Origin of the sequence: Streptomyces sp. NPDC002619 (assembly GCF_042889305.1) — a bacterium.
Classification (GTDB): domain Bacteria; phylum Actinomycetota; class Actinomycetes; order Streptomycetales; family Streptomycetaceae; genus Streptomyces.
This window is the reverse complement of record NZ_JBIAQV010000002.1, coordinates 562,952-618,266: the sequence shown is the minus strand read 5'-3', so window position 1 is coordinate 618,266 and position 55,315 is coordinate 562,952. Positions and strand designations below refer to the sequence as shown.

At 70.3% G+C, this 55,315-nt stretch carries 58 protein-coding genes, 4 tRNA genes and 1 pseudogene (2 of these 63 cut by a window edge); 30 read left to right on the top strand and 33 right to left on the bottom strand.

The window, feature by feature from the left end:
* The 3 genes in view from repSA (ACFYXB_RS07100) to xerC are tightly spaced (each overlapping or abutting the next) and all read left to right on the top strand, a layout consistent with a single transcriptional unit that may run on beyond the window.
* Nucleotides 1-151, top strand: partial view of a replication initiator protein RepSA gene (gene repSA / locus ACFYXB_RS07100; protein WP_389578585.1) — the 3' end only. 1,232 nt of this gene lie to the left of the window's left edge; 151 of the gene's 1,383 nt are visible here — the last part of the coding sequence; its start codon lies off the left edge, out of view; the stop codon is at nucleotides 149-151.
* Nucleotides 148-357 carry a helix-turn-helix domain-containing protein gene (locus tag ACFYXB_RS07095; RefSeq protein WP_389578578.1) on the top strand — a complete coding sequence of 70 codons (210 nt, stop codon included), beginning with the start codon at nucleotides 148-150 and terminating at the stop codon, nucleotides 355-357. The genes repSA (ACFYXB_RS07100) and ACFYXB_RS07095 overlap by 4 nt, the downstream gene beginning before the upstream one ends.
* On the top strand, nucleotides 345-1,580 hold the full coding sequence (gene xerC / locus ACFYXB_RS07090) for a tyrosine recombinase XerC (protein ID WP_389578575.1): 1,236 nt from the start codon (nucleotides 345-347) through the stop codon (nucleotides 1,578-1,580). Before ACFYXB_RS07095 ends, xerC begins: the two co-directional genes overlap by 13 nt.
* Before the next feature lie 77 nt (nucleotides 1,581-1,657).
* Here xerC and ACFYXB_RS07085 read toward each other — a convergent pair.
* Together ACFYXB_RS07085 and ACFYXB_RS07080 are read right to left on the bottom strand one after the other, a co-directional pair.
* Nucleotides 1,658-1,730: transfer RNA gene (locus ACFYXB_RS07085), tRNA-Arg, on the bottom strand.
* 182 nt (nucleotides 1,731-1,912) lie between these two features.
* Nucleotides 1,913-2,003: transfer RNA gene (locus tag ACFYXB_RS07080), tRNA-Ser, on the bottom strand.
* 230 nt (nucleotides 2,004-2,233) lie between these two features.
* On the opposite strand from ACFYXB_RS07080, the pseudogene ACFYXB_RS07075 reads away from it, so the two are divergent.
* Nucleotides 2,234-2,635: pseudogene (locus ACFYXB_RS07075) on the top strand (SSI family serine proteinase inhibitor); the annotation flags it as partial.
* 325 nt (nucleotides 2,636-2,960) lie between these two features.
* On the top strand, nucleotides 2,961-7,229 hold the full coding sequence (locus ACFYXB_RS07070; RefSeq protein ID WP_389578572.1) for a PAS domain-containing protein: 4,269 nt from the start codon (nucleotides 2,961-2,963) through the stop codon (nucleotides 7,227-7,229).
* Nucleotides 7,230-7,286: 57 nt separating this feature from the next.
* Here ACFYXB_RS07070 and ACFYXB_RS07065 read toward each other — a convergent pair whose 3' ends face one another.
* The 6 genes from ACFYXB_RS07065 to ACFYXB_RS07040 form a co-directional block, all read right to left on the bottom strand.
* On the bottom strand, nucleotides 7,287-8,942 hold the full coding sequence (locus ACFYXB_RS07065) for a long-chain fatty acid--CoA ligase (RefSeq protein WP_389578569.1): 1,656 nt from the start codon (nucleotides 8,940-8,942) through the stop codon (nucleotides 7,287-7,289).
* A gap of 136 nt (nucleotides 8,943-9,078) precedes the next feature.
* Nucleotides 9,079-9,636 carry a SigE family RNA polymerase sigma factor gene (locus tag ACFYXB_RS07060; protein ID WP_389578567.1) on the bottom strand — a complete coding sequence of 186 codons (558 nt, stop codon included), beginning with the start codon at nucleotides 9,634-9,636 and terminating at the stop codon, nucleotides 9,079-9,081.
* Nucleotides 9,637-9,805: 169 nt separating this feature from the next.
* Nucleotides 9,806-10,972 (bottom strand): lipid-transfer protein, encoded by a 1,167-nt coding sequence (locus ACFYXB_RS07055; protein ID WP_389578565.1) that lies wholly within the window; start codon nucleotides 10,970-10,972, stop codon nucleotides 9,806-9,808.
* Entirely contained in the window at nucleotides 10,969-11,388 is a 420-nt protein-coding gene (locus ACFYXB_RS07050; protein WP_351358344.1) for a MaoC family dehydratase, read from the bottom strand. The genes ACFYXB_RS07055 and ACFYXB_RS07050 overlap by 4 nt, the downstream gene beginning before the upstream one ends.
* Nucleotide 11,389: 1 nt before the next feature.
* Complete coding sequence (locus tag ACFYXB_RS07045) at nucleotides 11,390-12,322, bottom strand: bifunctional MaoC family dehydratase N-terminal/OB-fold nucleic acid binding domain-containing protein (protein ID WP_389578563.1); 933 nt, start codon at nucleotides 12,320-12,322, stop codon at nucleotides 11,390-11,392.
* Between the two features lie 183 nt (nucleotides 12,323-12,505).
* Complete coding sequence (locus ACFYXB_RS07040) at nucleotides 12,506-12,817, bottom strand: hypothetical protein (protein WP_389578561.1); 312 nt, start codon at nucleotides 12,815-12,817, stop codon at nucleotides 12,506-12,508.
* 376 nt (nucleotides 12,818-13,193) lie between these two features.
* On the opposite strand from ACFYXB_RS07040, the gene ACFYXB_RS07035 reads away from it, so the two are divergent.
* A complete protein-coding gene (locus tag ACFYXB_RS07035; RefSeq protein WP_389578559.1) occupies nucleotides 13,194-14,063 on the top strand; it encodes a bifunctional DNA primase/polymerase in 870 nt (289 codons plus the stop codon).
* A 44-nt stretch (nucleotides 14,064-14,107) separates the two neighbouring features.
* On the top strand, nucleotides 14,108-14,539 hold the full coding sequence (locus ACFYXB_RS07030; protein WP_389578557.1) for a hypothetical protein: 432 nt from the start codon (nucleotides 14,108-14,110) through the stop codon (nucleotides 14,537-14,539).
* 72 nt (nucleotides 14,540-14,611) lie between these two features.
* Here ACFYXB_RS07030 and ACFYXB_RS07025 read toward each other — a convergent pair.
* The 16 genes from ACFYXB_RS07025 to ACFYXB_RS06950 all read right to left on the bottom strand — a co-directional run bounded on the left by ACFYXB_RS07025 (nucleotide 14,612) and on the right by ACFYXB_RS06950 (nucleotide 23,841).
* A tRNA-OTHER gene (locus tag ACFYXB_RS07025) sits at nucleotides 14,612-14,731 on the bottom strand.
* A gap of 120 nt (nucleotides 14,732-14,851) precedes the next feature.
* Nucleotides 14,852-15,166: a hypothetical protein gene (locus tag ACFYXB_RS07020; RefSeq protein ID WP_389578554.1), complete on the bottom strand. Its 315-nt coding sequence runs from the start codon at nucleotides 15,164-15,166 to the stop codon at nucleotides 14,852-14,854.
* A complete protein-coding gene (locus ACFYXB_RS07015; protein ID WP_351358327.1) occupies nucleotides 15,163-15,387 on the bottom strand; it encodes a hypothetical protein in 225 nt (74 codons plus the stop codon). The genes ACFYXB_RS07020 and ACFYXB_RS07015 overlap by 4 nt, the downstream gene beginning before the upstream one ends.
* A 162-nt stretch (nucleotides 15,388-15,549) precedes the next feature.
* Nucleotides 15,550-16,665: a PP2C family protein-serine/threonine phosphatase gene (locus ACFYXB_RS07010; protein WP_389578551.1), complete on the bottom strand. Its 1,116-nt coding sequence runs from the start codon at nucleotides 16,663-16,665 to the stop codon at nucleotides 15,550-15,552.
* Between the two features lie 603 nt (nucleotides 16,666-17,268).
* Nucleotides 17,269-18,447 (bottom strand): tyrosine-type recombinase/integrase, encoded by a 1,179-nt coding sequence (locus ACFYXB_RS07005; RefSeq protein ID WP_389578548.1) that lies wholly within the window; start codon nucleotides 18,445-18,447, stop codon nucleotides 17,269-17,271.
* The gene (locus ACFYXB_RS07000; RefSeq protein ID WP_389578546.1) at nucleotides 18,447-18,659 is read right to left on the bottom strand and encodes an excisionase family DNA-binding protein; all 213 of its coding nucleotides are present in this window, start codon (nucleotides 18,657-18,659) and stop codon (nucleotides 18,447-18,449) included. The genes ACFYXB_RS07005 and ACFYXB_RS07000 overlap by 1 nt, the downstream gene beginning before the upstream one ends.
* Entirely contained in the window at nucleotides 18,652-20,049 is a 1,398-nt protein-coding gene (gene repSA, locus ACFYXB_RS06995; RefSeq protein WP_389578543.1) for a replication initiator protein RepSA, read from the bottom strand. The genes ACFYXB_RS07000 and repSA (ACFYXB_RS06995) overlap by 8 nt, the downstream gene beginning before the upstream one ends.
* Nucleotides 20,046-20,282 (bottom strand): hypothetical protein, encoded by a 237-nt coding sequence (locus ACFYXB_RS06990; RefSeq protein WP_389578540.1) that lies wholly within the window; start codon nucleotides 20,280-20,282, stop codon nucleotides 20,046-20,048. Before ACFYXB_RS06990 ends, repSA (ACFYXB_RS06995) begins: the two co-directional genes overlap by 4 nt.
* Before the next feature lies 1 nt (nucleotide 20,283).
* A complete protein-coding gene (locus ACFYXB_RS06985; protein WP_389578538.1) occupies nucleotides 20,284-20,496 on the bottom strand; it encodes a hypothetical protein in 213 nt (70 codons plus the stop codon).
* A 5-nt stretch (nucleotides 20,497-20,501) separates the two neighbouring features.
* The gene (locus ACFYXB_RS06980) at nucleotides 20,502-20,687 is read right to left on the bottom strand and encodes a hypothetical protein (protein WP_389578671.1); all 186 of its coding nucleotides are present in this window, start codon (nucleotides 20,685-20,687) and stop codon (nucleotides 20,502-20,504) included.
* A 91-nt stretch (nucleotides 20,688-20,778) separates the two neighbouring features.
* Nucleotides 20,779-21,093 (bottom strand): SpdD protein, encoded by a 315-nt coding sequence (locus tag ACFYXB_RS06975; protein WP_389578536.1) that lies wholly within the window; start codon nucleotides 21,091-21,093, stop codon nucleotides 20,779-20,781.
* A gap of 17 nt (nucleotides 21,094-21,110) precedes the next feature.
* Nucleotides 21,111-21,296, bottom strand: a complete 186-nt coding sequence (locus ACFYXB_RS06970) for a mobile element transfer protein (protein ID WP_389578533.1) — start codon at nucleotides 21,294-21,296, stop codon at nucleotides 21,111-21,113.
* A gap of 21 nt (nucleotides 21,297-21,317) precedes the next feature.
* Nucleotides 21,318-21,965 (bottom strand): DUF2637 domain-containing protein, encoded by a 648-nt coding sequence (locus ACFYXB_RS06965; RefSeq protein WP_389578530.1) that lies wholly within the window; start codon nucleotides 21,963-21,965, stop codon nucleotides 21,318-21,320.
* A 6-nt stretch (nucleotides 21,966-21,971) separates the two neighbouring features.
* Complete coding sequence (locus ACFYXB_RS06960) at nucleotides 21,972-22,151, bottom strand: hypothetical protein (protein ID WP_389578528.1); 180 nt, start codon at nucleotides 22,149-22,151, stop codon at nucleotides 21,972-21,974.
* Between the two features lie 17 nt (nucleotides 22,152-22,168).
* Nucleotides 22,169-23,509 carry an FtsK/SpoIIIE domain-containing protein gene (locus ACFYXB_RS06955; RefSeq protein ID WP_389578526.1) on the bottom strand — a complete coding sequence of 447 codons (1,341 nt, stop codon included), beginning with the start codon at nucleotides 23,507-23,509 and terminating at the stop codon, nucleotides 22,169-22,171.
* A 2-nt stretch (nucleotides 23,510-23,511) separates the two neighbouring features.
* Nucleotides 23,512-23,841 (bottom strand): hypothetical protein, encoded by a 330-nt coding sequence (locus tag ACFYXB_RS06950; protein WP_389578523.1) that lies wholly within the window; start codon nucleotides 23,839-23,841, stop codon nucleotides 23,512-23,514.
* A gap of 158 nt (nucleotides 23,842-23,999) precedes the next feature.
* Between ACFYXB_RS06950 and ACFYXB_RS06945 the strand changes: the two genes are divergently transcribed.
* From ACFYXB_RS06945 to ACFYXB_RS06915, 7 genes are all read left to right on the top strand, one after another.
* A complete protein-coding gene (locus ACFYXB_RS06945; protein ID WP_389578520.1) occupies nucleotides 24,000-24,320 on the top strand; it encodes a putative quinol monooxygenase in 321 nt (106 codons plus the stop codon).
* Entirely contained in the window at nucleotides 24,317-25,552 is a 1,236-nt protein-coding gene (locus tag ACFYXB_RS06940) for a helix-turn-helix domain-containing protein (RefSeq protein ID WP_389578518.1), read from the top strand. Before ACFYXB_RS06945 ends, ACFYXB_RS06940 begins: the two co-directional genes overlap by 4 nt.
* A gap of 431 nt (nucleotides 25,553-25,983) precedes the next feature.
* Entirely contained in the window at nucleotides 25,984-26,742 is a 759-nt protein-coding gene (locus ACFYXB_RS06935) for a hypothetical protein (protein WP_389578517.1), read from the top strand.
* A 248-nt stretch (nucleotides 26,743-26,990) separates the two neighbouring features.
* A complete protein-coding gene (locus ACFYXB_RS06930) occupies nucleotides 26,991-27,482 on the top strand; it encodes a CPCC family cysteine-rich protein (RefSeq protein ID WP_389578514.1) in 492 nt (163 codons plus the stop codon).
* An 82-nt stretch (nucleotides 27,483-27,564) separates the two neighbouring features.
* Nucleotides 27,565-28,098: a PadR family transcriptional regulator gene (locus ACFYXB_RS06925; RefSeq protein WP_389578512.1), complete on the top strand. Its 534-nt coding sequence runs from the start codon at nucleotides 27,565-27,567 to the stop codon at nucleotides 28,096-28,098.
* Complete coding sequence (locus ACFYXB_RS06920; RefSeq protein ID WP_389578509.1) at nucleotides 28,095-28,796, top strand: ABC transporter ATP-binding protein; 702 nt, start codon at nucleotides 28,095-28,097, stop codon at nucleotides 28,794-28,796. The genes ACFYXB_RS06925 and ACFYXB_RS06920 overlap by 4 nt, the downstream gene beginning before the upstream one ends.
* Entirely contained in the window at nucleotides 28,793-30,124 is a 1,332-nt protein-coding gene (locus ACFYXB_RS06915) for an ABC transporter permease (protein ID WP_389578507.1), read from the top strand. The genes ACFYXB_RS06920 and ACFYXB_RS06915 overlap by 4 nt, the downstream gene beginning before the upstream one ends.
* 396 nt (nucleotides 30,125-30,520) lie before the next feature.
* Here the strand turns inward: ACFYXB_RS06915 and ACFYXB_RS06910 are convergent, their stop codons facing one another.
* Complete coding sequence (locus ACFYXB_RS06910) at nucleotides 30,521-30,799, bottom strand: hypothetical protein (protein ID WP_363290278.1); 279 nt, start codon at nucleotides 30,797-30,799, stop codon at nucleotides 30,521-30,523.
* Nucleotides 30,800-31,101: 302 nt separating this feature from the next.
* On the opposite strand from ACFYXB_RS06910, the gene ACFYXB_RS06905 reads away from it, so the two are divergent.
* Nucleotides 31,102-31,692: a hypothetical protein gene (locus ACFYXB_RS06905; RefSeq protein ID WP_389578504.1), complete on the top strand. Its 591-nt coding sequence runs from the start codon at nucleotides 31,102-31,104 to the stop codon at nucleotides 31,690-31,692.
* Nucleotides 31,693-31,957: 265 nt separating this feature from the next.
* Here the strand turns inward: ACFYXB_RS06905 and ACFYXB_RS06900 are convergent.
* A tRNA-Ser gene (locus tag ACFYXB_RS06900) sits at nucleotides 31,958-32,044 on the bottom strand.
* 60 nt (nucleotides 32,045-32,104) lie between these two features.
* Complete coding sequence (locus ACFYXB_RS06895; protein WP_389578502.1) at nucleotides 32,105-33,577, bottom strand: S1C family serine protease; 1,473 nt, start codon at nucleotides 33,575-33,577, stop codon at nucleotides 32,105-32,107.
* Between the two features lie 288 nt (nucleotides 33,578-33,865).
* Here ACFYXB_RS06895 and ACFYXB_RS06890 point away from each other — a divergent pair, with 288 nt between their 5' ends.
* From ACFYXB_RS06890 to ACFYXB_RS06880, 3 genes are all read left to right on the top strand, one after another.
* A complete protein-coding gene (locus tag ACFYXB_RS06890; protein WP_351345848.1) occupies nucleotides 33,866-34,693 on the top strand; it encodes a glycerophosphodiester phosphodiesterase in 828 nt (275 codons plus the stop codon).
* Nucleotides 34,694-34,820: 127 nt separating this feature from the next.
* Nucleotides 34,821-35,459, top strand: a complete 639-nt coding sequence (locus ACFYXB_RS06885; protein WP_389578668.1) for an ATP-binding protein — start codon at nucleotides 34,821-34,823, stop codon at nucleotides 35,457-35,459.
* 309 nt (nucleotides 35,460-35,768) lie between these two features.
* Entirely contained in the window at nucleotides 35,769-36,758 is a 990-nt protein-coding gene (locus ACFYXB_RS06880; protein WP_389578500.1) for a DUF5926 family protein, read from the top strand.
* Nucleotides 36,759-37,003: 245 nt separating this feature from the next.
* Here the strand turns inward: ACFYXB_RS06880 and ACFYXB_RS06875 are convergent, their stop codons facing one another.
* Together ACFYXB_RS06875 and ACFYXB_RS06870 are read right to left on the bottom strand one after the other, a co-directional pair.
* Nucleotides 37,004-37,654, bottom strand: coding sequence for a hypothetical protein (locus ACFYXB_RS06875; protein WP_389578498.1), 651 nt, complete (start codon nucleotides 37,652-37,654; stop codon nucleotides 37,004-37,006).
* Between the two features lie 56 nt (nucleotides 37,655-37,710).
* Nucleotides 37,711-38,376, bottom strand: coding sequence for a bifunctional DNA primase/polymerase (locus tag ACFYXB_RS06870; protein ID WP_351345860.1), 666 nt, complete (start codon nucleotides 38,374-38,376; stop codon nucleotides 37,711-37,713).
* A gap of 611 nt (nucleotides 38,377-38,987) precedes the next feature.
* Here ACFYXB_RS06870 and ACFYXB_RS06865 point away from each other — a divergent pair.
* The 3 genes from ACFYXB_RS06865 (at nucleotide 38,988) to ACFYXB_RS06855 (ending at nucleotide 43,439) form a co-directional block, all read left to right on the top strand.
* A complete protein-coding gene (locus ACFYXB_RS06865; RefSeq protein ID WP_389578495.1) occupies nucleotides 38,988-40,388 on the top strand; it encodes a PP2C family protein-serine/threonine phosphatase in 1,401 nt (466 codons plus the stop codon).
* Nucleotides 40,389-40,538: 150 nt separating this feature from the next.
* Nucleotides 40,539-42,005, top strand: a complete 1,467-nt coding sequence (locus ACFYXB_RS06860; RefSeq protein ID WP_389578492.1) for an aminopeptidase P family protein — start codon at nucleotides 40,539-40,541, stop codon at nucleotides 42,003-42,005.
* A 66-nt stretch (nucleotides 42,006-42,071) separates the two neighbouring features.
* Nucleotides 42,072-43,439 (top strand): PLP-dependent aminotransferase family protein, encoded by a 1,368-nt coding sequence (locus tag ACFYXB_RS06855; RefSeq protein WP_389578489.1) that lies wholly within the window; start codon nucleotides 42,072-42,074, stop codon nucleotides 43,437-43,439.
* A 90-nt stretch (nucleotides 43,440-43,529) separates the two neighbouring features.
* On the opposite strand, the gene ACFYXB_RS06850 is transcribed toward ACFYXB_RS06855, so the two are convergent.
* Entirely contained in the window at nucleotides 43,530-44,123 is a 594-nt protein-coding gene (locus tag ACFYXB_RS06850; protein ID WP_388500774.1) for a GNAT family N-acetyltransferase, read from the bottom strand.
* Nucleotides 44,090-44,539, bottom strand: a complete 450-nt coding sequence (locus ACFYXB_RS06845; protein WP_389578485.1) for an ATP-binding protein — start codon at nucleotides 44,537-44,539, stop codon at nucleotides 44,090-44,092. Before ACFYXB_RS06845 ends, ACFYXB_RS06850 begins: the two co-directional genes overlap by 34 nt.
* Nucleotides 44,540-44,724: 185 nt before the next feature.
* Here ACFYXB_RS06845 and ACFYXB_RS06840 point away from each other — a divergent pair, with 185 nt between their 5' ends.
* The 9 genes from ACFYXB_RS06840 (at nucleotide 44,725) to ACFYXB_RS06800 (ending at nucleotide 54,477) form a co-directional block, all read left to right on the top strand.
* The gene (locus tag ACFYXB_RS06840) at nucleotides 44,725-45,579 is read left to right on the top strand and encodes a hypothetical protein (RefSeq protein WP_389578484.1); all 855 of its coding nucleotides are present in this window, start codon (nucleotides 44,725-44,727) and stop codon (nucleotides 45,577-45,579) included.
* 132 nt (nucleotides 45,580-45,711) lie between these two features.
* Nucleotides 45,712-46,449 carry a YcnI family protein gene (locus ACFYXB_RS06835; RefSeq protein ID WP_389578481.1) on the top strand — a complete coding sequence of 246 codons (738 nt, stop codon included), beginning with the start codon at nucleotides 45,712-45,714 and terminating at the stop codon, nucleotides 46,447-46,449.
* Nucleotides 46,450-46,543: 94 nt separating this feature from the next.
* Complete coding sequence (locus ACFYXB_RS06830) at nucleotides 46,544-47,197, top strand: SCO family protein (RefSeq protein ID WP_389578479.1); 654 nt, start codon at nucleotides 46,544-46,546, stop codon at nucleotides 47,195-47,197.
* Nucleotides 47,194-47,646, top strand: coding sequence for a copper chaperone PCu(A)C (locus ACFYXB_RS06825; protein WP_389578476.1), 453 nt, complete (start codon nucleotides 47,194-47,196; stop codon nucleotides 47,644-47,646). The genes ACFYXB_RS06830 and ACFYXB_RS06825 overlap by 4 nt, the downstream gene beginning before the upstream one ends.
* Before the next feature lie 13 nt (nucleotides 47,647-47,659).
* The gene (locus tag ACFYXB_RS06820; protein ID WP_389578474.1) at nucleotides 47,660-49,537 is read left to right on the top strand and encodes a copper resistance CopC/CopD family protein; all 1,878 of its coding nucleotides are present in this window, start codon (nucleotides 47,660-47,662) and stop codon (nucleotides 49,535-49,537) included.
* Between the two features lie 8 nt (nucleotides 49,538-49,545).
* On the top strand, nucleotides 49,546-50,823 hold the full coding sequence (gene efeB / locus ACFYXB_RS06815; RefSeq protein ID WP_389578471.1) for an iron uptake transporter deferrochelatase/peroxidase subunit: 1,278 nt from the start codon (nucleotides 49,546-49,548) through the stop codon (nucleotides 50,821-50,823).
* Between the two features lie 79 nt (nucleotides 50,824-50,902).
* A complete protein-coding gene (gene pheA, locus ACFYXB_RS06810; RefSeq protein ID WP_351345893.1) occupies nucleotides 50,903-51,835 on the top strand; it encodes a prephenate dehydratase in 933 nt (310 codons plus the stop codon).
* 561 nt (nucleotides 51,836-52,396) lie between these two features.
* Nucleotides 52,397-53,674, top strand: a complete 1,278-nt coding sequence (gene serS, locus ACFYXB_RS06805) for a serine--tRNA ligase (RefSeq protein ID WP_351345896.1) — start codon at nucleotides 52,397-52,399, stop codon at nucleotides 53,672-53,674.
* Complete coding sequence (locus tag ACFYXB_RS06800) at nucleotides 53,671-54,477, top strand: HAD family hydrolase (protein ID WP_389578468.1); 807 nt, start codon at nucleotides 53,671-53,673, stop codon at nucleotides 54,475-54,477. The genes serS and ACFYXB_RS06800 overlap by 4 nt, the downstream gene beginning before the upstream one ends.
* A gap of 358 nt (nucleotides 54,478-54,835) precedes the next feature.
* Here ACFYXB_RS06800 and ACFYXB_RS06795 read toward each other — a convergent pair whose 3' ends face one another.
* Together ACFYXB_RS06795 and ACFYXB_RS06790 are read right to left on the bottom strand one after the other, a co-directional pair.
* Entirely contained in the window at nucleotides 54,836-55,051 is a 216-nt protein-coding gene (locus ACFYXB_RS06795) for a hypothetical protein (protein WP_351345902.1), read from the bottom strand.
* A gap of 80 nt (nucleotides 55,052-55,131) precedes the next feature.
* Nucleotides 55,132-55,315, bottom strand: partial view of an ABC transporter permease gene (locus ACFYXB_RS06790; protein ID WP_351345905.1) — the end only. The gene runs 536 nt beyond the window's last position; 184 of the gene's 720 nt are visible here — the last part of the coding sequence; its start codon lies beyond the right edge, outside the window; its stop codon occupies nucleotides 55,132-55,134.

The window sequence follows — 55,315 nt, the reverse complement described above, 5'->3', positions numbered from 1 at the left end:
TGTCCTCACCGACTGGCAGTACGCCGGACACGGTCACACCCCGGGTGAGTCCGCCCTCGCCGCGACCATCGCCCGGGACCTCCAGCTGAACCGCGAAACCGCCCGCGCAGCACTGCAAGACCAACTCGCCCTGGAAGGAGCCGCAACATGACGACCACCCTGATCGAGCGGAAGTGGTACACCACACGGGAGGTCGCTGAAATGCTCGGCTACGGGCTTTCCAAGACCAAGATGCTGATCCTGACCGGGGAGATCCGCTCCATCAAGGACGGTCGTAGCCGCCGCATCCTGCCTCGCTACGTGGACGAGTACGTCGAACGCCGCACCCGGGAAGCCGAAGCGGGGTGGGCGGCATGAGCGGCAAGCGCGGCAACGGTGAGGGCTCGATCTACCCGTACAAGAACGGCTACGCGGCCTACGTCTGGGTGACCAAGCCGGACGGCAAGCGGGCCCGGAAGTACGCCTACGGCAAGACACGCGAAGAGGTCCACGAGAAGTGGCTCCAGCTGCACGCCGACGCGAAGAAGGGACCAGTAGCCACCCGGCACCGGACGCTCGCCGCCTTCCTCGCGTATTGGCTCGACTCGATTGTGAAGCCCAACCTCGCCCCGCTCTCGTACATCTCGTACGAGGGGTACGTGCGGCTCTACATCGCCCCGCACCTCGGCGCGAAGCGGCTGGACAAACTGACGGTCCGGGATGTGCGCGAGTGGCTGACCAAGCTGGCGACTGTCTGCCAGTGCTGCGCCCAGGGGAAGGACGCCAAGCAGGAGCCCAACCGCCGGAAGTGTTGCGCGGTCGGCGACTGCTGCGAGTCCTATCCGTCCCGGCGAGTGATCCAAGGGTCCCGCGACGCCCTGCGCGCCGCACTCACCCACGCGGTCACCGAGGAAGAGATCACCAAGAACGTCGCCTCCCTGGTGAAGGTGCCCAAGCCTCGACGCCGTCGGATCAAGCCGTGGTCCGTCGCCGAGGCTGGACGGTTCCTCGCGGATGCGGCTGCCCGGGATGACCATCTCTTCGCGGCCTGGGTGCTCGTGTTGTGCCTCGGCCTGCGCCGTGGTGAGGTGCTCGGTCTGACGTGGAAGTCCGTCGACTTCGAGATGGGCGAGCTGTACGTGGATCATCAGATCCAGCGGGCGGGTCGGCAGATCCTGCACCGTGAGACCAAGACCGAGGACTCTGACGATTTCCTGCCTCTGCCGGCACTGTGCCTCAAGGCGCTGCGGATGCGTCGTGCCCAGCAGACCGGCGACCGGAAGGCCGCAGGGGAGCTCTGGCAAGACAGCCGCGATCTGATCTTCACCACGAAGTACGGAACCCCGATCGAGCCGGGCAACCTGACCCGTATGTTCGCGCTGCGTGCTCGCCGTGCCAGGCTCCGGGTCATCCCGCTGCGGAACACTCGGCACACGTGCAGTTCGCTCCTGGTCGCGCTCAAGGTCCACCCGAAGGTGGCGCAGCGCATACTCCGCCACTCGCAGATCGCCATGACGATGGAGGTCTACGCCGAGGCGAGTGAAGAAGAGGTACGCGCGGCGATCGGCAAGCTGTCCGACGCGATGGGCGGTACCGGCTGACACGGTTGCTGTACTTCGCTGCTGTACACCCATGAAACGCAAGAGGCCCCGGATCTCTCCGGGGCCTCTCACCTGTGTGCACTCGGCAGGATTCGAACCTGCAACCTTCTGATCCGTAGTCAGATGCTCTATCCGTTAAGCTACGAGTGCTTGTATTTTGATTTTCTGGCCCCGCCCCCGGCCCTTCCGGCCCGCTCGCGGCGACAGGAAGAACATTACATGACTGCCGCCGCCATGTGAAATCCATTGCCCGCACCCGTTGTGACCTGCGGAAACACGTCTGAAGCACCGAAGCCCCGGTCCTTGTGGACCGGGGCTTCGGTGATCAGGTGCGGAGGCGGAGGGATTTGAACCCTCGATGGGATTGAAGTCCCAAACCGCATTAGCAGTGCGGCGCCATAGACCGGACTAGGCGACGCCTCCAGCACAACCTCCCACGCGAGCGCGCGAGTGCTGCGTGCAGATGATGACACAGTCGAGCGTGCTGTCACCAATCGGCTCCCACGGTACTAGGCAGCCGGGCCGCAGGGCAAAGGCCTTCTCAGGGGTGCGGCGCAGCGCGGGCGCAACGTCCGCGGGTGTGGCGCGTTGGTCAGGTCATGTCGCCCATCGTCACCTCGCGCGCCGCCGTCACCACCGTCACGGCTTCCGTCATGGCCTCCCTCGCCTCGCTCGTCGCTCTCGTCACCGCCACGCCCGCCATCGCAGCCTCCCCGCCCGCCCTGCGCGACAGTGATCATCTGACCGTCACCGTCCGGCACGCCGGTGCCGGGCGTGACGGGACGTACCGGCTGTCGTGTCATCCCGGCTCCGGCAGTCACCCGGACGTGGCTGGCGCGTGCTCGGTCGTTGACCGGAACACGCGCTGGGGCAGTGAGCCCTTCGCGCCGGTGCCGCAGGGCAGCGTCTGCACGATGCAGTACGGCGGTCCGGCCACCGCCCATGTCACCGGGATCTGGGCCGGACGGCCGGTCGACGCGACGTACCACCGCAGCGACGGCTGCGAGATCGCCCGGTGGAACCGGATGGTCCCGCTCCTGCCTGACCTGGGCGGTCAACGGTCCGTGGGGGGGCTCGCGGACTGTTCACGGACGGTTCATGACCGGATCCCCGCTCCGGTGAAAGTTCCGCGGATGCCCCCCGGAATTCCGCGAAGTTCTGCGCAGGAGCGGCAAAGGAGCGGCGATGGAGTGGCGAAGGTTCGGCGACGGCCGGGCATGCGGTCACACGTTCCTCTTCACTTCGTCGTGCGACCTCCCTCTCATCCGGCGTCGCGGGCGCAACCACTGCCCTTAGACTCCCTCGCGTGACACGCCGCGGGACGGTTGGCAAGATGGCCCGAGCGGTGGGAAAAGTGCGGTAACAGGGAGGAAGCGTCTCGTGAGCAGCAGGCCATCCCGAGGCGCTGCTCGCCTCGCAGCCATACTCGACGCGCTTCCCGACGCGTTGGTACTGGTCAACGCCAATGGGACCGTCGTCAACGCCAACACGATCGCGCTGGAGGCGTTCGAGACCCCGGGCACGGCTCTGGTCGGGCGCGGGCTGCTCGATCTGCTGCCCCAGTTCGACTCCAAGCTCATCCCGGGCTCCATGCGCCGCCCCGACCGCATGGACCCGCAGGGGCGGACCAAGCCGACCCGGATGATCGCGCGGCGGACCGACGGCACCGAGTTCCCGGTCGAGGTCACCAGCGCCAACCTGGAGAACGGACAGCAGGCGTACGACGGTTACGGCTATACCGGCGACGAGCTGCTGATGCTCGTCGTACGCGATCTGTCCGGGACCGTCGACACCGAGGCCGAGCTGGCCCGTTCGCAGCGGCAGACCGAGATGATCCTGCGGGCCGCGTCCGAAGGCGTCGTCGGCACGGACACCGAGGGGCGGATCGTCCTGCTCAACCCGGCCGCCGCCCAGATCCTGGGCTACCGGGCCGGCGAACTCGGCGGCAAGGCGCTGCACGACCTCGTCCTGCACTCCCGCGGCGACGGCACCCCGTTCCCGTACGAGGAGTCGCCGCTCGCCGACACCCTGCGCTCCGGGCGCAAGCACCGGGTGCGCGGGCAGGTGCTGTGGTCCAAGGGCAACAAGAAGGTGCCCGTCGACCTGACGACCGCGCCGGTGCGCGACGGCGACCAGCTCGTCGGCGCCGTGATGACCTTCGCCGACCGGCGGCCGTACGACACGCTCGCCGAGGAGAAGGCCGGAGCCGAGAAGAAGCACGCCCAGGAGCTGGAGCGGCTCTCCGAGGAGCACGCCTCCGACCTCACCTCCCTGCGCCAGAAGCACGTGACCGAGCTCGAGGAGCTGCGGGAGCGGCATGAGGAGGAGCTCTCGGCGGGCGAGGAGCGGTACGCCGCGCTCGGCGAGCGGGAGAAGGACCGTTACGAGGCCCTGTACGGCCGCCACGAACAGCTCCTCACCCTGCTGAGCCGCTCGCTGCGCGGGCCGCTGGACGAGCTGCGCCGCGAGCTGGCGGCGCTCGCCGCCGACGACGCCGGGCAGCTGTGGCCGGAGGCCAACCAGGTGCTCCACCACCTCTCCGCCGGCTACTCGCGCATCACCCAGCTCATCGACAACGTCCTCGGCTACCAGCGGCTCGACGCCGGTACGGAGGACATCACCCGTACGAAGGTGATGCTCGACGCCGTCGTCGCCGCCGGTGTGGAGGGGGCCGTGGAGCTCATCGGCCCCGGCCGCGTGCAGTTCGCCGTGCACGCGCCGCCCATCGAGGCCGAGGTCGACCCGCAGCGCCTCGCGACCGCGCTCGCGCACCTCGTCGCGGACGTCGCCGGGGTCGACGCCACCGGCAACGCGCCCGTGTCGGCAGGCGGTTACATGGACAACACCGTGGTCGTGGCCGCGGCGCAGCGCGGTGAGGTCGTACGGATCGAGGTGCGCGGGCCGTACGCCGGGGGAGACCCGGTGCACGAGCCGATCGTGCGCGGGATCGTACGGGCGCACGGCGGCGTGCTGCAGACGCACGAGGTGCCGGGGATGAGCGGCAGTGCGTACGTCCTCGAAGTGCCGCTCGGGGGTGGGGCCGGGGCCGTCACGCCTCAGTCCCAGGCCCTCGAACTGGCTTCCGGTGCTCCGGCCGCCGAGCAGGCCTCCTCCGGTGGCGGTGGCGGACGGCGGCGGGCCCGGCGGTCCTCCGTGGACGCCTTCCTGGAGAGCGAGGTCCCGGGCACGTCCGGCGGCGGTTCCGACTCCGGTTCCGGTTCCGAGGCGGGGGCACCCGCGCCGACCGGGCGGCGCAGGAGGCGTGCGGCCGGGGAGACGGCGGACACTCCGGCCGAGGGCACGGAGGCCTCCGGCGGCACCGGGCGGCGGCGCGGGCGACCAGCCGATGTCGCTGCTGCCGGTGCCCGTGACCAGGGCGTTTCCGAGGGTGCCGTCGTGACCGCGGCGGAGCATGCCGCGGGGTCGGCTGCCTCGGGGGTGGGGCTCGGGACCGTACCGGCGCAGGGTGTTCCCGCGTCCGGCGGACGACGGGCCCGGCGCGACGCCGGTGAACCGCAGGCCCTGCCGGCCGCCCTGCCCGCGGCCCAGTCGACGCCGGAGCCGGCGCCGCAGGCCGCAGTGGCCGAGGGTGCCGAGCCGACCGGGCGGCGACGTCGTGCGCTGGCCGCCGCGGCGGAGCGTGCCGCGGCACAGGAGGCGGGCGCTCGTACGGTCTTCGCGCTGCCGCCCGCCGATGCGGACCGCACGCCCGAGTCCGCCGACGCGCGCACGCCAGTGCCAGCCACTGGACAGGCGCCGATGCCGATGCCGGGGTCCGTCGCCCCGGGTGACGGCGGCCGGCACGACGCTGTGGCCCATGACCTGGCCGAGGACCACACTCCTCCGCAGCCGCACCCCACCAACGCGCCGACGGGCCGCCGCCGACGCGCCGTGACCCGGCCGGGCGAGGCTCCGGGGACGCCCGCACAGGGGGTTCCCGCACAGGGGACCTCCGGGCAGGGAGTTCCGGCGCAGGGGACCTCCGGTCAGGCTGGTGTCGTGGCTCCGGCCGGTGGCGTCCCTGCGGCCGGTGCCGTTGCCCAGAACGGCGCCGGTCCTCAGGCGCTGCCCAGTGCAGCCGTGCCCGCGCAGGGCACCGTCGGACAGGGCCCGCAGATGACTCCCGCCCGGCCGGTTCCGGCCGGGCGTGTGGCCCCTGGACAGCCGGTTCCCCCAGCGCAGACGGCCCCCGGACAGCCCGTGCCCTCGCACACCGTCCCCCAACAGATCCCCCAGCCTTCGGCTCCCGCGCCCCAGCCTCCCCAGGCCCCGGCCCAGACCCGGGCCGTAGCCGCCCCGCAGCTCCCCGCACAGGGCGCCCCGGTGCAGCCCCCGGCCGCCCAGCCGCTCCCCGCGGAGGCGGCCCCGCAGCAGTGGCCCGGTGCCGACGCCACCCCCGCTGCGGGTACCACCGCCCGGACCCCGGCTCCCGGAACTCCCCTGCCGCCGGAGCGGGCCGGTGCTCCGGCGCGTGCCGCCCAGCCGCTGCCCGCCGAGGCGGCCGCCGCGCCGGTCGACCCGAACTCGACACAGGGGCGGGCGATCAGCGTGCGGACGCTGGGGCAGGGCGTGCCGTTCAGCAGGCAGGCCGCGCAGGTGCAGCAGCCGACGGCGGCCCCGACCCCGCCGCCCCATCAGCCGGTCGGTGGTGGCCGTCGCCGCAAGCTGGGCACACCGCGCGACCCTGACGCCCGCCCGGAGCAGCGCCCCGAGTCGGGGGCCAGGCCGCATCCGTCGGCCGAGCAGCCGACGCTCGGCGGGCAGTCCCGGCCGGCCACGGTCTCCGAGGGCGCCGGACGTTCGTACGCCATCGGCGCCCCCGACGAAAACGCGGCCGAGGGACCCGAGCCGCTGGACGGTCCGGGCGGGGCGATCGAGATCGCGGACACTCCGCGCCCGCAGCCGCTCGACGACGAGCTGCCGCCGGAGCCGCTGGACAACCCGCGCCGGCTGCTGGTGTGGCCCGCACCGGACGTGACGACTCAGCAGGCGCTCAGCGACCGCGGCTACCGTCCGGTGATCGTGCACTCCCGCGAGGAAGTCGACGCGCAGATTGCGGCGTTCCCGGCCGCGCTGTTCGTGGACCCGCTGACCGGGCCGATCACCCGTACCGCGCTGCAGTCACTGCGGCAGGCAGCCGTGGCCGCGGAGGTGCCGGTCCTCGTCACGGCCGGGCTCGGGCAGGCGACGCGTGAGGCGGCGTACGGCGCCGATCCCGCCGTACTGCTGAAGGCGCTCGCCCCGCGCGACAGTGAGCAGCATCCGCCGCGCGTCCTGCTCATCGAGGAGCACGCGGAGATCGCGCTGGCGCTGACGGCGGCGCTGGAGCGGCGCGGGATGCAGGTGGCACGGGCGGCGAGCGACGCGGACGCGGTGACGCTGGCCGGTCAGTTGCGGCCGAACCTGGTCGTGATGGACCTGATGCAGGTGCCCCGGCGGCAGGCCGGGTCCGCCGGGATCATCGACTGGCTGCGCGCGAACGGTCAGCTCAACCGCACCCCGCTCGTCGTCTACACCGCCGCCGTCGGCCAGGCCGACCTCCCGCTACTGGCCTCGGGCGAGACGGTGCTGTTCCTCGCGGAGCGCTCCACGAGCGCGGACGTGCAGAGCCGGATCGTCGATCTGCTGGCACGGATCGGCACCAACTAGCGGCCCGCGCCGCCGTTTTGAAGGCATGGCGCGGGCCGGTGTCGATGTCGGCGTCGGTCAGAGGTGCGTGATGTCCAACTGCCCGTCCGCGTACTGCCGTCGCAGCACCTTCTTGTCGAACTTCCCCACGCTCGTCTTCGGCACGGACGCGATGACCGTCCAGCGCTCCGGGAGCTGCCACTTGGCGATCCTTCGCTCCTCGGCGAGGAACGCGCGCAGGGTCTCGAAGTCGGCGGTGGCGCCCTCCTTGAGGACGACCGTGGCCAGCGGGCGCTCGCCCCACTTGTCGTCGGGGACGGCGACCACGGCTGCCTCGGCGACGTCCGGGTGGGACATCAGCGCGTTCTCCAGGTCGACCGAGGAGATCCACTCGCCGCCGGACTTGATGACGTCCTTGGCCCGGTCGGTGAGGGTGAGGAAGCCGTCGGGGGAGATCGTGCCGACGTCGCCCGTCTTCAGCCAGCCGTCCTCGCTGAACTTGTCGGCGGGGCGCAGGGGTTCGGCGTCGGGGCCGTTGTAGTAGGCGCCCGCGATCCATGGGCCGCGCACCTCCAGCTCGCCCGCCGACTCGCCGTCCCAGGGCAGGCGTTCGCCGCCGGGGCCGGTGAGCCGGGCCTCGACGCCGGCCGGGAAACGGCCCTGGGTGAGCCGGTACGCGAACTCCTCCTCCGTACCCACCGCGTGGGCCGGCGGCCGGGCCACCGTGCCGAGCGGGGAGGTCTCGGTCATGCCCCACGCGTGACAGACCCGCATGCCGAGCTTGTCGAAGGCCTCCATGAGGGAGGGCGGACAGGCCGAGCCGCCGATGGTGACCTGGGTGAGCGAGGAGACGTCACGGGGCTTGGCGTGCAGCTCGCCGAGCAGGCCCTGCCAGATCGTGGGCACGGCGGCCGCGTGGGTCGGGCGCTCGGTCTCGATCATCTCGGCCAGCGGCGCGGGCTGCAGGAAGCGGTCCGGCATCAGCATGTTGACGCCGGTCATGAAGGTGGCATGCGGCAGTCCCCAGGCGTTGACGTGGAACTGCGGCACCACGACCAGCGAGGTGTCCCGGTCGGTCAGACCCATGGACTGGGTCATGTTGACCTGCATGGAGTGCAGATAGATCGAACGATGGCTGTAGACCACGCCCTTGGGGTCGCCGGTGGTGCCCGAGGTGTAGCACATGGCGGCGGCCCGGAGTTCGTCCAGCTCCGGCCAGTCGTACGCGGTCGGCTTCCCGGCGAGCAACTCCTCGTACTCGTGCACCTGTACGCCGGCGTCCGCGAGCGGGGTGCGGTCGCCGGGACCGGAGACCACGATGTGCTCCAACGTCGTCAGCCGGGGCAGCAGCGGGGCGAGCAGCGGGATCAGCGAACCGTTGACGATCACCACGCGGTCGGCGGCGTGAGAGACGATGAAGGCCAACTGGTCGGCGGGCAGCCGGAGGTTGAGCGTGTGCAGCACCGCGCCCATGGCCGGGATCGCGAAGTACGCCTCGACGTGCTCGGCGTTGTTCCACATGAGCGTGGCAACGCGGTCGTCGTCCGCCACCCCGAGGTCCTCGCGCAGGGCGTGCGCCAACTGGGCCGCGCGGGCACCGACCTCGGCGAAACTGCGGCGGTGCGGCTCGGCCTCCCCCGTCCAGGTGGTGACCTGCGACGAACCGTGGACCGTCGACCCGTGGGTCAGGATCCTCGAGATCAGCAGCGGTACGTCCTGCATGGTGCTCAGCACGGCGTCCTCCCGGGGGCGACATTGCCTACGCGGTGGTAAGGGCTGCGCTGATTCTGCGCACATACCGCGTGGTATGTCACTAGGGCTCGGTGATCGATCACGTCACGTGCGGCCCCAATTGCCCCACGTGCGCCCTCTATCGCGCAAGCCCCAGCTCGGGATCCTCGCGCAGCTTGCCGAGCGCCCGCGACACCGCCGACTTCACCGTGCCCACCGAGACGCCGAGCACCTCGGCCGTCTGAACCTCGCTCAGGTCCTCGTAATACCTGAGGACGACCATCGCCCGCTGCCGCGCGGGCAGCTTCATGATGGCCCGCCACATCGCGTCGTGCAGCGCCTGCCGCTCCGCGGGGTCGTCCCCGGCGGGCACGGGCTCCGGCTCGGGCAGTTCGTCGCACACGAACTCGTCGACCTTGCGCTTGCGCCACTGCGACGTCCGGGTGTTGAGCAGCGCGCGGCGCACATAGCCGTCGAGCGCCCGGTGGTCCTCTATCCGCTCCCACGCCACGTACGTCTTGGCGAGCGCGGTCTGCAGCAGATCCTCCGCGTCGCTGGGGTTCGCGGTCAGCGACCGGGCGGTACGCAGCAGCACCGGCTGGCGGGCCCTGACGTACGACGAGAACGACGGATACGGGCGGCCCAGCCCGGCCGCGGTCGCGGCGTCCGAAGCGCTGGTGCAGACGGGTGTGGTCATGGCTCCACGCTAGGAGCGGCCCCCGGTCCTGCGGATCGGCCGCAGGTCCCGAAGCAGAGTCCGCCTCAGGTTGTAGGGCTGGGGTCGACTACACCTCCTGTAGGTGGAGTACGGGCCGGCCTCTACTCCGGGTTGACCCCTGAGGGACGGCTGGTCGGCCCGTCACGACTCAGCCCTCGCCCGCCAGCACGAGCCCCGACGTCGGCACTCCCGTCCCGGCCGTCACCAGGACCCGGCCCGCCCCCGGTATCTGGTTCACCGCCGTCCCCCGCACCTGGCGTACGCCCTCCGCGATGCCGTTCATCCCGTGGAGGTACGCCTCCCCGAGCTGACCCCCGTGCGTGTTCAGCGGCAGCCGCTCCCCGGCCACGAAGTCCGCCGCCTCCCCCCGGCCGCAGAACCCGAACTCCTCCAGCTGCATCAGCACGAACGGGGTGAAGTGGTCGTACAGGATCCCCACATCGATGTCCGCCGGGGTCAGTCCCGAGGTGCGCCACAGCTGCCGGGCCACCACGCCCATCTCCGGCAGGCCCGTCAGGTCGTCCCGGTAGAAGCTGGTCATCTGCTCCTGGGCCCGGCCGGCACCCTGGGCGGCCGCCGCGATCACCGCCGGCGGGTGCGGCAGATCGCGGGCCCGCTCCACCGACGTCACCACCAGGGCCTGGCCGCCGTCCGTCTCCTGGCAGCAGTCGAGGAGCCGCAGCGGCTCGACGATCCAGCGGGAGGCCGCGTGGTCGGCGAGGGTGATCGGACGGCCGTGGAAGTACGCCGCCGGGTTGGTCGCCGCGTACTTGCGGTCCACCACGGCCACGTGTCCGAACGCCTCCGGGGTCAGCCCGTACGTATGCAGATACCGCTGCGCCGCCATCGCCACCCAGGAGGCCGGGGTCAGCAGCCCGAACGGCAGCGCCCAGCCGAGCGCCACGCCCTCCGCCGTCGGCTCCCGGTGCCGTACGCCCGCGCCGAATCTGCGCCCCGACCGCTCGTTGAACGCCCGGTAGCAGACCACGGCCTCCGCCACGCCCGTCGCCACCGCGAGCGCCGCCTGCTGGACGGTCGCGCAGGCCGCCCCGCCGCCATAGTGGATCCGGGAGAAGAACGACAACTCCCCCATTCCGCACGCCTGGGCCACGGTGATCTCCGGACTGGTGTCCATCGTGAACGTCACGAGCCCGTCCACGTCGCCCGGCGTCAGCCCCGCGTCGTCGAGCGCGGCCCGCACCGCCTCCACCGCCAGCCGCAGCTCACTGCGCCCCGAGTCCTTGGAGAACTCCGTGGCTCCGATGCCGGCGATCGCCGCGCGTCCGCCGAGCGTGTCCCGGGTGCGTACGCTCATCGCGCGCCGCCCTCGTGCGGGACGGTGACCGTCACCGTCCCGGTCACATGCCTGCCGATGCCGTTGGCCCCGGTCACCCGGACCGTCGCGGTGTCGCCGTCCACCGCCTCGATCCTGCCCGTCAACACCATCGTGTCGCCTGGGTAGTTGGGCGCCCCCAGTCGTATGGCGACCTTGCGGAGGACCGCCGTCGGGCCGAAGTGGTCCGTGATGTATCTGCCGACCAGGCCGTTCGTCGTCAGGATGTTCATGAAGACGTCGGGGGAGCCCCTCCGCCGGGCCAGCTCCGCGTCGTGGTGCACGTCCTGGTAGTCCCTTGACGCGATCGCGCCGGCCACGATCAGGGTGCGCGTGATCGGGATCTCCAGCGGTGGCAGCTCCGCGCCCGCGATCGGCGCCACCTTCGGTGAGTCCATGTCAGACCTCACCCCCGCTCGTCCGGAAGACGGGCAGAACCTGGAGGCCCTCGCCGTCACCCGCGTCCCCGTACCGCCGGAACTCCACCCGAACCGGCAGGCCGATGCGCACCTTGTCGTACGGCACCCCCACCACATTGCTCACCATCCGCACGCCCTCGGCCAGTTCGATCAGCCCGACGGCATAAGGGGGGTCGAACGCCGGGAAGGGCGGGTGGTGCATCACGACATACGAGTGGACCGTCCCCTCACCGCTCGCCTCGACCGTGTCCCACTCCAGGCCGCCACAGCTGTTGCAGCCCGGCAGCCAGGGGTGGCGCAGTGTGCCGCAGTCGGTGCAGCGTTGGATGAGCAGACGGTGCTGGTTCACTCCCTCCCAGAAGCCGGCGTTGTCCCGGTTGATCACCGGGCGGGGGCGCCGGGCACTCGATGCCTCGGGTTTCCGGCGCGCGGGGGCGTACTTGAGGATGCGGAAGCGGTGCCTGCCCGCGAGGTCGGTGCCCACCCTGACGTCGGTGCGGGTCGTGACGAAGTACCCCGTGCCCAGCTTGGTGGTCTTCCGCTGGGACACCGACTCGATCACCGTGTCGAAGGTGACCTCGTCGCCCGGCCGCAGGGGCCGCAGATACTCCTGCTCGCAGTCGGTGGCGACGACCGAGGTGCAGCCCGCCTCGTCGAGAAGGGCGAGCATCCCGTCGTACGCGCCCGTGCGTCCCTCGTGTCCGGACAGGCCGCTCATGGTCCACGCCTGGAGCATGGTGGGCGGGGCCACGGCGTCCGGCCCTTCGTAGGCCGGGTTCGTGTCGCCCATCGCCTCGCACCAGTGCCGGATCATCGGCACGTTGACCGGATCCTTGCCGACACCGGCGACGGCGGCGCGCTGCCCCTCGTACGCCTTGAGTCGCACCCACAGGTCGTCCGGCGGACCCTCCACCGTGTCGCCCCCTTCCGACCTCGTACGGGCCGCGTCCCGGACCGGTACGAATGACAGTTTCTGACTGTCCGTCAGAAAGTGGTCCCTGTCAAGAAAAACGCCTGCGCGGCGGCACCGAAGTGCCGCCGCACAGACGTGTTACGACCCCAAAGAGCACACCCCACCAGAGACTTCAGGCCTGGGTCACCACAGGCGGGTGAAGTGGATGACGACGTTCTCGTTGCCCTGCTGGATCGCGGTGGAGGCGGAGCCGTTGACCTGCGCGGTGTTGCTCTGGTTCGAGGCACCGGAGCCGACCGCGTTCTGCTGCGTGGTGGACGAGTTGCCGTTGTTGTCGTGGCCGACCCCGCTGCCGACGATGCTCGCCACGCCGGCGTTCGATCCGTCGTCCGCGAGGGCGCCGTTGGCCGCGGCCGCGACGCCGGTGAACAGGGCGGCTGCGAGCGGAAGCGCGGAGACGGCGGCGAGAACGCGGGCGGTACGGATGCTTGCCATGTTGTTCCTCCAGAACAAGTACTCGTCGGCCTCGTGGCCGGAAGTACGTGAAGTGCGTGAAGTACGGCTGATACCAGGGAAGTTGGCCGACCGCCCCGGCGGTGGATCACGACGTCGCGAATCCAGAGTTGCCCACCGAATCCCCGGCGAACCACCCTGGAAGGAGCGATTCGTCCTCAAGCGTGATGACAAGTCGATAAACCCCTATCGCCACTTTTGATGATCTCCCATCCCATTCATGACCAGCACGGACACTTGCACCCCAAGCACCGCAAGAGGGGAACCGTTCCGGCACTTTTCTGGCCAACTTGTTCACTCCGGCGCGTCGCCGCCGCCCCCTCTTCCCTTTTTCGAACGTACGTACGAACATGGAGGCATGGCCACCACCGACCGGCAGGCCACGACGCTGGCCCTCGCACACGCCCTGTCAGCCGCCGAACGCGGACTGGCCGTCATCCCCCTGTCCCGGACGAAACTCCCGGCCCTGCGCTCCCCCCACCGGGGCCAACCCGACCCCGGCCCCTGCCACGGAGAGTGCGGCCGCTTCGGACACGGCGTGTACGACGCCTCGACCGACCCGGTCCGCATCCGCCGACTGTTCGCCGCCGCACCCTGGGCGACGGGCTACGGCATCGCGTGCGGACTGCCCCCGCACCACCTCATCGGCATCGACCTCGACACCAAGTCCGGCACGGACTCCTCGGCCGCCCTGCGCGAACTGGCCCTGCGGCACCTGTTCACGATCCCGGAGACGGTCGTCATCCTCACCCCGAGCGGCGGCCGCCACCTGTGGCTCACCGGCCCGCCCGACGTCGTCGTCCCCAACTCGGCCGGCCGACTGGCCCCCGGCATCGACATCCGCGGCGCCGGCGGCTACCTCGTCGGCCCCGGCTCCCGTACCGAGTACGGCGCCTACGGCACCGCTCCCGGAACGGCTCACCTCGCCCCCGCCCCCTGCCCGCCCGCTCTCCTCCGCCTGCTCACCCCACCCCCGCGTCCCACTCACCCGGCGACGCACCCTTCGGTCGGCGACCGCGGCCAGGGCCTGGTCCAGTTCGTCCTCGCCGCCCACGAGGGCCAACGCAACACCCGCCTCTTCTGGGCGGCCTGCCGCGCTTACGAGAACGGCATCGGCCGCGCCCTGGTCGCTCCGCTCATCGACGCGGCCCTCAACACGGGCCTGACGGAACGCGAGGCCCGAGCGACGATCGCGTCGGCCGCACGCATGACGGGACATCGCCCGTAACAACCCACGAGCCCGACCACCCGCCCGTCCCTAGGGTGTGCCCCATGTCCCTGACCCGAGTCGTCCTCACCTCCGGCCGCTCCGTCGACCTCGCGGAGCTGCGCCTCTCGTCGACGTACGGCGGGATGCTGGCGGGCTACCCGTGCAAGCCCCTCAACGACCTGCGCATCAAGGCCCTGCTCCGCACCGCCGAGCACACCTTCCCCACCACGCCCGTCCACCTGGTCCCGCCCCCACGCGAACACCCCGACCAGTACGCCGGCGCCCTCAGCCCCGTGGAGGTCCTCCCGCCGGTGGCGTGCGTCGGCAACTTCCACTCCACGGCGCTCACTCCCACCCACGACCCGGTCCTGTACCGCTCCACGCTCACGGTCATCTGGTTCCAGCCCGACCCACAGGTGCCTTCCGGCTGCGACGCGGACGCGGGGCTGCGGGGGCTGGATTGGGAGGAACTGGCCCGGGACTACGAGCTTTAGGGACAGGCATGCCAGAAGGGGTGCCCCTCGCCGAGGGGCACCCCTTCTGGCGTGCAAGGCTCATGGCCTGTGCGGAGGCGGTGGGTTTTGAACCCACGGTGACATCGCTGCCACGACGGTTTTCAAGACCGCCCGACAGTCGGTCCTCGGACCATGTGTGACGTGCTCCTTTCCCAACTGCACGTGCCTTACAAGCCGTGCCCTGGCCAGAGGATGGCCACAGCGCAGGCCCGCTGTTCGCTCCGGTGCCGCGAGCGGCCGCTCTTCAGTCCGTATCCGTGGGGAGGGCTTGGAGAAGGTTGGGGACGGCAGTCACACCACCCGACGTATTCCTTGCGCCGTGGCGTTGTCGCGGTACGAGGCGGTGAAGCGGGCAGTGTGGCATGGCGAGGCGGATCCGGCCGGGTAGCCCCAGGGCTCGTCCGGCCACACGGCCAGCGGGCGAGCCTCGGCCTCGTCGGCCAGGACCAGACGGGCATCGGGCATGGTGCCGTACTCACCCACCCAGGACACGAACTTGCCGCGCGCCACGGCCTCGTCGGACCACCAGCCGTGCTGTACCGGGCGGCCGACGGAGGCGAGGACGAGGTGGTAACGCCCGGCGTTGGGCGCGGCCGGTTCCATCACGCCAGCCGGATGCCGCGGCTGCGGCCGGGGTCGCGGACGATGGCGCCCTTCGTCTCCAGTTCGACCAGGTGATAGTGCACGGTCGAACGGCTCCTCAGGCCCATGGCTGCGCCGATCTCCTGCAGGGTCGGCGCTTCGCCGCGCTCGATGATCTGTTCGCGGATGTGGCGGAGGATCCGCTCTTGGATTTCGGTGGGGTGGTCGACTCGGTGCCTGCCCATACCGTCGATTAGAGCGCGTGTTCGAATTCCGGGGCAAGCGGACATAGACTCCTGCTCGTGAACGACTGTGACTGAGCCCGGTAGTTGGCCTTTTGGCGTTTCAGTTGGCCAGTCACGTGCACAGGCATCGATGTGGTCTGACTGGGCGCGTTGCGGGCCGGGTCATAGGTGCACGATGACAAGGGCGGTGTCGTCGGTGACGCCGCCGGGCGGGAGCAGGTCGGCCAGCAGGGCGTCGGCGAGGGTTTCGGGGTCGGCTCTCTGGTGGCGGGCCAGGGAGCCGGCGAGCCGCGCGAGGCCGGTGTCGATGTCTTCACCGCGGCGTTCGACCAAGCCGTCGGTGTACAGCACGAGGCATGCGCCCTCGGCGAAGGGCACGGTGGCCTGCAGCCGGGGGGCAGGTTGAGGACAGGCGCCGAGTGGGGGGTCGGTGGCCTGGTCCAGGAACTGGACGGTGCCGTCGCTTTGCAGAAGGGCCGGCGGGGGGTGGCCGGCGCTGCTGTAGGTGATGTCGTGGGTGTCCCAGTCGACGAACGCGTTGGCCACTGTGGCGTTCTCGGCGCCGGCGACGGAGCGTGCGTACAGCTCGAGGACTTCCAGGGCCCGGGCGGGACCGTGGGCGGCGCGGGATGCGGCGCTGAGCGCGCTGCGCAGTTGCCCCATGACGCCCGCCGCGGACAGCCCGTGACCGACCACGTCGCCCACGGCGACCCCGAGCCGTTCACCGGGCAGATCGACCAGGTCGTACCAGTCACCGCCCACGTACAGCGCGCCGACGGCCGGCCGGTAGCGCACGGCCACCGGATGGCGTCCAACCGGGCGAGGAGCTGGCAGCATCGCCTCTTGCAGGCTCAACGCGACTTCGCGGGCGCGGATGAGTTCGGTGACCTCCTCCACCCGGTGCAGCAGCATCGCCACCCGCCCGTCCGGCCCGAAGAGGGGAATGTTGGTCAGACTCCAGTAGCGCTCGTCTCCGCCCACGGGCCGACCGGGGTCCGGCGGGTCGAACCGCTGCAGCTCCATGGTCTCGCGCTCGCCGGTTTCCGCCACCCGGCGTAGTGACGCCACGACATTGCGCAACAAAGCTACGTCGGGGTGGTTCGGGCGGTCGGCGAAATCGTCGGGCATGTAGCGGCCGATTTCTTGCTCACGGGTGCGGCCCAGGAGGCGCAGCCAAGTCTCATTGACGTCCGCATAGACCAGCTGCAGGGTCAGGAGGGCCGCCGCCCCGGGAAGGGCCTGGAACACCGCTTTGCAGCCGATCTCCTGTTCCATCATGTCTGTTTCACCTCGACCCACTGACCTCTCTTTTCACGATAGGCCCCGCGAGCCACGGCGGTACTCCCCTTGCCGTGGAACTGGGCAGGTCACACGGGCGGCCCGCGCGCCTGCAAGCGCGGGCTGGAGGGGACGGTTCAGCGGCCTCGGCGCCCGTCGGGCGGAAGAACGGCTGGCAGCTCGCCGAGTAGGCCGGTCACAGCGCGCCTCATGGGTGCAATGCCCGCACCTGGTTCCGCATCCGCCGCCGCAGATCAGCCCGGCTGAACCTGTGGCCAACCCGCAGCAGCACCCCGTCCGGCTCTCCCGCTTACACATCCGGGCACACATCATCTGCACGATCAGAACAACAGCGATCGAGGACCGGCGGTCACGAACTTCCGCCACATGACGGCCAGTCAGGTCGCGAGGTGGGATACCGCCGAATCAGGGTGAGACAGGGTGAACACAGAAGGGGTGCCCTCCAGACAAGGGCACCCCTCCTGACCTGCAACGCTTATGACCTGCGCGGAGGCGGTGGGATTTGAACCCACGGTGACATCGCTGCCACGACGGTTTTCAAGACCTTTGCCCGACCATGTAGGCCGATGGCTCCACCGCAGGTCAGATGGGTGCGAGCACCCCGGCGGAGCCGTCGTCATCGTCGTCGTGCCCGCTACGTGCCCCAGGCTCGTGATCGTGCCCGTTGAGCCAGGAGTCCGCCGCTTCTGCCACCTGATCATCACGACCGGCGACCGGGCGAGCGTAGTGCCGGGTCGTGACGCTCGCGTTCGAATGGCCGAGCCGGTGAGCGGCAGTCATCACGCCGTACCGGTCGGCAACCCACGTCCCATGTGAGGCACGGAGATCGTGCGGGGTCACATCGCTCAGCCCGGCAGCCGAGACGGCACGGTTGAAGTACGCCTTGCGCCACTGGTTATAGCGCAGCGGCTGTCCGCCGGGCGTCGTGAACAGGAGCGCGTCATCCCCGCCGGGCAGGGTCTCCAGATGCTTCCCGAGCCGCTTCGCGAGCGACGGGCCAACGCGAAGGAGCCGCTTCTGGTGCGACTTGGGAGTGTCGAAGACCAAGGTGCCGTCCGCTTCGGCGAGGTTCTCATCCACCAGGACAAGTCGGCCGGACACGTCGATGTCCACGCGCCGAAGAGCGAACGCCTCGCCGACACGCAGGCCCGCGTACGCGAGGAGCGCGATCAGCAGATCATGCGGCTTGGCTGCACTTCGTACGATCCGCGAGGCTTCGAGCGGGGTGAGGATATGTGGCTCCGTCTGCGGCATCCGAGGCAGCTTCACGCCCCGGCATGGCGTCTGCGGGATCATGTCGTTGTCGACCGCCGACCGCATGATCTGCGACAGCACCCGGTACGCCTGCCTGATGCGCGAAACACTGAGCCCCTTGCTCTTCATCCCACCAACCCACTCGGCGATCGTGATCGGCCGGAGGCTCGACAGCTCATGGTCGCCGAGCGTCGGATTGATCACCGAATTGATCAGGGATCGATACGACGCTTGAGTCGTGTGCTTGAGCTGCGGGGAGACAGCGGCGAACCAACGGGCCGCCCAGTCGCGTACGGTCGTCTGCCCTTCAGCCGGGTCGAGCCAGCGTCCCTCTTCGATCTCGATGCGCTTCCTCATGAGCCATCGGTCAGCGTCCGTGGACGTGGCGAACGTTCGATCAGCGGGCCGGAGCGCGCCGTCAGGCCCTGGGTACCGGGCTTGAAAGCGGCCGGAGGGAAGCTTCCGGACACGACCGAAGGTCCGGCGGGATTGGCGTTTGCCGGCCATCAGGCAGCCCTCCCCAGATGCGTCGGCCGCAAGTCGATCGGCTCCACGGTGTTGGCGGCAATGAACTTGCGTACGGCGCTTTCCGAGATGCGTACGTGACGGCCGACCTTGACGTACGCGATGCGCCGCTCTTCGATCAGGCGCCGGGGGAAGCGCACGGACGTCCCGAGGACTTCGGCGACCTGGCCAACGCTGAGGTAGCGCTCATTCATGATCGTGCTCTCCTTCCTGACGCAGGTCTGCCAAGGCTTCTTGGGCGGTTTCGCGGTTGAGTTGGATGTCGCGGCGGATGGTGGCGGCGAGCCAGGATTCGCCGGGGGTGTGGCCGTGGCCGGCGTAGGTCCAGTGGGCGAGGGTGAGCGTGGTTGCCTCCGGGTCGTCGTCGGGGTCGGGCAGGCCGAGGGCGGCGCGTTGCTGGGCTGCGCGGTAGTCGGCGCGGACCTGGCGCAGGGCGCCGAGGGTGGTGGAGTAGCGGCGGGACTTGGTGGAGAAGTGGCCGCGGAAGCCGAGCATGTGGGCCCAGTCCCGTAACTTCCGGTCCGGGTAGAGCGGGTGGATGTCGAGGCAGGCCTCGATCAGCCGGCGCGGGTGGTCGGGCACCTCGAGCAGGGTGAGGGCTTCCTTGTTACCGATCCGGCGGTCCACGGTGCCGGTCGTCTCGGCGGCTTTCGTGGCGTACTTGGCGACGTAGGAGGCGACAGCCTGTTCGGTGATCTCCTCACCGTGGCCGAAGGCGCCGATCGGCTGGACGTCGAGCTGCGTGCCCCACCGAAGGGTGCGTGTGGGTTGGTCACCGGCGGGCGGCACGTCGACCGTGACGCGGGCGGCTGCGGCGTGGATGGCGTCGGCGAGCAGGCCGAGGGTGGCCCAGACGGGGGGCGGGGTGTCGGGTCCCTCGGGTCCGTCGAAGCGGATCACGGCGTGGAAGTGGACGGCCCCGCGCTTTTGGTACTCGGCGACCTTGCCGAAGGAGACGCGGGACTGTTCGTGGGCGGCTTTCTGGGTGAGGCCGGCCCGTTTCGCGATCTCGCGGCGCAGGTAGATCGTGAAGTAGCGCCACAGGTCGGAGGCGTGGTTGTTCCACAGCACGGCGCCCGCGTAGTCGTAGGAGTCCGGGTCGAGCGGGGTGCCCAGTTCGGCTGCGTCCTCGGCGTGATGGGTACCGCAGCGGCAGGGCCGGTTGCCGGGCCGGTTGTGGACAGGGCCGAACGACGGCGCGGTCAAGGTGGCGAAGACCCGGGGGTGGTCCCGGATCGTGTGCGGGGTTCCCTTGTCGGGATCGCCGACGAGGCCGGCGCGGATGAGGTGGTAGGTGTCGCCGGCGTAGGTCCAGGCGCAGGCCGGGCAGCGCGAGGCACGCCGGTTCCCGCAGGCCACGCGGAGGACACCGCCGGGTTCGGCGTCGGTCGAGTAGGAGTGGAGCACCTGCCCAGTGGCCGCGTCGCGCGTGACGGTCGAGCCCATGAGCCGGATCGGGTCGGTGCAGCCGCCGGTGCGGCGGAGCTGTTCTTGGATGCGGTCGAAGCCGGGGGACCCGGCCAGCCTCAGCAGGTCGCCAAGGGTGGCCGGGTCCAGGCCTGCCGTGGTGGCGGTGTCGGTCACGCGAGCGCCTCCGGCACGTCTGTGGCCATGGTGTCCAGGGCGTTAGCCGCGTCGATGGCTGCGGCGGCCAGGTTGCGCAGGGCCTCGGAGGTGCCAAGAGACGCGATCAACGCGACCTCGATGAAGTCACCCCCGATGCGGAGGCTGACGAAGGGGTTGGCGTGCTCGGCGAAGGATGTGACACGGAAGCGGGTGTCCGGCTCGATGTGGATCGAGGTCGTAAGACTCTTCACCTCACTTGCCCCCCTTCGCGTGCGCGGGGCCGTGGTTGTCGGTGTAGTCCGCCACCAGGGCCTTGACGTCGTCGTCGCCGTTGGCGTGGTCCTCGGCGCCGCAGCCGCCGCACACGTAGTCGCCCTGTGCGCGGGTGTACTGGGTGCCGCCGCGGACGCGCAGACCGGGGCGGTCCTCGGTAGGCGTGAGGTCGGCGGGGAGCTTGCGGAACATGCCACTCACCTCCCGGCCGGAACGGTCGAGGCCGTGGCGGGGGTGGCGTGGCCGGTGCCGCGGCAGGCCAGGCAGGCGACGGTGAGGGTGGCGCGGGTGCCGTCCAGGTTGCGGGTACCGGTGGTGATCGCGACGGTGGCGAAGCCGTCGCAGTCACGGCAGACGCGCGTGCTCGGGGCGTGCTGGGGCATCATGGGGCTTCCCTTTCGGGTCCGTTGGATCAGGAAGAGGTGCAGGCACCGGGGCGGCGGATCTTTGGCGAGAGAGCCGCCCCGGGGCCGTTCAGCGCTGCTTGTCGAGGTCCTTCAACAGCGACTTGAGGACGACCGCGACCACAGCCACCGACATGGCGGTGATGGCAACGGCCAGGAGCATGGAGACCAGGACCGCGCCGACGACCAGGACCACAGCCCCGCCACCGGCGGCGAGGGCGAGCGCGCTGCCCGGGGTGAGCTGAACAGTGGGCCGGTTCGGCGCCGGGGCGACCGGGACCGGGCTTGTCTGCGGAGCGGGAACCGGGGCAGTCGCGGTGGGCGGCTGCGCCATGGTGGTCGGGGTGGGGGCGGTGTCCGGGGTCGGGTACTTCGGGGTGAACACGGCGGATCTCCTCTCGGTCAGGCGTTGCAGCGGTGGGTGCGGGCGGCGAGTTCAGCGGCCGAGCGGTCGCGGTGCTCGGTGGAGAAGCCACAGCCGGGGGCAGTGCAGGCAGCGGTGTGCCGGGTCTGGCCACGGCCGTTGTTGTAGGAGCCGACCTTGACCGGCCCGATCTGCACCACGCCGTAGAAGCGATTCGGGCGCATCGGGCGGAACCTCTTTCGGGGTCAGGTGAGTTGGAGTTGGGCGGCGATTGCCTGGCAGGTCGAGGCGGGCAGGCCGAGCCGGGCGGTGAGCGCGCCGGCGGTGATCGGCTCGCCCGTCGTGTTCCGGTGCGCGTCGGCGATCGACCGCGCGTGATCGAGCAGTGCCGACGGAACAGCCGGGGTGGCAGTGGCTGGCTTGGGTGGTGCCGGGGCCAGTTCCGCCGCCGGTACCGGTTCGGGTGTGTCGGTGCGGTGCATCTCGACTTGTGGCGACACCGGTCCGGGGTTCGGTTCCGGTTCCGGGGCGTTCGGAGTGGGAGCGTGGACCAGGAGGGTTCCGCCGAGGAAAGCGAGGGCGGGCCAGCCGGCGACGAGGATGCGCAGCCAGGCCGGCACGTGGTCCATGTCGAGCAGGCCGGCCGTGGCGACATTGGCGCCGAGCGAGGCGCACAGAGCAATCGCGAACCAGGTCCAGGACGAGCGGTCCCGGCCGGTGCGCAGCCTCCGCCAGGCGGCGACCAACAGCAGGTCGACCGAGACCGGATAGGCCCACGCCTTCCACCCGGACTGTCCCGCCGCCGCAGCCAGATCATGCAGGTGCGCGAAGGACAGCGCACCGGCGATCACGGCTTGGATCAGGACTGCATCGGGGCGGATCGAGCGGTTCACGGCGGATCACTCCTCACTGGCCGCGGCTTCGCCGGTGCCCAGGCAGGTCAGGCACAGGGCCGCTTGCCGATCACTGGTGACACGACCTTTGCGGGCACCGACGCGGACGGTTTCGGCGATCTCCCCCTTGCCGTTGCAGTCAGGGCAGCAGGGGGGCTTGGGCTTGGCGTTCTTACGTGTGGCCATGACGGGCTCTCCCCCTTTCAGTCCGTGACCGGCAGCGGCTTGACCGCGGGCGATCCGGACGCCGGGGCGTCGGCGGGCACGTGCGGACGGAAGGGATCGAGGGCGGGGAAGTCGGGGACGAGGTGGGCGAACTCCCGGCACACCGCGTGTGCTTCCTCGCGTGAGGTGTGCGGGGTGCGGATCTTCGCCCAGCCCCCGGAGGAATCGGCCGCGACCGCCGTTCCGGGGCGTTCGGCCGGTATGAGACCGGCGGCCAGGACCGCGTCCGGGGCCACGTCGGCGAGCCCCATTTCAGCGGTCTGCTTGTCGTTGACCCGGTGCACCACCCGGCCGGTGAGCTGAGCGCGCAGCATGGTGGCGCCCTTGCCCAGCTCCGAGCCGAAGCGCTGGCCGCAGATCTCCAGGTGGATGCCGACCGCGCGGGCCATCTGTGCCAGCCGGATCAACGAGGTGACGATCCGCTCCCGCCGCTCCTCATCCTTGCGGGAGGCGATCAGGAACAGTTCCGCCACCTCGTCGACCAGGACGACGACCGGCACCGGCCGCAAGCCTTCGGGCAGGTCCCACACGTCGGAGACGCCGTGCAGGCTCAGCAGGTCGAAGCGGGATTCCATCTCCGCCACCAGTACATCCAGCAGCGACGCGGAGTCGTCCGGGTTGGTGGCCAGGGCCGACAGTCGAGGCGCGTAGGCGGACTGTTCGACACCGCGCTTGCAGTCGATCCCGACCAGCGCCACCGGCAGCCGCGCCAAACCCTTGATCAGGTTTCGCTGGTAGACGGACTTTCCGGAGTTGTTGGCGCCCAGGGTCAGCGCCATGGGCACCTTGCGGTAGTCGCGGACGAACGCGGTCCCGTCCTCCCGCAGCGCCACCGGAACCGCCAGGCCCTCCGGGCGTGCCCCGCGCGGCATCTGGACCCGGCGCAGCACGTCATAGCCGGTCATGCGCAGCTCGACGTACCCGGGCTTGGTCTCGGCGATGGTCACCGAGTGCACGCCCCAGGCGTGCCGCAGCCGCTCGGAGGCGGCCACCAGATCGGCCGGCTCCAGGCCGGCGGGAAGCCGCAGCGTCACCCGCAGCCCCGTCGACGTACCGCGAACCCGGCGGACCTTCGGCGGGACCGGCAGCACCTCACGATGGGCCACGTTCTTCGTGATGAACGCCCGCAGACGCGACGGCTGCACCGTCAGCCCGCACACGTCCATCGTCGAGCGGTAGGTGATCGTGAACCGGCCCCAGGTGACCGGCAGTCCGACCAGCGACCAGTACACGCGCGGAGCGCGTACCTTCGCATAGCCCAGACCGCCGGCCCCCGCTAAGGCTCCCGTGGCCTCCAGCCACATCGTCAGGTCCGTCATGGTCAGACCGCCGACGTGACCGCGACCGCACGGAACGAGATCCCGTGCCGCTTCTGCCCGTTGAACTCGTTCTCCCAGTCACGAGCCTTCAGGCCCACGACCTTGACCGGCGTTCCCGGCGCCAGACCCTCCGGGAGACCCGTCTCGGGGATGGTGACCTGGTAGAGGTTCCCCTCCCCCTCGTCCGAGACCAGCAGGCCCACGGTGGACAGGCCCGCACCGGTCTCCCGGTCCACGGCCCGCTCACCGGTCTTCTGGCTGACCAGCTTCGGCGCCGGCGCGGTCGCCACGAACACCACAGCGGTCGAAAGATCAATCTTGAAGGACGGCATTGCGTCTCCTCCGCATGGCAGTTGAGCCACCCGATCGCTTCAGGTAGCAGCTTCACTACGACCGTATCCACAGGAAAACTGCGAGTCAACAGAAAAACTGCGACTAGTAGCAGAACTCCAGGTCTGCGAGACTGGATGCGACGGAGAAGGAGAAGGAAATGGCCAACTACGGGCTTTTTGTTCGCTTCACGCTGCGCGAGGGCGCCGGCGAGGCGTTTGACGCACTGATCCGAGAGACCGCCGCAGGCATCCGGGCGCACGAGCCCGGCACTCTCGTCTACGCGTGCCACGAGGTCGAGGGCGCGCCCAATGAGCGGATCTTCTTCGAGCTGTACGCCGATCGCGCCGCCTTCGAGGAGCACGAGCGCCAGCCCCACACGCGTCACTTCCTGACGGAGCGCGCCAAGTACATCGAGAAGACCGAGGTTGACCGCCTCCAGCCATACGCCGGCAAGTACCCGACCGAGGCCGAGAAGTGACGACTTACGACACCAAGGCCGTCGGCCAGAGGGTTAAGGAGCTGCGCCGCGCCGCAGGCATGTCGCAGAGCGACCTTGCCGCCGCGATGGGGCGCTCAGAGAGCTGGGTGTCGCAGGTCGAAAGAGGCGTGCAACCCGTAGAACGGTTGTCGGTCCTTCAAGCTCTCGCCGATGCGCTCAACGCACCCGTGCGCGAGCTACGGCCGGACGCTGCCCCGGCGGAGGAAGCCGAGCCAGAGGAGCCGACGGAGAGCAACGACCTTGACGGGCTACGCGTAGCGCTCACCGGTCACCCAGCACTGGGCAGCCTCTTCGACCAACCCCCGGCTGAGCCGACCCCGGCGCTCGCCGATTTCCGTCAGAGCGTCGACAAGGCGTGGTCGCTCGCACATGCATCGAGCTACGCCGCGTTGAGCGATCACCTCGCGAAGCTCCTGCCGTCCATCGAAGCGGCGGTACGGCACGCGCCGGCGGGAGACCGAACAGAGCTGCACGCGCTGCGGGCCAAGGCGTACCAAGTAGCAGCAGCGAGCTTCACCCGCCAGGACCAGGCCGACGCAGCATGGGTTGCGGCCGACCGAGCGCTACAGGCGGCCGAGCTCGCAGGTCAGCCACTGGAAGTGGTCGCGAGTCTGTTCCGCATGGCGCACGCCTTCATGCGGCAGCAGCACATGGAGCAAGCCGAGCAGGCAGCGAAGTCCGCCGTGACTGTCATGGCTCCACGGGCAGAGGCTCCCGCATGCCCGCCGGAAGAACTGTCGCTTCTCGGCGCCATGAATCTCGTCCTCGCAGTGATCAACGCAAGGGAGGGGAATCGAGGGCAAACGCACGCGCACATTGACCGGGCACGAGAGATCGCGGCGCGGTTGGGTGGGGACCGGAACGACTTCGACACGGAGTTCGGACCGACAAACGTCGAGATCCACGCCGTAAGTACGGCTGTGGAGCTGGGAGATGCAGGTCTTGCCCTAGAGGTGGCCCAGCGGGTTGACGCGTCGGAACTTTCCTCGGAGCGGCAGGCACGTTTCCTGCTTGACGTGGCGCGAGCACACGCGCAGCGGCGACACGTCGGTGAGGCCACAGCCGCACTCTTGGAAGCCGAGGCCTTGACCCCCGAGCAGATTCACGACCATCACTTGGCGCGCGAGGTCATCCGCGACCTCATCCAGCTCACAGAGCCCCGAGTCCCCGAATCGCTGCGCGGCTTGGCCGAGCGGAGCGCCGTTGGCTAAGCGATCTGTTACAGGTTTCTCTACCTCATCAAGCCCCGGCTGCGCTCCGCTCCGCCGGGCGCGCTCCCGGCTCCGCTGCGGGCGACGCTCCTGCCTTCGGCCCGCTCCGCCCGCGCTGCGCCGACGCGCGCCCTGGTGAGGGTTGGCCGGCGGCATGAGGTCAGAACACGTCGTGGCTGGGGCGGTCGGCTCCACGGCTTTAGGCAGCCACTTTGGCGCGAGCCTCGAAGATCATGGCCCCAACGTCGTGCTTTACCGGGCAGGTCCACAGACTGCCCGACGCGCCGGAAGCTTACGGGGCCATGATCACTCGCGCCAAAGCAGCTCCAGCCCAAAGCCGCTCCACCGACCTCGCGGTAAAACTGGGCGGCCCTTGGGCCAGTCTGTCAGACTGAGCCGCACGCGCCATGCATATCAGGGAGGGGTTTGGCGTGCAAGAAGAAAAAGACGAGCTGCTCACTACTCCTGATGTCGCCACTGCGGCCGCATGGGATTTCTTCAAGCATCACGTCGCCCAGATGCGCTACATGACTTCAGCCAACATGGTCTTCAACGAGTTCGAGTCCCTGGTGGACCGACTGGGCGTGGCCTTCGCAGAAATCGCCCCCAACGGTCCTGAGATGCTTTTCCCGCACTGGCATCGGCGACGCGATCACTTCAAAGCAACACTGAAAAAGAACCTGCCCATGGTCGCCGAATATGGCATGACTCGGTGCGTTGAGAACTTCTTGTCATATGTATCCGAAGTGCTTTCTGAAGTCTTGGTCAGCAGGCCCAGTCTCCTCAAGAGCCAGGAGCAGGTGACATACGAGGAGGTTCTTGCACACTCCTCTATTGAAGAGTTTGCGGCATGGGCAGCGGAACGGCGCATCAGTCAGCTTTCCTTCAAGGGACTGGAGGAGATCGCTGGCTACATAGAGAAGCGTCTGGGGCTAAGAATCCATGAAAATGACGAGTACTGGAAGACCCTCAAGCGCGGCGTAGCAATTCGAAACCTTGTTGTTCATCGGCGCGGTATTGCCGATGAGCGATTCGTGCGCGTCGTCCCGGAAGCCAAGAAGGGCGAGCGCTATAACTTCCAATTGCAGGACTATATCGAGGTCGCCACCAGTACGATCATGATCGTTGGTGACTTTGACGCTAAGGTGGCCGATAAGTTCAACCTCAGGCGAACGGCGCTGGATGTATAGGAATTCTGAGGCTACGCCCACCTACATACGGCGCTAGCGGTGAAGACATGATGCGCCCCATCCGCCGGGCCGTCTTGGGGCCGTCGCAGGACACTCAACGACGACCAACGCTGACAACCGCCGACAGCTAAATCGCAGGTCGCAGCGTTGGTCGATCACGTGGCCGCAGGTCAGGGACCCGGCCCGTCACTTCTTCGGCTTCTGATTCCCGCCGAAACCGATGGACGCCGACCAGGCATCATGAGGGGGTGACCGTTCCATTCGTCAACAACCATGGGGTTCCGGAGACCGGCACGGAGCCTTGCCCATGCTGTCACCACATGACGCTCACCCATCGCGGCGGATTCGAAATGTGCCAAGTGTGTGGATGGGAGGACGACGGACAGGACGATCACGTGCGGACGTCATCCGTGGTGGTCCCAACGGCTCGACGAGTCTTACCGAAGCCCGCCGAAGGTTCCAGAGCCATCAAGCCTGCGATGCTCGGTGCTCACCTTGCCGATGAACCGGCCAGAGCCATACAGCAGCGAAGTACAGCAACCACGACGACCGTAGCCAGCTGTCATCAGGCTCGGATGGCTGACCGACGTGCCCGGCAGCCTTCAGCAACCGTCGTGCCCGTAGTTCGCATCGAGGGGCTCATCGTGCCCGCTGCGTGCCCGTTCCGAGGGGACACAACGGGGAACCACGGTTACGCGGCCTCGTGTCGGCGCAGGCTCACCTCACTCCCCTCAGGCTGAGACGTAGGTCACAGCCCTTCGACCTGAGCAAGTCTCATCCGGCTATTCACTGACTACATGTATTCGGTGAATACTGCTGCCCATGAGCACCCGCCACATACTCCTTGGCCTGCTCGCCACCGGCCCGAGGCATGGATACGACCTCAAACGTCGACACGACGAGCGCTTCCCGCAGGCCCGGCCGCTTGCCTACGGGCAGGTCTACACGACGCTGCAGCGGCTGGTCCGGGACGGGCTTGCCGAGATCGAGGAGACCGGTTCCGACGGCGGGCCGGAGCGGACGGTGTACCGCCGCACGGACGCCGGAGCACTTGAACTCGCCGACTGGGCAGCGTCCGTCACGCCGCCCGCGCCGTTCGTGGCGAACGAGATCTTCGCGAAGGTCGTCGTCGCGATCCTGTCCGCCGGTGACCCGGCGGCCTACCTGCTGGCGCAGCGGGCCGCACACATGCAGCGGATGCGGGAGCTCACGGCAGTGAAGTCCGCACAGGGCGCCGATCTCGCCACCGTGCTCTCGGCGGACTACGCCCTCACCCACCTCGACGCCGACCTGCGCTGGATGACAACCACCGCCGGCCGGCTCGTCACCTTGACCGCGGAGGTCGACGCAGCGTGAGCACCACCGACTCCACGCCGGGACAACCCCTTCTCGCCGCCCGGGAGTTGTACAAATCTTACGGCTCAACCCCCGCACTGCGCGGCGCGTCCGCCGAGCTCTGCAACGGGGAGATCCTCGCCGTGACCGGCCCCAGCGGCAGCGGCAAGTCCACCCTGCTGCACTGCATGGCAGGGATCGTCCGTCCCGACCGCGGGCCGGTGATGTACCGCGACGAGCGCCTCGATCATGTGTCCGAGGAGCGGCTCAGCGAGCTACGACGGACCGAGTTCGCGGTGGTGTTCCAGTTCGGGCAGCTGATCCCCGAGCTGACCACGGTCGACAACGTCTGCCTGCCGCTGGTCCTCAACGGAACCGACCGGCGCACCGCGCAGGGGCAGGCACGTACGTGGCTGGAGCGGTTCGGTGTGCTGGGCAGGGCCGAGGCGCGCCCCGGTGAACTCAGCGGCGGCCAGGCGCAACGCGTCGCACTGGCCCGCGCCCTGGTCACCGGCCCGAAGGTCGTGTTCGCAGATGAGCCGACCGGCGCCCTCGACTCCCTTGCGGGCGAGCAGGTGATGACCGAACTGACCTCGGCTGCACGGCAGTTGGGCGCAGCAGTGCTACTGGTCACGCACGACGCCACGGTCGCCGCGTACGCCGACCGTGAGATCCGGCTGACGGACGGCCGTACGGCCGCACTGGAGGTGTCCGAGTGAGGGCGGATCTACGGCTGGCCTGGCTGCTCACCAGTGGTTCGGACCGGCGTGAGCGGTGGCGGATCGGCCTCACGGCCGTGGGCGCGGCCTGCGTCGCCGCCTTCGGCGGGATGGCCGCCGCCGTGGCGTCCGTACGCGGATACTCGAACCTTCCAGTCGCCCATGGCCTGCTGAACAACCCGGGCGAGCGCCGTGGTGTGGTACTGGCGCTGCTGCTTCTGCTGATCCCCGGCCTCGGCTTCCTCGGGCAGTGCGCGCGGCTGGGTGCCGTGCACCGCGACCGCCGTATGGCCCGGCTGCGGCTGGCGGGGGCCGCTCCGGGACGGGTGCGGCGGATCGCCGCGCTGGAGTCCGGGCCCGCGTGCCTGGTGGGCTCGGTCGTGGGCACCGTGGCGGTGGCCGGGTGTGTACTCGGGGCCGGCCGACCTCCGGCGCGACTGTGGTGGGTGGTGGCCGCCGTCATGCTCGCGGTACCGGCCGTGGGCATGGCGGCGAGCCTGGCGGCGCTGCGCCGGGTGGTCGCCTCGCCTCTCGGCGAGGTGCGGAGGTTGCCGCGCCGACAGGGCGGGGGCCGGGCGGTCGCGCTGGGCACGGCCCTGGTCGTGGCGGCCGTGGCCGGGGGCGTCCTGGCGCTCACGTACGGGTCCGCCGGGCTGGTTCCCCTGGTCCTGTTCGGCGCGCTGCTCCTGATCGGGGCAGGGGCCGTGTGGGTGAGCGGTGGCATGGCCCGGTTGACCGGGCGCCGGTACGCGGCGCGCACCGGGAGTCCTGCCGTGCTGATCGCCGCCGAGCGGCTGTCCGCCGATCCATGGGCGGCGGCGCGCACCCATGCTGCCGTCCTGCTGGTGACGGTGGTGGGAACCGGCTTCATGGGCGTACGCGAGGCACTGCTCGAGACTCTGAACCACAGCGAGTACACCCCCACCGACGTGGACTTCTACACCGGCGGGATCGACCTGGCGGGGGCGGCGGTCCTGGTCGGCCTCCTGATCGTCCTTGTCTCGGTCGCCGTGGGCGCCGCCGAGTCCGTGGCCACCCGGCGCCGGACACTTGCCCAGCAGGTCGCCGCCGGCGTGCCGCGGACGATTCTGAGCCGCGCAGTGCTCCTGGAAACCGCTCTGCCGCTGGCACCGGCCCTGCTGGTCTCGGGCGCCGGCGGGCTGGCCGTCGGTATCTGGTACGCGTCACTCACCGGACACGGACTCACCGTGCCGTACTCGGCCCTGGCCGTCCCGCCCCTGATGCTCGCCGCCTGCCTGCTGGCCGCGGCGACCTCGCTGCCCCTGCTACGCCGCTCGACACAGCCCGCGGAGCTGAGGCACACGTGACCCGCCGCATATGTGAGGGCGGCGCCCATTCCCGAGGGCCTCCATGTGGGCCTGGAAGCGGGATGCCGGTGCTTTGCGCCTCCTGACGGCAGAAGACGACGGCAACAGAGGCGTACGCACCGGGACCCTGGAGGTAGCAGGGGGACTGCCTTGAGCCCTTGGAGTAGCAATGCGGCAGCACGCACGTAGCTCTCAATGAACTCCTAATGCGGTGCTCACACACGAGCGCCCTCCCGGGCCGTCCTCGCGCCGTGGAAGGGCGCTCAATGGTGACCAACGTCGACAACTGCCGACGGCTCAGCAGCAGGTCAGAGCGGTGATCGGTTAGGCGGCCGCAGGTCACGGCCGCCAATGATCAGTTGTGGCTGAACTGGCGCCTACCATCCAGCCGCGACCTCAACTCTCTTGGTCCTCGACCATGCCGATGGCGAAGGGGAACGACTCCAGGAAATCGCGCCGCGCAGGGTCTTGCTCCGCTTCGGCCAAGTCCGCGATCACCTGCAAGAGCCGCTCGCGTTGGTCTGCGGGCAGTTGCAGCAGTACCCAGCCGACGCTCTCCATCATCTTCACCGCGGAGTCGGGATCCACTTCCTCATCCCCGCAGCTCTCCAGCCACCACACGACATCGATGAGCAGGCCGGTGAGCGCTGGCACGAGCGGATCCCTGTCAGTCATGCGTGCAACGTAGCCGAGCCCTACGACACCGTCTCGTGGGTCGCTGAGTGTTTAACTGCGTGACAACGCCCGCGCACAGCGGCGGACGACCGCGGACGCCCGTGGATCGTCACCGCAGGTGGGAAGCGCACAGGCCCAAGGTCGAGCGCCCGCCCAAGTTGCTTCGGGACGAAGCAGTCGCTCGATCAATGCATGGGTGCTCGCGATGGGGAGCCAGCTCGTCCAAAACCACCCACGCCGAGGCTGCCGGCGCTGGCATGCTGGCAGGTCCGAGTATCGGACCGCAGCCCCAGGGGGACAGCGTGATCGTGAACCGGCGTATCGGCAGCGAACAGCCCGATGAGTACGACGAACTAGAACAGCACCTCACCCAGAAGCTCAACGTCCCGCTCAACTGGCCCGAAGAGAGCGACCTCACCGCCAGCCACGTCGCCACAATCGCCGCCGCTGCAACCTGCGACACCGCGTACAGCCAAGCTGCCAACGGTCACTTGATCGACCTGTTCGCGGCGCTCCCGCTGCCGGGAACCGCAGAGGGGCAAAGCTTCTGGAAGCGCATCGGCGATGCTGGGGGCACTGCGGCCATGACCATCGATCCTGCCAACATGGGCGGCCCCTTCTTCGACCGCATCCATGACGGCAACGAGGGCGGCATCGCCTCCCGCGTCCTGAGCTTCCTGGAGGAGCTGACGCCATCCCAGCGCACCGCAGTGGCAGAGGTCATCGGCTCAGTCCTCGACTACGGCACCATCGGCGTTAGTGGCCGTTATGGGGGCGAGCTGTGGCTACGGGACGCCGAGATGAGCGCATGGCGCGTCGCGCTGGCCGGGCGACGGGAGTTCGAAACATCACAGAACCGCGAGCGATTCTTCGAAGCATGGCGCCGCGCCTGACCACCTGGCACACCCGTACAGCAGAGAAGTACCGCAACCACAGCAACCAACCCCGTCTAACAGGATCCGCCCAAGGCCCCTCAACGACCGGTTTGCCCCTCACTGATCGATCCACATAGAGCTACGGATCAGAAGGTTGCCGTGCCCCACGCGTACCCGATCGAGCGGGAAACCGGGGGGAACACCGGGCAGTCACGGTGACCGGACACGAGAACGGCCCCCGACCAAGCACCCAGGTCGGGGGCCACTTTTACTGCTCAGCAAGCGGAGGCGGTGGGATTTGAACCCACGGTGACATCGCTGCCACGACGGTTTTCAAGACCGTTCCCTTCGGCCGCTCGGGCACGCCTCCCCGCGTCGCCTGATCAGCGGCGCGGGGACAAGACTAACCGTTCGGCACGCGCGCGTGGGGTCAGCTGTCGCCGTCCCTGGAGCCCAGGGTGAGCTGGACCGTGTGGGTCTGGCCGCCCCGCTTGTAGGTGATCGTGACCTTGTCGCCCGGCTTGTGCGTCCAGATCTCGCCGATCAGGGTCGGGCCGGAGTCGATCACCGAGTCGTCGAGCTTGGTGATGACGTCGCCGGGCTTGAGGCCCGCCTGGGCCGCGGGGCCGCCCGCCTCGACCGCGGCGGAGCCGCTCGTACCCTGGTCGGTGATCTTCGCGCCGTCCGTGCTGTCCTCCAGCGAGACGGACGCGCCGATCTTGGCGTAGACCGGCTTGCCGGTCTTGATCAGCTGCTGGGCGACGAACTTCGCCTGGTTGATCGGGATGGCGAAGCCGAGGCCGATCGAGCCGGACTGCCCGGAGCCGCCCAGACCGCCGCTGCTGTTGGACTGGATCGCCGAGTTGATGCCGATCACCGCACCGCTGGCGTCCAGCAGCGGGCCGCCGGAGTTGCCGGGGTTGATGGAGGCGTCGGTCTGCAGGGCGCTCATGTAGGACGCCTTGCTGGAGGCGCTGCCGTCGCTGGAGGCGACCGGGCGGTTCTTGGCGCTGATGATGCCGGTCGTGACCGTGTTGGACAGACCGAACGGCGCGCCGATCGCGATCGTCTCGTCGCCGACGGCCACCTTGTCCGAGTCGCCGAGGGCGAGCGGCTTGAGGTCCGACGGGGCGTTCTTGAGCTTGATGACGGCGACGTCGTAGCCCTGGGCGTGGCCGACGATCTCGGCGTCGTACTTCTTGCCGTCGGGGAACGTCGCGGTCAGCTTGCCGCCGTCGACGGCGTCGGCCACCACGTGGTTGTTGGTGACGATGTGGCCCTCGGTGTCGAAGACGAACCCGGTGCCGGTGCCGCCCTCGCCGCTGGTGGACTCGGCCTCGATCGTGACCGTGCTCGGCAGCGACTTGGCCGCGACCGCCGCGATGGTGCCCGGAGAGCGCTTGACCTGCGTGGCGCTGCCGCTGTCGGTGGCGGAGACGGTGGTGGAACCGCCGTTGTCGTTGTTCTTGGCCAGCGTGTAGCCCAGTCCGCCGCCGAGTCCGCCCGCGACCAGCGCGGCCACCAGGACCGCGGCGACCAGACCGCCGCGCCCGCTGCGCGGCTTCGGTGCGGGCTGCTGGTACGACGCGCCCCAGCCTGTGTGGCCCGCGCCCGCGCCGCCGTCCGCGTAGGTGGGCGTGGCGGGGGGCGGGGGCGGCCAGGAGCCGTCCGGGGCGGGGCCGGCCGCCTGCGGCGCGCCGGAGGGGTCCGCAGGCGTGTGCGCGGCGGGCGCCGCGCCGTGCTCCGGCACGCCGGGGGCGCCCGGAGGCACCGGCGGGAGCGGGGCTGTCGGCGCGTCCCCGTGGGGCGGGGCTGCCTGCGGGGAAGCAGCGGGAGTTGCCACCGGCACGGGAGGTGCGGACGGGGCCGGGGGTACTGCGGTGCCCTCGTTCTCGGTGCTCACAGCTCTTCTCCTCGATCCACGGCTGTTTGTTCTCGGTCGCACTCGGTCACGCTCATTCACGCTTCTACACGGTCCGGCGCGATTCAGCTGTGCATGTGCTTTTGTACGACGTCAGCTTTTCCCACGGGCCGTCAGAGCACCATAAGCGGTGGCTGTGGGTCCGGGGCCATTCTTTATATAGGACTTTTCCGACGAACGTCTCATTCCGGAGAGTACGCATGACTCCGTTCGCTTCACGTACGCGCCCGTGCCGCCCCGCGTACCCCGCCACGGTGGCACCATGACGCGGTGACCCACGCACGACAGCACTCCCCCCAGGTCGTCGCCCACCGGGGGGCCTCCGAGGACGCACCCGAGCACACCCTCGCCGCCTACAGGAAGGCGATCGAGGACGGCGCGGACGCCCTGGAGTGCGACGTACGGCTGACCGCGGACGGCCATCTCGTCTGCGTCCACGACCGGCGCGTCAACCGTACGTCCAACGGCCGCGGCGCGGTGTCGGCCCTGGAGCTCGCCGAGCTCGCCGCCCTGGACTTCGGCTCCTGGAAGACCCGGGAGACCTGGCGCGGCCGGGACGAGGAGCCCGACTGGGAGTACCACCCGGCGGACCGCGCGGACACCTCCGTGCTCACCCTGGAGCGGCTCCTCGAGCTGATCGCGGACGCCGGGCGGCGGGTGGAGCTGGCGGTCGAGACGAAACACCCCACACGCTGGGCCGGACAGGTGGAGGAGCGGCTGCTGCTGCTCCTGAAGCGGTTCGGGCTGGACGCGCCCGCCTCGGCCGCCGAGTCGTCGGTACGGGTCATGAGCTTCTCGGCGCGGTCGCTGCACCGGGTGCGGGCGGCGTCGCCGACGCTGCCGACGGTGTATCTGATGCAGTTCGTCTCACCCCGGCTGCGCGACGGGCGGCTGCCGGCCGGTGTCCGGATCGCGGGCCCCTCGATCCGGATCGTGCGCAATCACCCGGCGTACATCGAGCGGCTGAAGCGAGCCGGTCACCAGGTGCACGTGTGGACCGTGAACGAGCCCGAGGACGTCGACCTCTGCGTCGAGCTGGGCATCGACGCCGTCATCACCAACCGCCCCCGCGAGGTGCTGCGCCGGCTGGGCCGCTGAGACAGGGACGCCCGCCCGCCACTCACCGTCACACCGCGCTGAGCCGGTCCCGGCCACACCGATGAAATCCGGCCACACCGTTACAGGGAGTGCCCCGGTGCGTTCGGTCCGTGTTCGAACGTTGCGAATGCGTCACCGGACCTGCATTGGCCGGTTTCCAGTTCAGGCCATTGGGGCATCCACACCGTGGCGTGGGGCAAAGGAGGTCTCGGGGGTGGCGTTGGTGGTGGCACAGGAAGTGCCCACGTCGTCGAGCATGGCCGTACCCCATGGCCCTGCGGGCGTGGGGGAAGCAAGGCACCGGATGCGCGATCAGTTGCGCAGGAGTGGTGTATCGGAATCGGTCGTCGACGATGCCGTATTGATCCTTTCCGAATTGTTGAGCAATGCCTGCAAACACGGGCGACCACTGGGCGAAGCGCAGGCCGGGGACGGAGACGTCCGGGCCGCGTGGCGCGTGGACCCGCGTGGCCGGCTCATCGTCGAGGTGACGGACGGAGGCGGTCCGACCCGCCCGGCTCCAGCCACCCCGTCGGTCACCGCGCACGGCGGCCGCGGGCTGAACATCATCACCGCGCTGGCCGACGACTGGGGTGTCCGGGACGACACCCGGGGCGAGGTCACCGTGTGGGTCGTCGTCCACGAGGACGTTCACGATCCGGATGCCGGACACCGCCGAGGCGACTTCGCCACGCGCGTCGTGGCACCGGCGGGCCCGGCACTCGACGACCTGGACTTCGCGGACGCGTTCGACGACCTGGCCTGAGCCGCACGCTCCTTCGAGCCCGACCCCGGCCTGAGCCCGGCGCTCGCCCGAGCCCGGCCCTGGACCAAACCGGCCCGCCGCGGCCGGGGCACCGCTTCCGGGACGATCCGGTGCCCCGGTCCCGCGGCAGTCTCAAAGGCATCGCTGCCGTCCAGTCGCCGCGTCGTCCGGTCGGCCGTCATCCGGTCGCCGTCGTCCACAGATCCACACCGCCGCGGGCGCACGTTGTCCACAGGTTCCCGTCGGCCATGGCGCGAACGGCTAGGCTCCCGCCCGTACCAGAAGAGCCGTAACCGGGAGACACCCACGATGGCCAAGAAGCGACCCCAGACGAAGGCCAAGCGGCCCCAGATCAGCGACGGGGCCCGCGCCGCGGGCGCTGATGGGCACGTTCCGGTCGTCGGCGCCCGCGAGCCCTGCCCCTGCGGCAGCGGCCGGCGCTACAAGGCGTGCCACGGCCGGGCCGCCGCACACGCCGCGACCGAGCTGGTGCACCGCCCGTTCGAGGGCCTGCCGGGCGAGTGCGACTGGGTGGCGCTGCGCGAGCTGGTGCCGGCCGCCACGGTCGAGCTGACCCTGAAGGACGGCCTCCCCGAGGGCGTCCCGTCGGTCACGCTCGCCACGGTCCTGCCGATGGCCTGGCCGGCGCTGCGCCGCGACGACGGCTCGGTGCTGCTCGGCCTGCAGAACGACACGGCGTCCGGCGACATCAGCCGCGACCTCGCCGACACCCTCCAGCGCGCCCTCACCGCGCAGCCGGGCACCCCGGTCCAGGGCCGCAGGGCGCCCGCCGACGGTCAGCGGCTGCAGGATCTCCTCGACCCCGAAGGTGCGTTCGAGCCAGTTGTGCACACCGGCTTCGAGTTCTGGGTCCAGGACGCGGAGAACGCCACGCCCGAGGTGACGGCCTCTCTGGAGCGGGCCAATGCCGCGGCCATCCCCACCGTGAAGCTGACCGGCGTCGATGCCGCGTACTGGTGCGAGACACCGGAGAAGAACCACCTGCGCTGGGTCATGCCGTATCCGGAGGAGCGGCTTCTGGACGCTCTCGCGCGGCTGCAGGCGGCGGGCCGTGCGAGCCTCGGCGAGGGCACCCGGCTGGTCGGTTCCTTCCGCGCCCACGGTCTGACCGTGCCGGTGTGGGACCTGCCGAGCGGTGTCGGCGCCGACGACGTGGAGAAGCCGGCCGCCGAGTTCGCCGAGCGCCTCACCGCCGCCCTGGCCTCGGACGCGCCGCTGACCGTCGACGAGCGCCGCGCCCGCGGCGGCCTGACCAACCGGCAGGTCACGCTCAGCTGACGCACGGCGGACACACGGACTGCGGCTGACCGACCGGTCAGCCGCAGCCGGGTTCGCCGAAGCAGGTGACCCCTGTCACAACTCCCCGACGTGACAGGCAGATCGGTGTCCGAATAGCCGAGATCGAATTTGCTAACCGCCGATCTCTTGTTACCGTTCCAGTAGCCCGGTTGCTGGTGCATCCCCCGTCGCCAGCAACCGGGTCTTTTTATCTCCGGCGTCGCTGTACGGAACGTAGCGCTCCGTCAACTTCCTTTGAACGCTTCGGAGTTGCTTCCCGATCGCAGCAGCAGCGGCCCCCGGCCGTCATGCGCCGCGAACTCCGTGACCGCCGTGTACCCGTCCAGGTCGCCCCGGGTGCGTTCCCGGGATGTCTCGCAGGTGGCGGGCTCGTCGTCGACGCCCGCGAGGCAGCGCATCCGCACGGTGCGGTCGTCCGGCCCCATGAGGCTCAGCAGGGAGTCCAGCGCCTGGCCGGTGGCGTTGCGGTAGTAGGTGCGCGCCCAGGTGTCCGTGCCCTGCGTCAGCACACAGGTCTGCGCCTCGACGCCGTCGGGGGAGGAGAGTTCGGGACCGCAACGGGCGGCGGTGGCGAGCCCCAGGCCGAGCATCCGCGGGGACCCGGGCGCGGCGGACGAGGACTTCTCGTCGTCGTACGCACCACCCCTCGAGCGGTTGTACGAGGGGGCGTACGACGTTCCGTGCGCCGGTTCCTGCGCGGAACGTCGTACGCCCGACCGTCCCGCGTCACCCACGGACCCCGCGGACGCCACGGCCAGCGGCAGCACGAACGCGCACACCGCGAGGCCCGCGAGGGCGAGCAGACGAATCCGGCGGGGATCCTGGGGTGGCCTCTTGCGGTGGTCCGGGGGCCGTTCCCCAGAAATTCGCAGCATGGGACGGAAGATAACGACAGGGGCGCGGCAGTCGGTTAGGTGCGCGCCCGACACCCCTACAACTCGGGCGCGCTCACACCCGTACGAGTGAGCGCGTCGACCACGGCGTCCACCACGGCCTCCACGTCGGGCACCCAGGGTGAGGCGGAGCCGGGCAGCGGCGCGCGCTCCCAGCGGATGGCGCCCTGGCCGGTCTCTGACGGCGGCAGGGCGAGGTAGCCGCCCTCGCCGTGGAAGCGGAGGGAGCCGGGTACGAAGTCCTTGGCATAGAGCAGTTCGCCCAACTGCTCCATGGAGTACGGCTTGACGAGGATGGCCCAGCGGGTGGGCGAGGCGACGACCGGGCCGAGGCGCATGCCCCGCCGGTCGAGGGCGTCGAGGGCGCGGGCGGCCGCGAGGGCCGGCAGGCTCACCGCGCAGGGCGCCTTGCCGCCGGTGGCGAGGACGATGGGCGCGTCCGGCCGGTTGGTCCACCACCAGCGCACCATGCGCTCGTCGGTGGTGGCCGCGAGGAGACCGGGGTCGAAGGGATGCGCACCGGGCACCGTGCACTCCGGGTCGGGGCATGCGCAGCGTGCCCGCCCCTGCGGGTCCGGAGCCACGCCCGGGAGTACGGGCCACTGCCATTTCGTCGCGAAGGTCAGGGCCGCGCTGATCAGGTCAGGCCTCCCGTTGTTCCGCCTGGACAGGAGCCTGCGTCGCCTTCCGAGGATCTCGCGCATGAGCGCTCGTTCCTTTCCGTTGCACCGCTGGCAACACCGTGGACCACATCACACCATGTGTCGATCACTTCACTGTGCGTACCTGTTGGCGCATCACACCCCTGCTCCGGGCAAGGGGAACCCCAGGGGTTCGAGCGTTGGCCGTGTTCGCGTCCATACTGCGTCTATCAAAAGCACGGCCGCGGCGTGGGGGTGGCGAAGTCTGGCGTTTTGCCGTCCCGCGTATTTCTCTCCGCCTCCGCCACGGGAGGATGGGGCACGATCGTCGGTGGCTAAGACGCCCGGGTCCGTCGCCAGGTTCCGGGTGGCCCCCTGCCACCCCTGGCCTTCTCCGAGTACGTACCCATCACGACCGCTGTGACGCTCCGTGGAGCAAGCCCAGTCGACCGCAATGAACCGTTACCCGAGGCACTTTTAAGCCAACTTTGCTGTTGCGCAAGAGGTGCGGCCGAAACCCCAAGAGGCCCATGGACACCAGGAATCCCCGCAGGACAATGCTGGACATCCCCTCTCGAGTGCGTGTACATGTGGAGACACTGCTAGCGGCGCAGAATGACATGGGGGTTTGCGATGCTTCTGAGCAATACGCACCGGTCTGAAAGCCGGACGCCATGAACGCCCCCCACCCTCCGAAAGTGGCTGGAATCGATGCAACGGTTCCCACGCCCGCACACACTGTCGCGCCCGCCCCGGACGCACCACCGGTTCCCACCCCGAACGCCCCGGCACCCGGCGCCGTCCTCCAGGACCGGCTGGCCGGCTGGGTCTCGGACCTGACCACGCTCCACGAGCTCACCGAGCGCCAGGTCCGCACCGCCTCGGTGGAGTCCGCACTCCAGGAACTGCTGCGCGCCGGAGCCGCCCTCGTGGGCGCCCGGCGCGGTCTCGTCGTGCTCGAACCCGACGACGGCCTCGGCCCGGACACCATGATCGGCCTCGGCCTCGGCCGCGCCGACCTCGGTCACATCGAGACCGTGCCGCGCGGCGCCATGCCGTACGGCAGGCTCCTCGACACGGCTGCCGGACTCCCCGGCGGCGACGGCGAGATCGTCCGCCCCGACCTGTTCGCCGAGGACGGCCTCGACCCCCGCCACCGCGAGGTCGCCGCCCGCCTCGGTTACGCCGCCAGCTACGCCCTCCCCCTTTCCACCGAGGCCGCCGGCCGCCTCGGCGCCGCCGTGTGGCTGTACGACGAGCCCGCCGAGCCGCACGAACGCCAGCGCCACCTCGTCGGCCTGTACGTCCGCCACACCACCGAGCATCTGGCCCGGCTGGTCGAACTCGAGCGCACGCGCGCGTGCCTGAAGACCGTCACCGAGGAACTGCTCCCGTCCCGGCTGCCCCGGGTGGCCGGGGTGCGGCTCGCCGCCCGGCACCGCACCGGCCCGCTCGGTGGCGGCGACTGGTACGACGCGTTGCCGCTGCCCGACGCGGCACTCGGCCTCGCGGTCGGCTCGGTGACCGGCTGCGGGCCCAGCGCGGTCGCCGCCATGGGCCGGCTGCGCGCGTCCCTGCGGGCGTACGCGGTGATGGAGGGCGAGGACCCGGTCGCCGTCCTGTCCGACCTCGAACTGCTGCTGCGCCTGACCGAGCCCGCCCGCTCCGCGACCGCGCTGTTCGCCTACTGCGAGCCCGCGCTGCGCAAGATCACACTGGCCGGTGCCGGACACAGCCCGCCACTGCTCATCGGCGAGCGGCGCACGGAGTTCGCGGAGACCTCCGTTTCCGCGCCGCTGGGGATGCTCGCGTGCTGGGAGGCGCCGAGCGTGGAGTTCCAGGCGGAAGCTGGAGAGACGGTTCTGCTGTACACGGACGGGCTGCTGCACCGCACCGGCGACCCCACCGACCGCGCCTTCGCCCGGCTGCACGCGGCAGCCGCGAGCGTGCCGCGCGCCCTGCGCCGCGACCCCGGGGCCATCGCCGACCACGTCCTGCGGACGTTGCTGCCCGACGGCCTCGACGCGGCGGACAGCGAGGAGGACGTGGTCCTGCTGGCGGCACGCTTCGACTGAGCGGTGCCTCACATGTGGCATGCCTGGGCATAACAGGCCGTCCGACCCCGGGTCCGCCTCCGCACGACCGTACGATGATGGGGTCCCCCCGGCTCGAGCGGAGCCCAGAGCGCCGAGTGCTCGGGGACCGACCGTGCCGTATCGAGGAGGATGACCGTGGCCGACGAAGTCAACCCGGCGAACCCGGAGACTGAGTCCGAAGAGCCGATCAAGCAGCGCAAGAACGGCCTGTACCCGGGCGTTTCCGACGAGCTCGCCGAGAACATGAAGTCCGGCTGGGCCGACACGGAGCTGCGTGACCTGAAGCCGGTCGAGCAGGCGGAGCACACCGCACGCCGCCGTGCCGCGCTGTCCGCCCGCTTCCCGGGCGAGCGCCTGGTGATCCCGGCGGGCAACCTGAAGACCCGCTCGAACGACACCGAGTACTCCTTTCGGTCGTCGGTCGAGTACGCGTACCTCACCGGAAACCAGACCGAGGACGGCGTTCTCGTGCTGGAGCCGACCGCGGACGGCCACACGGAGACGATCTACCTCCTGCCGCGCTCCGACCGCGAGAACGGCGAGTTCTGGCTCTCCGGCCAAGGCGAGCTGTGGGTCGGCCGACGCCACTCGCTCACCGAGTCCGAGGCGCTGTACGTCATCCCGGCCGCCGATGTACGCGAGCTGGCCGACACGCTGCGCGAGGCCACCGGCCCGGTCCGCGTGGTGCGCGGCTACGACGCAGACATCGAGGCGGCCCTGACCGACAAGGTCACCGCCGAACGCGACGAGGAACTGCGCGTCATCCTGTCCGAGGCCCGCCTGGTCAAGGACGAGTTCGAGGTCGGCGAGCTGCAGAAGGCCGTCGACTCGACCGTGCGCGGCTTCGAGGACGTCGTGAAGGTCCTCGACAAGGCCGAGGCGACGAGCGAGCGCTACATCGAGGGCACGTTCTTCCTGCGCGCGCGCGTGGAGGGCAACGACGTCGGCTACGGCACGATCGCCGCGGCCGGTCCGCACGCCTGCACGCTGCACTGGGTGCGCAACGACGGCCCGGTCCGCTCCGGCGACCTGCTCCTGCTGGACGCGGGCGTGGAGACGCACACGCTGTACACCGCGGACGTCACGCGCACGCTGCCGGTGAGCGGCACCTTCAGCGAGATCCAGAAGAAGATCTACGACGCCGTGTACGAGGCCCAGGAGGCCGGGATCGCGGCCGTGCGGCCGGGTGCCAAGTACCGCGACTTCCACGACGCCGCGCAGCACGTGCTGGCCGAGAGGCTCGTCGAGTGGGGTGTGGTCGAGGGCCCGGTCGAGCGGGTTCTGGAGCTGGGGCTGCAGCGCCGCTGGACCCTGCACGGCACGGGCCACATGCTCGGCATGGACGTCCACGACTGCGCCGCCGCGCGCGTGGAGACGTATGTGGACGGCACGCTGGAGCCCGGCGTGGTGCTCACGGTCGAGCCGGGGCTGTACTTCCAGGCCGACGACCTGACGGTGCCGGAGGAGTACCGCGGCATCGGCGTCCGCATCGAGGACGACATCCTGGTCACGGAGGACGGCAACCGGAACCTGTCCGCGGCGCTACCTCGGCAGTCGGACGAGGTCGAGGCGTGGATGGCGTCGCTGAAGGGCTGACGACAGACTGAGGGCCGGGCATCCGCAGGGTGCCCGGCCATTCACGTGCCTAGGGGGAGGGTTTTCGTGGACGACTTCTGGTCCGGTGTCGGGGTCGACCTGCATCTCGAACCGGACGCCGCCGACGGACGGCGGATCGGGCTCGAGCGGGCTCTGCGTGACGCCGTACGGGACGGACGGCTCGCGCCCGGGACCCGGCTTCCCGCCACCCGGCCGCTCGCGGTCGAACTCGGCATCTCGCGGGGCACCGTGAAGACCGCGTACGACCAACTCGTCGCCGAGGGCTATCTCACCGCGCGGCAGGGCTCCGGCACCCAGGTGGCCTCGTTGCCGTCCGCCGACGCGGACACGCCGGAGGCGGCCGCACGCGCTCGTGCGCCCCGGTTCGATCTGCGGCCCGGCAGCCCGGACGTCGGGGCGTTCCCGGCGGCGGCCTGGCTGCGGGCGCTGCGCCGCGCCATCGCGACGGCGCCCTCACTGGCGTACGACTACGGCGATCCGCGCGGCCGCATCGAGCTGCGCACCGCGCTGTCGGGCTATCTGGGGCGGGCGCGCGGGGTGATCGCGCCGCCGGAGCGGGTCGTGATCACCTCCGGATACGTACAGGGACTCGCGCTCCTCACGCGCGTGCTGGACGGCGCCGTCGTCGCCATGGAGGACCCGGGGCTGCCCTTCCACCGGGAGGTGGTGCGGCGCAACGGCGGCCGCGTGGTGCCCGTGTCCGTCGACGAACGCGGGACCCGCGCCGAGGAGCTGGGCGACGCGGCCGCGGTGGTCGTCACGCCCGCCCACCAGTACCCGACCGGCGTGACGCTGCGCCCCGAACGGCGTCGGGGGCTCAGCGACTGGGCACGCGCGCGTGGCGGCCTGATCGTCGAGGACGACTACGACGGGGAGTTCCGTTACGACCGCCAGCCCGTCGGCGCACTCCAGGGCATGGCGCCGGGACAGGTGGTGTACCTCGGCACCGCGTCCAAGACGCTCGGCCCGGCACTGCGGCTCGGCTGGATGGTGCTGCCGCCGCACCTGGTCGACGCGGTCGCCGACGCCAAGCTGCACAGCGACCACCACACCGAGTCCATCGGCCAGTTGGCGCTCGCCGAGCTCATCGCCAGCCACGCCTACGACCGTCACGTGCGCGCGTGCCGCCTGCGGTACCGGCGCCGCAGGGACCAGCTCCTGGCCCGCCTCGGCGCCCGCCGGCAGGTGCGCGGAATCGCCGCAGGCCTGCACGCCCTGGTCGACGTCGCCGACGAGGCGGACGTGGTGGAGCGCGCGGCGGCGGAGGGTCTGGCCGTGGGCCGCCTCGGCGACCACTGGCACACACCCGGCGAGGGACGCTCGCAGGGCCTGGTCGTCGGCTACGGGACGCCCCGGGAGCGGGTGTACCCGGAGGCGCTGGAAGTACTGGCGAAGGTGCTCGACGGGTCCTGAACAGACAGGTCTGCAACGCCCGCTCGCGCTCGTCGCTCGTGCCGACGAGCACGGGCCGCCCGGGAAGCCGGGCCGGCCGTACCCACCGGATCACAGCGCCGGATCCCGGTCGTGCAGGATGCGCTGGAACAGGCGGCAGTCGCGCCATGCCCCGTCGATGTGCAGATAGCGGGGAGCCGTGCCGATGGCGTCGAATCCGCACTTCTCCAGGACGCGTTGGGAGCCCGTGTTGTCGAGGAGGGTCGACGCCTCGATGCGGTGCAGTCCGACCGTGTCCCGCGCGATCCGGCAGACCCGCTCCACGGCCGCGCTCGCCAGCCCGCGGTTCTGCTGGTCGGCGGCGATCCAGTAGCCGAGGTACGCACTGCAGAACGGCCCCCGCGAGATCCCGGACAGCGTGATCGTGCCGACGATCTCCCCCTCGGCGGACACGAGCACCCACGGCACCGCGCTCCCCTCCGCGAGCTGCCCCAGCAGCCCCGCGAGCCGCTCCGCCTGGCCCTCGACCGTGAAGAAGGGCTCCGGCCGGCGCGGCTCCCAGGGGCGGAGGTGTTCTCGGTTGGCGACGTACGCGGCGCACAGCGCGGCGGCGTCCGCGGACGTGACGGGCCGCAGGGTCACGTCGGCGAGCAGCGCCCCGGCCTCGATGGTCACGCCGTGAGCAGTGACGAGTCCTTTTTCCACTTGAGCATTTTGTCGAAGCTGACCACCGTGCCGCCCAGGCCCGGCTTGGCGCCGATGTGGACGTGGTCGGTGAGTTCCTCGATCAGACACAGTCCGCGGCCGTGCTCGGAGTCCGCTCGCGGGGACCGGGCGCCGCCCTGGGTGAGAGCGAACCCCGGCCCCGAGTCGGCCACTTCGATGCGGCACTTCTCGCCATCGAGGTACGCGGTGACCCGGTACGCCTCCGAGGAGCCGCCGCCCCTGCCGTCCCCGCCGTGCTCGACGGCGTTCGCGCAGGCCTCGCTGAGGGCGACGGAGAGATCGTAGGAGATGTCGGGATCCACGCCCGCGCTCTCCATGGTCCCGATCAGGAGCCGTCTGGCCAGCGGAACGCTCGCTGCCTCGCGGCGCAGATGGAGTGACCACCAGATGCTCATGCTCCAGCCTCCTGGCCGCGGCTCGACATACCGTTACCTATTGCCGCCCGTAAGCGTCTATAAGCACACCGTCGGCGTGACGCCGCCCATACGGTGGATGCATCCGGCCAGTAATCGGTGTATGGGGGGCCAATTTCGGACCTGCCACACGACGCGGGTGGGGCCAGTGGGATGATGAGCGCGCCATGACTGCCCCCCACTCGCGCACGGCTCACTCCGGAGCCGGACTCCGGATCCTGCGGGCCGCGGTGTTCGCCGCGGTCTGCGTCGTGCTGGCCGCCGCGGGGCACACACTGGCCTCCTGCGCCACCGTCCCCCTGTGGACGCTGGGCGCCGGATTCCTGGGCTCCCTGCTGCTCGTGGCGCCCCTCGCCGGGCGGACCCGCTCGCTGCCGGGGATCGCCGCGCTCCTCGCGCTCGAACAGACCGTGCTGCACACCCTGTTCGGCCTGGGCCAGCACGGCATGGCCGCCGCGTCGTCCGGCACGACGGCGACGGGGTCCATGGGCGCCATGGACCCGATGGGCGGGATGAGCGACGCCACGCTCGTCGAACGGGCCGCGCGGCTCGTCTGCGGGACGAGCGCGGCGGCGATCAGCCCAACCCACGCCTACCGGCTCCTGTCCGACGCCCATCTGCTCGACGCGTCCGGCACGAAGATGAGTGCCATCCCCCACGCCGGGGATGCCACCAGCTCCTCGGCCTCGATGGCACAACTCCTGCCGCCCCTACCGATGTTGCTCGGTCACGTCCTGGCGGCAGTCACCGTCGGCTGGCTGCTGCGCCGAGGCGACCTGGCCCTGCTGCGCCTGATCGAGCTGTCGGCGCACGGAGTCGCGGAGGGGGCGCTCGTACGGTCTCTGCGCGCGGCGCTCGCGCTGGCGCGCGCCCTGTGCGCGGGGGTCCCGGCCACCCCCGAGGCGAGCCCCCGTCCGCGCCGCAATGCGGCGGACGAACCACCCGCCCCGCACACCACCGCACTCCAGCACACGGTGATCCGGCGCGGCCCGCCCGCCGCCGCGTTCCTCCTCACCGCCTGACACGACGCGACCAGCACTCCGCCCGGTACCGGGAAGGGGACCGGCCGCCGTCGTGCGGCGCGGCACGCGCGCGTGCGAAGCGCGCGGCCCCTCCCATCACCGCAACTCACTCACAGTGGAGTGCTCCCTGCCATGAAGGCTTCTCGTATCGCCGCCGCCGCTGCCGCCGCGGGCACGGCCGTCCTCGCCCTGTCCGCACCCGCCTTCGCACACGTCTCCGTGCAGCCCGAGGGCACGGCCGCCAAGGGCAGTTACGCGGTCGTCGACTTCAAGGTTCCCAACGAGCGCGACAACGCCTCGACCACCAAGCTCGAGGTCACCTTCCCGACCGACCACCCGCTGGCCTCGGTCATGCCGCAGCCGCTCGAAGGCTGGACCGTCAAGGTCACCAAGTCCAAGCTGGCCAAGCCCCTCGAGATGCACGGCGAGAAGATCGACGAGGCCGTCACCAAGGTCACCTGGACCGCCGACGGCAAGGGCGTCGAACCCGGCTTCTTCCAGAAGTTCCCGCTGTCCGTCGGCGCCCTGCCCGAGGACACCGACCAACTCGTCTTCAAGGCGATCCAGACGTACTCCAACGACGAGGTCGTGCGCTGGATCGAGGTGCCGCAGAAGGGCCAGGAGGAGCCGGAGAACCCGGCCCCGGTGCTCCAGCTGTCCGCCGCCGAGGAGAACGGACACCACGACGCGTCCGCCGAAGACGCCTCCGACGACAAGAGCGGGACCGAGCAGACGGCCGCCGCCTCATCCGACTCCACTGGCTCGTCCAGCGACACCACCGCGCGCGTGCTCGGCGTGGTGGGCATCGTCGTCGGCGCGGCCGGCGTCGCCTACGGCGTGTTCGCCGGTCGCCGGCGGTCCGACGCCTGACACCCGCAAGACCCGCACCGCGCATCGGGGTCGTACGACATCCCGCGTACGACCCCGGTGCGCACCAGGGCTCTCACATCTGGGACATTTTTCTATGCGCAAGAAGACGTTCGCCGCGGCCGCGCTGCTCGCCGCCGCCACCCTGACCCTCTCCGCCTGCGGCAGCGGCGACGACAGCAACTCGCCGATCGCCGTGGTCTCCGAGGAGTCCGGCTCGGACAAGGCCGCGACGCTCCTCGACCAGCCGTTCGAGAAGCCGGACCTGGTCCTCACCGACACGCACGGCACGAAGTTCGACCTCCGCAAGGAGACCGCGGGCCGGCCGACGCTGGTCTACTTCGGCTACACGCACTGCCCCGACATCTGCCCGCTGACGATGAACAACATCGCCGTCGCCAAGAAGGCACTGCCCAAGGCCGAGCAGAACGCGCTGCGGATCGTGTTCGTCACCACCGACCCGGGCCGGGACACCCCGGCCGAGCTCGGCAAGTGGCTCAAGGGCATCGACCCCCAGTTCATCGGCCTCACCGGCGACTTCTCGACGATCCAGGCCGGCGCCCGCTCCCTCGGCATCTCCATCGAGCCGACGACGAAGGACAAGAACGGCAAGATCGTCTCCGTCCACGGCACCCAGGTCGTCGCCTTCTCCCCGAAGACCGACAAGGGCTACCTCCTCTACGGCGAGGACGCCACCGTCGACGACTACACCAAGGACCTCCCCAAGATCGCCAAGGGGGTGAACCCGTGAGGCGGCTCGCCCTGCCCGCCGCCGCGATAGCGGGCGCGCTCGCCCTCGCCGGCTGCGGCGGCACCGACGACACGAAAGCCGACCTCTCCGTCAGCTCCTCCTACATGCCCCAGCCCGTCGCCGCCGACATGGCCGCCGGGTTCCTGACGATCACCAACAAGGGCGGCACCGAGGACGAGTTGACCTCGGTCAGCAGCGATGCCGCAGGCTCGGTCACCATGCACGACACCGTCGGCGGGGCCATGGAGGAGGTCGCCTCCTTCGCCGTGCCCGCACACGGTCAACTCGTGTTCAAAAGCGGTGGCAACCATCTGATGTTCGAGAAGCTGAAGCGCAAGCCGGAGCAGGGCGACACGGTCACGGTGAAGCTGAAATTCGCCAAGTCCGGACCCCTCACCGTCGAGATGCCGGTCGAGTCGGCCACGTACAACCCGTCGACCGGACACTGAGGGAGGGACCACCTTGACGCGGACCATCGCCCCACGACTGCGCACCCTGGTGCTGCTGTTGCTCGCCGTCACCGGCGCACTGCTCGCCGGTGCCGCTCCGGCCTCCGCGCACGCCGCGCTGACCGGCAGCGACCCCGCACAGGGGGTGGTGGTCGACAAGGCGCCCACCCAGGTGTCGCTCACCTTCTCCGAGAAGGTCGCCATGAACGACGGCTCGCTGCGCGTCCTCGACCCCAAGGGCAAGCGGGTCGACACCGGCACACCGTCCAACGTGAGCGGCACGACGTACGCCGTGAAACTCCACAGCGGCCTCGCCGACGGCACCTACACCGTCACCTACCAGGTCGTCTCCGCCGACAGCCACCCCGTCGCCGGCGCCTACACCTTCTCCGTCGGAACCCCCTCGAAGACCAGCGTCTCGGTGGACGGGCAGACGGCGGGCGGCGGAGTCGTCGGCTGGCTCTACGGGTTCGGCCGCTATGTGTCGTACGCCGGCTACATCGTGCTCGTCGGCGGCGCCGCCTTCGTCCTCGCCTGCTGGCAGCGCGGCACCGGGGTACGGGCCCTGCAACGGCTCGTGGGCGGCGGCTGGATCGCGCTCACCGCAGCCACCCTCTGGCTGCTGCTCCTGCGCGGCTCCTACACCGGGTCCGGGAAGATCGCCGACATCTTCGACCTGGACCTCCTCGGCCAGGTGCTGCAGACCAAGACCGGCGCCGCCCTGGTCTCCCGGCTCCTGCTGCTCGCCGCCGCCGCGCTGTTCATCGCCGTCCTCTTCGGCGCCTATGACAAGCGTGAGGACGAGGAGAAGCGCGACCTGAGATTCGGGCTCGCCATCGGCGGGACCGTGGTCGCCGCCGGGCTCGCGGCGAGCTGGGCGATGGCCGAGCACGCCTCCACCGGGCTCCAGCCGGGCATCGCCATGCCGGTCGACGTCGTCCATCTGCTGGCGGTCGCCACCTGGCTCGGCGGACTCGTCGCCCTCCTCGTGGCCCTGTACCGGGCACCCGCCACGACCCCGGTCGAGTCCGCCGCCGTACGCCGCTTCTCCCGCGTCGCCTTCGGCTCCGTGCTCGCCCTGGTCGCCACCGGCGTCTACCAGTCCTGGCGCCAGCTGGGCGCCTGGTCGGCGTTCACCGACACCCGCTACGGGCAGCTCCTGCTCGTCAAGATCGGGCTCGTCGCTCTGCTGGTCGGCATCGCGTGGATCTCCCGGCGCTGGACGGCACAGCTCGCGGACACCGCGGCCGGTCCGGCGAAGGCGGAACAACCCGAGAAGGAGCACGTCAAGGCGGCGGCCCGCAGCTCCCAGCGGGCCGCCCAGCTCGCCCGGCAGCGGGCCGCCGTCGACGCCGCCCGGCAGAAGCGGCTGCGGGACGCCGACCCGAACCGCTTCGGCCTACGTCGCTCGGTGCTCACGGAAGCGGGTGTCGCCGTCGTCCTGCTCGCCGTCACCACAGTGCTCACCCAGACCGAGCCCGGCCGCACCGAGCAGCAGGCCCAGGCCGCCAAGTCCGCCGCCTCCTCGTCCGCGACATCGAGCTCGTCCGGGGCGCTGACCCTGGACATGCCGTTCGACACGGGCGGCAAGGACGGCAAGGGCGTCGTACGGCTCGACATCGACCCCGCGCGCGTGGGCGCCAACGAGATGCACATCTATGTACAGCGACCCAACGGGCGGGCCTTCGACATCCCCGAGGTGAAGGTCGCCTTCACCCTGGACGCCAAGAAGATCGGGCCGCTTCCCGTGACCCCCGACCACATCACCACCGGCCACTGGGCGGCGAGCGGAGTACAGATCCCCATGGCCGGCGAATGGAAGATCGCCGTGACCGTGCGGACCTCCGACATCGACCAGGCGACCGTGTCCAAGAACGCGCAGATCGGCTGAACCCCACCATGCCTGAACAGTCCACAGCCCCCGAGGCGACCGCACCCACGAAGCCCGCTTCGGAAAGCTCCGCAGCGGGTCTGTCCCGGCGCACGCTGCTCGGCACCGCTGGTGCCACCGGCCTCGTGCTCGGTGCGGCGGGCGGCGCCGTGGGATATGCCGCCGCGCCCTCCGAGGCCACCCCGCTGACCTCGGTCGGCGCCGGCCGCGCGATGTTTCACGGGAAACATCAGCCCGGTATCACCGAGGGCCTCCAGGCCCGCGGCCATCTCATCGCCTTCGACCTGGCGGCGGGCGCCGGCCGCAAGGAGGCGGCCGCACTGCTGCGCCGCTGGTCGACGACGGCCGAGCGGCTGATGGCGGGCGAACCGGCCGCGCACGACGACACCGACGTGGCCCGGGACGCCGGACCGTCCTCGCTGACGATCACCTTCGGCTTCGGCCACAGCTTCTTCGCCAGGACCGGCCTGGACAAGCAGCGCCCGGCCGCCCTCGACCCGCTGCCCGACTTCTCCTCCGACCAGCTCGACAAGAACCGCAGCAACGGCGATCTGTGGGTGCAGATCGGGGCCGACGACGCCCTGGTCGCCTTCCACGCCCTGCGCGCGATCCAGAAGGACACAGGCGGCGCGGCCCGCGTCCGCTGGCAGATGAACGGCTTCAACCGCACACCGGGCGCCACGGCCCACCCCATGACGGCCCGCAACCTGATGGGCCAGATCGACGGCACCCGCAATCCGAAGCCGGCCGACTCCGACTTCGACCGGCGGATCTTCGTGCCCGCCTCGGGCGAGCCCGCCTGGATGGCGAACGGCTCCTACGCCGTCGTACGCCGTATCCGCATGCTCCTCGACGACTGGGAGAAGCTTTCGGTCAAGGACCAGGAGAACGTCATCGGGCGCCACAAGTCCGACGGGGCGCCGCTGTCCGGGGGCTCCGAGACGACCGCGATGGACCTGGAGAAGGCCGACGCGCGGGGCAACTACGTCGTCCCGGCCAACGCGCACGCCCGCATCACCAGGCCCGACCAGAACGGCGGCGCGGCCATGCTCCGGCGCCCGTTCTCGTACCACGACGGCCTCGACCCGGACGGTACGCCCGACGCGGGGCTCCTCTTCGTGTGCTGGCAGGCGGACCCGCTGCGCGGCTTCGTACCGGTGCAGCGCAAGCTCGACCGGGGCGACGCGCTGTCGGCGTTCATACGGCACGAGGCCAGCGGGCTGTTCGCAGTACCGGGCGGGGCAGCGGCGGGAGAGTACGTGGGCCAGCGGCTGCTGGAGGGCTGAAGGCGTCCGGGTTCACTCCCGGGAGGGGCTGTCGTGAGACGCCTGAGCCATGTTCGCCTGCGGCTATTAGGGTGAGGACATGCCAGCGAGCTATGCCTACCTCGGCCCCGAGGGCACCTTCACCGAAGTCGCCCTGCGCACGCTTCCGGAGGCGGCCACCCGGGAGCTGATCCCGTACGTCTCCGTGCAGTCCGCGCTCGACGCGGTGCGCACCGGCGAAGCCGAGGCCGCGTTCGTGCCGATCGAGAACTCCGTCGAGGGCGGCATCACCACCACCCTCGACGAACTGGTCGCGGGCGCCCCGCTGATGATCTACCGCGAGGTGCTGCTGTCGATCACCTTCGCGCTGCTGGTCCGCCCCGGCACCGCGCTGTCCGACATCAAGACGGTCACCGCCCACCCGGCCGCCCAGCCGCAGGTGCGCAACTGGCTCAAGGCCAACCTCCCGGACGCCGTCTGGGAGTCGGCCGCCTCGAACGCGGACGGCGCCCGTCTGGTCCAGGAGGGCCGCTACGACGCCGCCTTCGCGGGCGAGTTCGCCGCCGCCCGGTACGGGCTCGTGCCGCTGGAGACCGGGATCCACGACGCGGAGAACGCGCAGACCCGGTTCGTGCTGGTCGGCCGCCCGGCCCGGCCCGCGGCCCCGACGGGTGCCGACAAGACCTCCGTCGTGCTGTGGCAGCGCGACGACCACCCCGGCGGGCTGCGCGACCTGCTCGGCGAGTTCGCCACCCGCGGCATCAACCTGATGCTGCTGCAGTCCCGGCCCACGGGCGCCGGTATCGGCAACTACTGCTTCTGCGTCGACGCCGAGGGCCATATCTCCGACCGCCGGATGGCCGAGGCCCTGATGGGGCTGAAGCGGATCTGCCTGCAGGTGCGCTACCTCGGCTCGTATCCGCGCGCGGACATCACGCCGGACGAGGCCCGGCCCACGTCGACGGGCACCTCGGACGAGGAGTTCGTGGCGGCGGCCGACTGGGTGGCCCGCTGCCAGGACGGCCGGTTCTAGCCGGTTCCAGTCGGTGCCGGCCCGGTCCTGCGGCCCTGTCGGCCGGTCCTACCTCCCTGTCTTCGTTATCCACAGAAGTTATCCACAGGGCGGCTTCTCGACCTGGGGACAAGTCGACAAGAGAGTGCCACTCGGTCGACAAATCTCTCTGGAGGCCTCGGAGGGCGCCATGATCCCGCAGGTCACCCTTCGTCCACCCGTTTCCCATGGTTCATCTTTTGGAGGGACCGCTTTCCACTCGAAAGTGGGTGTTGGGCTGATTTGTACGGGGAATTCCCCCGTCTGCCCGACACTCCCGGAGTGATCAATTCCGAAGTCCACAGATCTTCCACACAGCCTGTGGATAACTCATCGGGGGGTGTGGATTCCTGTGGACAACCCGCAGCCAAATCCCGCTCCGCACAAGGGAATCGAGTCAAGCCACCGCCTCACCGTTGCTCCGTTCCAGGGAGTGAGACGATATTTGTTGACACGTGACGCAATTCCCTCATAGCGGTACGTAAGCCGCAGTTCAGAATACAGAGTCGTGCGTCCGAACGCCGCACCGGTAGCCTTGACCGCGTGATTGACCTTCGCCTGCTCCGTGAGGACCCCGACCGTGTGCGCGCCTCGCAGCGCGCCCGTGGAGAGGACGTCGCGCTCGTCGACTCCCTCCTGTCTGCCGACGAGCGGCGCAGGTCGTCCGGCGTCCGCTTCGACGAGCTCCGTGCCGAGCAGAAGCAGCTCGGCAAGCTGATCCCCAAGGCCTCGGCCGAGGAGAAGGCCGAGTTGCTCAAGCGGGCCGAACAGCTCAAGGCCGACGTCAAGGCCGCCGACGCCGAGCGCGACGCGGCCGACGCCGAGACCCAGGAACTGCTGCTCCAGCTCGGCAACCTCGTCCACCCCGACGTGCCCGTCGGCGGCGAGGAGGACTTCGTCACGCTGGAGACGCACGGCACGATCCGTGACTTCGGCGCCGAGGGCTTCGAGCCCAAGGACCATCTGGAGCTCGGCCAGATCCTCGGCGCGATCGACGTCGAGCGTGGCGCCAAGGTCTCCGGCTCCCGCTTCTACTTCCTCACCGGTGTCGGCGCCCTGCTGGAGCTGGCCCTGGTGAACGCGGCGATCGCCCAGGCGACGGAGGCCGGCTTCACGCCGATGCTGACCCCGGCGCTGGTCCGCCCCCAGTCGATGGCGGGCACCGGCTTTCTCGGCCAGGCCGCCCAGGACGTCTACCACCTCGACAAGGACGACCTGTATCTGGTCGGCACGTCCGAGGTGCCCCTTGCGGCGTACCACATGGACGAGATCATCGACGCGGACCGCCTGCCGCTGCGCTACGCGGGCTTCTCGCCGTGCTTCCGCCGCGAGGCCGGTTCGCACGGCAAGGACACGCGGGGCATCTTCCGTGTGCACCAGTTCGACAAGGTCGAGATGTTCACCTACGTCGCTCCCGAGGACTCGGAGGCCGAGCACCGGCGTCTGCTGCAGTGGGAGAAGGACTGGCTGACGTCGCTTGAGCTGCCGTTCCGCGTGATCGACGTGGCGACCGGTGACCTGGGCGCCTCGGCGGCCCGCAAGTTCGACTGCGAGGCGTGGATCCCGACGCAGGGCAAGTACCGAGAGCTGACGTCGACCTCGGACTGCACCGAGTTCCAGTCCCGCCGCCTGTCGATCCGCGTCCGTGACGGCAAGCAGGTCAAGCCGCTGGCGACGCTCAACGGCACGCTGTGTGCCGTACCGCGCACGATCGTGGCGATCCTGGAGAACCACCAGCTGGCCGACGGTTCGGTGCGCGTGCCCGAGGTGCTGCGTCCGTACCTGGGCGGCCGGGAGGTCCTGGAACCGGTCGCCAAGTGAGCACCGGTTTCCCCTACGGGCTCGTCGCCACCGACCTCGACGGCACGCTGCTGCGCTCCGACGAGTCGGTCTCGGGGCGCACCCGTGACGCGCTCGCCGCGGCCACCGCGGCGGGCGCCGCACACATTGTCGTCACGGGGCGCGCGGTGCCCTGGACCCGGCACATACTCGACGACCTCGACTACCGGGGTCTCGCGGTCTGCGGCCAGGGCGCGCAGGTGTACGACGCCGGGGCGCACCGCCTGCTGACGTCCGTGACCTTGGACCGTCAGCTGGCGGGAGTGGCCCTGGCGAAGATCGAGGCGGAGGTCGGCCCGCTGTTCCTGGCGGCGAGCCGGGACGGCCTGGACGGCGAGGTGCTGGTCGGGCCGGGGTACGCGGTCACCGGCAGGCTGCCGTCGACGCCCTTCACGGACGCGGCCGATCTGTGGACGGCCCCGCTGAACAAGATCTACATACAGCACCCCGAGCTGTCGGACGACGAGCTGGCGGAGGCGGCACGCCGGGCCGCGGGCGGCTTCGTCACGGTGGCGATGGCGGGCGAGGGCATCGTGGAGCTGCTGCCGCTGGGCCTGTCCAAGGCGACGGGGCTCTCCCTGGCGGCGCGCCGCCTGGGCCTGAAGTCCACCGACACGATCGCCTTCGGCGACATGCCGAACGACATCCCGATGTTCGCCTGGGCGGCTCGGGGGGTGGCGATGGCCAACGCCCATGAGGAGCTGAGGGCAGTGGCCGACGAGGTGACGTCCTCCAACGAGGAGGATGGGATCGCGGTGGTGCTGGAGCGTCTGCTGAACAGCTGACGCCAGTATCTGCGGGCAGTTGCCGCTGGGGCGGCGCGGGTGGGCGCAGCGACACCTCACGGCGCCGAACTGCGAAAGTGACCCGGCCGCCCCAGCACAGGGTGAGCGGCCCACGCGAGAGCGACATCGCGTGCTCGAAGCGGCCGCCCCGGGCAGCACCCCGTGAGGGGCGGGCTCGTACGGAGCGGGTAGCTACTCCGGAGCCCGCCGCGGGCTGCCCTGTCGGGAGCTGGACGTACTGTCGTGCATGGACATCGCCCCGCTCCTCCCCAGAACGTGGCGCCGGCCCTTGGACCGACGGTGTGGACACAACCACTGTGCCGGTACGAGAAGTTGGGCGCCACCGAATTATCGGGCGCTATCGGCGGCGCCACCTGCGCCGACGGGCCTTGCTGAAGAACCAGCCCGCGGGCGGCTCCTCCGAGCGCCACGGCTGCGGCTCGGGTTCCTCGGCGCGCCAGCGGGCGGCGAGCATACGGGCACGGGCGGACGGTTCGGTCGTGTCGGCGGAGCGTATGAAGTCCTCGTCCAGGACCACACCGTCCCACTCCTCGCGCGACACCTCGTCAGCCATGCCCGTGCCCTCCTGCCTGTGCGTCCCCTTGATTCAGTGTGCCCGGACCGAGGTGAAGCCCCCGTCAGGACCGGGACCTGTCACTCCTCGCCCGCCAGCGTCAGCGACCGCAGCTTCTGGCCCGCGTACCAGGTGGCCAGCACGGTCACCGCGACGAGCAGCACCGTCGCCGTCGTCAGCCCGACGTCCGACGTCACGAGGTCCCCGCCCGCGACCTTGTGGGCCACGGCCAGCGCCCACTGCTGGACGCTCAGCGTGCGCGCG

Coding starts and splice junctions, on each gene's coding strand:
- ACFYXB_RS07095 (WP_389578578.1), top strand. CDS start 148: ATGACGACCACCCTGATCGAGCGGAAGTGGTACACCACACGGGAGGTC.
- ACFYXB_RS07060 (WP_389578567.1), bottom strand. CDS start 9,636: ATGACCACACCCGTCTGCACCAGCGCTTCGGACGCCGCGACCGCGGCC.
- ACFYXB_RS07055 (WP_389578565.1), bottom strand. CDS start 10,972: ATGAGCGTACGCACCCGGGACACGCTCGGCGGACGCGCGGCGATCGCC.
- ACFYXB_RS07050 (WP_351358344.1), bottom strand. CDS start 11,388: ATGGACTCACCGAAGGTGGCGCCGATCGCGGGCGCGGAGCTGCCACCG.
- ACFYXB_RS07040 (WP_389578561.1), bottom strand. CDS start 12,817: ATGGCAAGCATCCGTACCGCCCGCGTTCTCGCCGCCGTCTCCGCGCTT.
- ACFYXB_RS07035 (WP_389578559.1), top strand. CDS start 13,194: ATGGCCACCACCGACCGGCAGGCCACGACGCTGGCCCTCGCACACGCC.
- ACFYXB_RS07030 (WP_389578557.1), top strand. CDS start 14,108: ATGTCCCTGACCCGAGTCGTCCTCACCTCCGGCCGCTCCGTCGACCTC.
- ACFYXB_RS07015 (WP_351358327.1), bottom strand. CDS start 15,387: ATGGGCAGGCACCGAGTCGACCACCCCACCGAAATCCAAGAGCGGATC.
- ACFYXB_RS07010 (WP_389578551.1), bottom strand. CDS start 16,665: ATGATGGAACAGGAGATCGGCTGCAAAGCGGTGTTCCAGGCCCTTCCC.
- ACFYXB_RS07005 (WP_389578548.1), bottom strand. CDS start 18,447: ATGGCCGGCAAACGCCAATCCCGCCGGACCTTCGGTCGTGTCCGGAAG.
- ACFYXB_RS07000 (WP_389578546.1), bottom strand. CDS start 18,659: ATGAATGAGCGCTACCTCAGCGTTGGCCAGGTCGCCGAAGTCCTCGGG.
- ACFYXB_RS06985 (WP_389578538.1), bottom strand. CDS start 20,496: ATGTTCCGCAAGCTCCCCGCCGACCTCACGCCTACCGAGGACCGCCCC.
- ACFYXB_RS06980 (WP_389578671.1), bottom strand. CDS start 20,687: ATGCCCCAGCACGCCCCGAGCACGCGCGTCTGCCGTGACTGCGACGGC.
- ACFYXB_RS06970 (WP_389578533.1), bottom strand. CDS start 21,296: ATGCGCCCGAATCGCTTCTACGGCGTGGTGCAGATCGGGCCGGTCAAG.
- ACFYXB_RS06960 (WP_389578528.1), bottom strand. CDS start 22,151: ATGGCCACACGTAAGAACGCCAAGCCCAAGCCCCCCTGCTGCCCTGAC.
- ACFYXB_RS06955 (WP_389578526.1), bottom strand. CDS start 23,509: ATGACGGACCTGACGATGTGGCTGGAGGCCACGGGAGCCTTAGCGGGG.
- ACFYXB_RS06950 (WP_389578523.1), bottom strand. CDS start 23,841: ATGCCGTCCTTCAAGATTGATCTTTCGACCGCTGTGGTGTTCGTGGCG.
- ACFYXB_RS06945 (WP_389578520.1), top strand. CDS start 24,000: ATGGCCAACTACGGGCTTTTTGTTCGCTTCACGCTGCGCGAGGGCGCC.
- ACFYXB_RS06925 (WP_389578512.1), top strand. CDS start 27,565: ATGAGCACCCGCCACATACTCCTTGGCCTGCTCGCCACCGGCCCGAGG.
- ACFYXB_RS06910 (WP_363290278.1), bottom strand. CDS start 30,799: ATGACTGACAGGGATCCGCTCGTGCCAGCGCTCACCGGCCTGCTCATC.
- ACFYXB_RS06885 (WP_389578668.1), top strand. CDS start 34,821: ATGCGTCACCGGACCTGCATTGGCCGGTTTCCAGTTCAGGCCATTGGG.
- ACFYXB_RS06880 (WP_389578500.1), top strand. CDS start 35,769: ATGGCCAAGAAGCGACCCCAGACGAAGGCCAAGCGGCCCCAGATCAGC.
- ACFYXB_RS06875 (WP_389578498.1), bottom strand. CDS start 37,654: ATGCTGCGAATTTCTGGGGAACGGCCCCCGGACCACCGCAAGAGGCCA.
- ACFYXB_RS06870 (WP_351345860.1), bottom strand. CDS start 38,376: ATGCGCGAGATCCTCGGAAGGCGACGCAGGCTCCTGTCCAGGCGGAAC.
- ACFYXB_RS06865 (WP_389578495.1), top strand. CDS start 38,988: ATGAACGCCCCCCACCCTCCGAAAGTGGCTGGAATCGATGCAACGGTT.
- ACFYXB_RS06860 (WP_389578492.1), top strand. CDS start 40,539: ATGACCGTGGCCGACGAAGTCAACCCGGCGAACCCGGAGACTGAGTCC.
- ACFYXB_RS06845 (WP_389578485.1), bottom strand. CDS start 44,539: ATGAGCATCTGGTGGTCACTCCATCTGCGCCGCGAGGCAGCGAGCGTT.
- ACFYXB_RS06840 (WP_389578484.1), top strand. CDS start 44,725: ATGACTGCCCCCCACTCGCGCACGGCTCACTCCGGAGCCGGACTCCGG.
- ACFYXB_RS06835 (WP_389578481.1), top strand. CDS start 45,712: ATGAAGGCTTCTCGTATCGCCGCCGCCGCTGCCGCCGCGGGCACGGCC.
- ACFYXB_RS06830 (WP_389578479.1), top strand. CDS start 46,544: ATGCGCAAGAAGACGTTCGCCGCGGCCGCGCTGCTCGCCGCCGCCACC.
- efeB (WP_389578471.1), top strand. CDS start 49,546: ATGCCTGAACAGTCCACAGCCCCCGAGGCGACCGCACCCACGAAGCCC.
- pheA (WP_351345893.1), top strand. CDS start 50,903: ATGCCAGCGAGCTATGCCTACCTCGGCCCCGAGGGCACCTTCACCGAA.
- ACFYXB_RS06795 (WP_351345902.1), bottom strand. CDS start 55,051: ATGGCTGACGAGGTGTCGCGCGAGGAGTGGGACGGTGTGGTCCTGGAC.